Source organism: uncultured Paracoccus sp., from assembly GCF_937873615.1.
GTDB lineage: Bacteria > Pseudomonadota > Alphaproteobacteria > Rhodobacterales > Rhodobacteraceae > Paracoccus.
Window position 1 is genome coordinate 55,772 of record NZ_CALMYP010000066.1, and the last position, 56,996, is coordinate 112,767.

General features: G+C 64.6%; 52 protein-coding genes and 3 tRNA genes (1 of these 55 cut by a window edge). 18 read left to right on the forward strand and 37 right to left on the reverse strand.

Annotation, left to right across the window (positions count from 1 at the left end; genetic code table 11):
- From Q0330_RS16195 to trxB, 4 genes are all read right to left on the reverse strand, one after another.
- Positions 1-375, reverse strand: partial view of a hypothetical protein gene (locus Q0330_RS16195; RefSeq protein ID WP_299481829.1) — the start only. 405 nt of this gene lie to the left of the window's left edge; only the first 375 of its 780 coding nucleotides appear in the window; the start codon lies at positions 373-375; the stop codon falls past the left edge of the window.
- Between the two features lie 66 nt (positions 376-441).
- Complete coding sequence (locus tag Q0330_RS16200) at positions 442-2,151, reverse strand: bifunctional sulfate adenylyltransferase/adenylylsulfate kinase (RefSeq protein ID WP_299481832.1); 1,710 nt, start codon at positions 2,149-2,151, stop codon at positions 442-444.
- A 193-nt stretch (positions 2,152-2,344) separates the two neighbouring features.
- Positions 2,345-2,884 (reverse strand): hypothetical protein, encoded by a 540-nt coding sequence (locus tag Q0330_RS16205; protein ID WP_299481835.1) that lies wholly within the window; start codon positions 2,882-2,884, stop codon positions 2,345-2,347.
- Positions 2,853-3,842, reverse strand: a complete 990-nt coding sequence (gene trxB, locus Q0330_RS16210) for a thioredoxin-disulfide reductase (RefSeq protein WP_299481838.1) — start codon at positions 3,840-3,842, stop codon at positions 2,853-2,855. Before trxB ends, Q0330_RS16205 begins: the two co-directional genes overlap by 32 nt.
- A gap of 175 nt (positions 3,843-4,017) precedes the next feature.
- Between trxB and Q0330_RS16215 the strand changes: the two genes are divergently transcribed.
- Positions 4,018-4,506, forward strand: coding sequence for an Lrp/AsnC family transcriptional regulator (locus Q0330_RS16215; RefSeq protein WP_299481841.1), 489 nt, complete (start codon positions 4,018-4,020; stop codon positions 4,504-4,506).
- On the opposite strand, the gene pgeF is transcribed toward Q0330_RS16215, so the two are convergent.
- Genes pgeF through lgt form a run of 3 tightly spaced genes read right to left on the reverse strand, consistent with a single transcriptional unit; the run spans position 4,503 to position 7,242 of the window.
- Complete coding sequence (gene pgeF / locus Q0330_RS16220; RefSeq protein WP_299481844.1) at positions 4,503-5,324, reverse strand: peptidoglycan editing factor PgeF; 822 nt, start codon at positions 5,322-5,324, stop codon at positions 4,503-4,505. The genes Q0330_RS16215 and pgeF overlap by 4 nt on opposite strands.
- Positions 5,321-6,382, reverse strand: coding sequence for an SAM-dependent methyltransferase (locus Q0330_RS16225; protein WP_299481847.1), 1,062 nt, complete (start codon positions 6,380-6,382; stop codon positions 5,321-5,323). Before Q0330_RS16225 ends, pgeF begins: the two co-directional genes overlap by 4 nt.
- On the reverse strand, positions 6,379-7,242 hold the full coding sequence (lgt, locus tag Q0330_RS16230; RefSeq protein ID WP_299481850.1) for a prolipoprotein diacylglyceryl transferase: 864 nt from the start codon (positions 7,240-7,242) through the stop codon (positions 6,379-6,381). Before lgt ends, Q0330_RS16225 begins: the two co-directional genes overlap by 4 nt.
- Positions 7,243-7,351: 109 nt before the next feature.
- On the opposite strand from lgt, the gene Q0330_RS16235 reads away from it, so the two are divergent.
- On the forward strand, positions 7,352-7,612 hold the full coding sequence (locus tag Q0330_RS16235) for an accessory factor UbiK family protein (protein WP_299481853.1): 261 nt from the start codon (positions 7,352-7,354) through the stop codon (positions 7,610-7,612).
- On the opposite strand, the gene Q0330_RS16240 is transcribed toward Q0330_RS16235, so the two are convergent.
- On the reverse strand, positions 7,603-7,932 hold the full coding sequence (locus Q0330_RS16240; RefSeq protein WP_299481856.1) for a DUF6476 family protein: 330 nt from the start codon (positions 7,930-7,932) through the stop codon (positions 7,603-7,605). The two genes, Q0330_RS16235 and Q0330_RS16240, sit on opposite strands and share 10 nt — an antisense overlap.
- Between Q0330_RS16240 and Q0330_RS16245 the strand changes: the two genes are divergently transcribed.
- From Q0330_RS16245 to Q0330_RS16255, 3 genes are read left to right on the forward strand one after another with little or no spacing between them, the layout of a single operon-like run.
- On the forward strand, positions 7,931-8,974 hold the full coding sequence (locus Q0330_RS16245) for an RluA family pseudouridine synthase (protein WP_299481859.1): 1,044 nt from the start codon (positions 7,931-7,933) through the stop codon (positions 8,972-8,974). The genes Q0330_RS16240 and Q0330_RS16245 overlap by 2 nt on opposite strands.
- 19 nt (positions 8,975-8,993) lie before the next feature.
- Positions 8,994-9,899, forward strand: coding sequence for an RNA polymerase sigma factor RpoH (rpoH, locus tag Q0330_RS16250; protein WP_299481862.1), 906 nt, complete (start codon positions 8,994-8,996; stop codon positions 9,897-9,899).
- Positions 9,900-9,950: 51 nt separating this feature from the next.
- On the forward strand, positions 9,951-10,991 hold the full coding sequence (locus tag Q0330_RS16255) for a hypothetical protein (RefSeq protein ID WP_299481865.1): 1,041 nt from the start codon (positions 9,951-9,953) through the stop codon (positions 10,989-10,991).
- Between the two features lie 44 nt (positions 10,992-11,035).
- On the opposite strand, the gene Q0330_RS16260 is transcribed toward Q0330_RS16255, so the two are convergent.
- On the reverse strand, positions 11,036-11,761 hold the full coding sequence (locus Q0330_RS16260; RefSeq protein WP_299481868.1) for a hypothetical protein: 726 nt from the start codon (positions 11,759-11,761) through the stop codon (positions 11,036-11,038).
- Position 11,762: 1 nt separating this feature from the next.
- Positions 11,763-12,338, reverse strand: a complete 576-nt coding sequence (locus Q0330_RS16265; protein WP_299481870.1) for a lytic transglycosylase — start codon at positions 12,336-12,338, stop codon at positions 11,763-11,765.
- Between the two features lie 195 nt (positions 12,339-12,533).
- Between Q0330_RS16265 and Q0330_RS16270 the strand changes: the two genes are divergently transcribed.
- The 4 genes from Q0330_RS16270 to Q0330_RS16285 are packed head-to-tail and all read left to right on the forward strand — an operon-like array spanning position 12,534 to position 16,473.
- Positions 12,534-13,940: a circularly permuted type 2 ATP-grasp protein gene (locus Q0330_RS16270; protein ID WP_299481873.1), complete on the forward strand. Its 1,407-nt coding sequence runs from the start codon at positions 12,534-12,536 to the stop codon at positions 13,938-13,940.
- A 12-nt stretch (positions 13,941-13,952) separates the two neighbouring features.
- Positions 13,953-14,900 (forward strand): alpha-E domain-containing protein, encoded by a 948-nt coding sequence (locus tag Q0330_RS16275; protein ID WP_299481876.1) that lies wholly within the window; start codon positions 13,953-13,955, stop codon positions 14,898-14,900.
- 2 nt (positions 14,901-14,902) lie between these two features.
- Complete coding sequence (locus Q0330_RS16280; protein ID WP_299481879.1) at positions 14,903-15,715, forward strand: transglutaminase family protein; 813 nt, start codon at positions 14,903-14,905, stop codon at positions 15,713-15,715.
- Between the two features lie 32 nt (positions 15,716-15,747).
- Positions 15,748-16,473: a proteasome-type protease gene (locus tag Q0330_RS16285; protein ID WP_299481882.1), complete on the forward strand. Its 726-nt coding sequence runs from the start codon at positions 15,748-15,750 to the stop codon at positions 16,471-16,473.
- 4 nt (positions 16,474-16,477) lie between these two features.
- On the opposite strand, the gene mutS is transcribed toward Q0330_RS16285, so the two are convergent.
- Positions 16,478-19,105: a DNA mismatch repair protein MutS gene (gene mutS, locus Q0330_RS16290; RefSeq protein WP_299481885.1), complete on the reverse strand. Its 2,628-nt coding sequence runs from the start codon at positions 19,103-19,105 to the stop codon at positions 16,478-16,480.
- 63 nt (positions 19,106-19,168) lie between these two features.
- Here mutS and fosX point away from each other — a divergent pair, with 63 nt between their 5' ends.
- A complete protein-coding gene (gene fosX / locus Q0330_RS16295; RefSeq protein ID WP_299481888.1) occupies positions 19,169-19,585 on the forward strand; it encodes a FosX/FosE/FosI family fosfomycin resistance hydrolase in 417 nt (138 codons plus the stop codon).
- A 190-nt stretch (positions 19,586-19,775) separates the two neighbouring features.
- Here the strand turns inward: fosX and Q0330_RS16300 are convergent, their stop codons facing one another.
- From Q0330_RS16300 to dapF, 3 genes are all read right to left on the reverse strand, one after another.
- Entirely contained in the window at positions 19,776-20,429 is a 654-nt protein-coding gene (locus Q0330_RS16300; RefSeq protein ID WP_299481891.1) for a hypothetical protein, read from the reverse strand.
- A 126-nt stretch (positions 20,430-20,555) separates the two neighbouring features.
- Entirely contained in the window at positions 20,556-21,818 is a 1,263-nt protein-coding gene (gene mtaB, locus Q0330_RS16305; RefSeq protein WP_299481894.1) for a tRNA (N(6)-L-threonylcarbamoyladenosine(37)-C(2))-methylthiotransferase MtaB, read from the reverse strand.
- Complete coding sequence (gene dapF / locus Q0330_RS16310; protein WP_299481897.1) at positions 21,815-22,630, reverse strand: diaminopimelate epimerase; 816 nt, start codon at positions 22,628-22,630, stop codon at positions 21,815-21,817. The genes mtaB and dapF overlap by 4 nt, the downstream gene beginning before the upstream one ends.
- 94 nt (positions 22,631-22,724) lie before the next feature.
- Between dapF and Q0330_RS16315 the strand changes: the two genes are divergently transcribed.
- Together Q0330_RS16315 and Q0330_RS16320 are read left to right on the forward strand one after the other, a co-directional pair.
- A tRNA-Lys gene (locus tag Q0330_RS16315) sits at positions 22,725-22,800 on the forward strand.
- A gap of 304 nt (positions 22,801-23,104) precedes the next feature.
- Positions 23,105-23,179: transfer RNA gene (locus tag Q0330_RS16320), tRNA-Val, on the forward strand.
- Between the two features lie 253 nt (positions 23,180-23,432).
- Here the strand turns inward: Q0330_RS16320 and lon are convergent.
- From lon to tuf, 15 genes are all read right to left on the reverse strand, one after another.
- Complete coding sequence (gene lon, locus Q0330_RS16325; protein WP_299481900.1) at positions 23,433-25,847, reverse strand: endopeptidase La; 2,415 nt, start codon at positions 25,845-25,847, stop codon at positions 23,433-23,435.
- A 194-nt stretch (positions 25,848-26,041) separates the two neighbouring features.
- Complete coding sequence (rpoC, locus tag Q0330_RS16330; protein ID WP_299481903.1) at positions 26,042-30,271, reverse strand: DNA-directed RNA polymerase subunit beta'; 4,230 nt, start codon at positions 30,269-30,271, stop codon at positions 26,042-26,044.
- 73 nt (positions 30,272-30,344) lie between these two features.
- Entirely contained in the window at positions 30,345-34,499 is a 4,155-nt protein-coding gene (rpoB, locus tag Q0330_RS16335) for a DNA-directed RNA polymerase subunit beta (RefSeq protein ID WP_299481906.1), read from the reverse strand.
- Between the two features lie 241 nt (positions 34,500-34,740).
- On the reverse strand, positions 34,741-35,115 hold the full coding sequence (rplL, locus tag Q0330_RS16340) for a 50S ribosomal protein L7/L12 (protein ID WP_299481908.1): 375 nt from the start codon (positions 35,113-35,115) through the stop codon (positions 34,741-34,743).
- A 66-nt stretch (positions 35,116-35,181) separates the two neighbouring features.
- Entirely contained in the window at positions 35,182-35,697 is a 516-nt protein-coding gene (gene rplJ, locus Q0330_RS16345) for a 50S ribosomal protein L10 (RefSeq protein ID WP_299481910.1), read from the reverse strand.
- 273 nt (positions 35,698-35,970) lie between these two features.
- A complete protein-coding gene (locus Q0330_RS16350) occupies positions 35,971-36,729 on the reverse strand; it encodes a glycosyltransferase family 2 protein (RefSeq protein WP_299481913.1) in 759 nt (252 codons plus the stop codon).
- Positions 36,730-36,841: 112 nt separating this feature from the next.
- Positions 36,842-37,543 carry a 50S ribosomal protein L1 gene (rplA, locus tag Q0330_RS16355; protein WP_299481916.1) on the reverse strand — a complete coding sequence of 234 codons (702 nt, stop codon included), beginning with the start codon at positions 37,541-37,543 and terminating at the stop codon, positions 36,842-36,844.
- A 3-nt stretch (positions 37,544-37,546) separates the two neighbouring features.
- A complete protein-coding gene (gene rplK / locus Q0330_RS16360; RefSeq protein ID WP_299481919.1) occupies positions 37,547-37,999 on the reverse strand; it encodes a 50S ribosomal protein L11 in 453 nt (150 codons plus the stop codon).
- 87 nt (positions 38,000-38,086) lie between these two features.
- Positions 38,087-38,626 (reverse strand): transcription termination/antitermination protein NusG, encoded by a 540-nt coding sequence (gene nusG / locus Q0330_RS16365; RefSeq protein WP_299481922.1) that lies wholly within the window; start codon positions 38,624-38,626, stop codon positions 38,087-38,089.
- Positions 38,627-38,892: 266 nt separating this feature from the next.
- Positions 38,893-39,075, reverse strand: a complete 183-nt coding sequence (secE, locus tag Q0330_RS16370; RefSeq protein ID WP_299481925.1) for a preprotein translocase subunit SecE — start codon at positions 39,073-39,075, stop codon at positions 38,893-38,895.
- Positions 39,076-39,124: 49 nt separating this feature from the next.
- Entirely contained in the window at positions 39,125-40,027 is a 903-nt protein-coding gene (locus Q0330_RS16375; RefSeq protein WP_299481928.1) for a hypothetical protein, read from the reverse strand.
- Between the two features lie 46 nt (positions 40,028-40,073).
- Positions 40,074-40,149 (reverse strand) — tRNA-Trp (locus Q0330_RS16380).
- 170 nt (positions 40,150-40,319) lie between these two features.
- Positions 40,320-42,188, reverse strand: coding sequence for an ABC transporter ATP-binding protein (locus tag Q0330_RS16385; protein WP_299481931.1), 1,869 nt, complete (start codon positions 42,186-42,188; stop codon positions 40,320-40,322).
- 158 nt (positions 42,189-42,346) lie between these two features.
- Positions 42,347-42,739 (reverse strand): VOC family protein, encoded by a 393-nt coding sequence (locus Q0330_RS16390; protein ID WP_299481934.1) that lies wholly within the window; start codon positions 42,737-42,739, stop codon positions 42,347-42,349.
- Positions 42,740-42,893: 154 nt separating this feature from the next.
- Complete coding sequence (gene tuf / locus Q0330_RS16395) at positions 42,894-44,069, reverse strand: elongation factor Tu (RefSeq protein ID WP_299477299.1); 1,176 nt, start codon at positions 44,067-44,069, stop codon at positions 42,894-42,896.
- A gap of 217 nt (positions 44,070-44,286) precedes the next feature.
- Here tuf and Q0330_RS16400 point away from each other — a divergent pair, with 217 nt between their 5' ends.
- The 4 genes from Q0330_RS16400 to Q0330_RS16415 all read left to right on the forward strand — a co-directional run bounded on the left by Q0330_RS16400 (position 44,287) and on the right by Q0330_RS16415 (position 46,844).
- The gene (locus tag Q0330_RS16400; protein ID WP_299481937.1) at positions 44,287-45,144 is read left to right on the forward strand and encodes a tellurite resistance TerB family protein; all 858 of its coding nucleotides are present in this window, start codon (positions 44,287-44,289) and stop codon (positions 45,142-45,144) included.
- A gap of 159 nt (positions 45,145-45,303) precedes the next feature.
- Positions 45,304-45,750, forward strand: a complete 447-nt coding sequence (locus Q0330_RS16405) for a cytochrome c (protein WP_299481940.1) — start codon at positions 45,304-45,306, stop codon at positions 45,748-45,750.
- A 3-nt stretch (positions 45,751-45,753) separates the two neighbouring features.
- The gene (locus Q0330_RS16410; RefSeq protein ID WP_299481943.1) at positions 45,754-46,347 is read left to right on the forward strand and encodes a cytochrome b/b6 domain-containing protein; all 594 of its coding nucleotides are present in this window, start codon (positions 45,754-45,756) and stop codon (positions 46,345-46,347) included.
- 155 nt (positions 46,348-46,502) lie between these two features.
- Positions 46,503-46,844 carry an antibiotic biosynthesis monooxygenase gene (locus tag Q0330_RS16415; RefSeq protein ID WP_299481946.1) on the forward strand — a complete coding sequence of 114 codons (342 nt, stop codon included), beginning with the start codon at positions 46,503-46,505 and terminating at the stop codon, positions 46,842-46,844.
- On the opposite strand, the gene aroQ is transcribed toward Q0330_RS16415, so the two are convergent.
- The 3 genes from aroQ to Q0330_RS16430 are packed head-to-tail and all read right to left on the reverse strand — an operon-like array spanning position 46,841 to position 48,577.
- Positions 46,841-47,272 (reverse strand): type II 3-dehydroquinate dehydratase, encoded by a 432-nt coding sequence (gene aroQ / locus Q0330_RS16420; protein WP_299481949.1) that lies wholly within the window; start codon positions 47,270-47,272, stop codon positions 46,841-46,843. The genes Q0330_RS16415 and aroQ overlap by 4 nt on opposite strands.
- A gap of 12 nt (positions 47,273-47,284) precedes the next feature.
- Positions 47,285-47,731: a GNAT family N-acetyltransferase gene (locus Q0330_RS16425; RefSeq protein WP_299481952.1), complete on the reverse strand. Its 447-nt coding sequence runs from the start codon at positions 47,729-47,731 to the stop codon at positions 47,285-47,287.
- A gap of 3 nt (positions 47,732-47,734) precedes the next feature.
- A complete protein-coding gene (locus Q0330_RS16430; RefSeq protein WP_299482182.1) occupies positions 47,735-48,577 on the reverse strand; it encodes a MoxR family ATPase in 843 nt (280 codons plus the stop codon).
- A gap of 164 nt (positions 48,578-48,741) precedes the next feature.
- Here Q0330_RS16430 and dksA point away from each other — a divergent pair, with 164 nt between their 5' ends.
- Positions 48,742-49,164, forward strand: a complete 423-nt coding sequence (gene dksA, locus Q0330_RS16435; RefSeq protein ID WP_299481955.1) for an RNA polymerase-binding protein DksA — start codon at positions 48,742-48,744, stop codon at positions 49,162-49,164.
- 124 nt (positions 49,165-49,288) lie between these two features.
- A complete protein-coding gene (locus Q0330_RS16440; RefSeq protein ID WP_299481958.1) occupies positions 49,289-50,419 on the forward strand; it encodes an FAD-dependent oxidoreductase in 1,131 nt (376 codons plus the stop codon).
- Here the strand turns inward: Q0330_RS16440 and glmM are convergent.
- The 5 genes from glmM to Q0330_RS16465 form a co-directional block, all read right to left on the reverse strand.
- Entirely contained in the window at positions 50,416-51,759 is a 1,344-nt protein-coding gene (gene glmM, locus Q0330_RS16445) for a phosphoglucosamine mutase (protein WP_299481960.1), read from the reverse strand. The genes Q0330_RS16440 and glmM overlap by 4 nt on opposite strands.
- Positions 51,759-52,736, reverse strand: coding sequence for a dihydropteroate synthase (gene folP / locus Q0330_RS16450; protein ID WP_299481963.1), 978 nt, complete (start codon positions 52,734-52,736; stop codon positions 51,759-51,761). The genes glmM and folP overlap by 1 nt, the downstream gene beginning before the upstream one ends.
- On the reverse strand, positions 52,733-53,515 hold the full coding sequence (locus Q0330_RS16455) for a dihydroneopterin aldolase (protein ID WP_299481966.1): 783 nt from the start codon (positions 53,513-53,515) through the stop codon (positions 52,733-52,735). The genes folP and Q0330_RS16455 overlap by 4 nt, the downstream gene beginning before the upstream one ends.
- A gap of 102 nt (positions 53,516-53,617) precedes the next feature.
- The gene (locus Q0330_RS16460; RefSeq protein ID WP_299481969.1) at positions 53,618-54,130 is read right to left on the reverse strand and encodes a cell wall hydrolase; all 513 of its coding nucleotides are present in this window, start codon (positions 54,128-54,130) and stop codon (positions 53,618-53,620) included.
- A 234-nt stretch (positions 54,131-54,364) separates the two neighbouring features.
- Positions 54,365-56,908 (reverse strand): putative PEP-binding protein, encoded by a 2,544-nt coding sequence (locus tag Q0330_RS16465; RefSeq protein ID WP_299481972.1) that lies wholly within the window; start codon positions 56,906-56,908, stop codon positions 54,365-54,367.
- Positions 56,909-56,996: the final 88 nt, after the last annotated feature.

Below are 56,996 nucleotides of genomic sequence, written 5' to 3' on the forward strand. Positions count from 1 at the left end.
GGGTTTGGCGCGGAACAGGTCGTCGTCGCGGATGATGAAGTAATCGCCGGGCAGATCGAAGAAGGGCGCGAGGTCATCGACCACCACCAGATCGAGGTCGAGAAACAACGCCACCTGCCCGGTCATGCCGCCAAGATCGCGCCGGAACAGTGCCAGCTTGCGCCAGCGGGTATCGCCATGCCCTTCCGGCAGGCCGAGTTCGGGCAAGGGCAGGCAATCGACGCCGGGATCTATGCCCTCGGCATCGTCGGTGAAGCAGACGAAGCGATGCGGCCGGGCAAGGTGGCGCTTCACCTGTTCGTGAAGCCGGTTCACATCCGCGGCGCCATACATGGTGCCCCATTTGATGCAGATGATATTGACGATCTCGGCCATCCTGCCCCCGGATATGAAAACGCCGGGCCATCATGGCCCGGCGCGCGTTCTCATTCAATTGCCGGATCAGCGCAGACCGATCAGGCCCATCTGTTCCAGCTTCAGCAGAACCTGATGGGCGGCGTTATCGACATCGATATCGGTCGTGTCGACGCGCAGCTCGGGCGCCTGCGGCTCTTCATAGGGGTCCGAGATCCCGGTGAATTCCTTGATCTTGCCTTCGCGTGCCAGCTTGTAGAGGCCCTTGCGGTCGCGGCGTTCGCATTCCTCGACCGGGGTCGAGACATGGACCTCGGCAAAGGCGCCATAGGCCTCGATCATCTCGCGCACGGCCCGGCGGGTCGCGGTATAGGGCGCGATGGGCGCACAGATGGCGATACCGCCATTCTTGGTGATCTCGGAGGCGACATAGCCGATGCGCTTGATGTTGATGTCGCGATGTTCCTTCGAGAAGCCAAGCTCGCTCGACAGATGCTTGCGGACCACATCGCCATCCAGCAGCGTGACCGGGCGGCCGCCCATTTCCATCAGCTTGACCATGAGCGCATTGGCGATGGTCGACTTGCCCGAACCCGACAGGCCGGTGAAGAAGACGGTGAAACCCTGCTGCGCGCGCGGCGGAGAGTTGCGGCGCAGTTCCTTCACGACTTCCGGGAAGGAGAACCATTCCGGGATCTCCAGCCCCTCGCGCAAGCGGCGACGAAGCTCGGTCCCCGAGATGTTCAGGACGGTCACGCCCTCTTCGATCTCGTCCGCCGGTTCGTATTGGGCGCGTTCCTGCACATAAACCATGTGCTTGAAATCGACCATTTTCACGCCGATCTCGTCCTCGTATTTGCGGAACAGATCCTGCGCGTCATAGGGACCGTAGAAATCCTCGCCCGCGCTGTTCTTGCCGGGGCCGGCATGGTCGCGACCGACGATGAAATGGGTGGCGCCGTGGTTGCGGCGGATCAGCCCGTGCCAGACCGCCTCTCGCGGGCCGGCCATGCGCATGGCAAGGTTCAGCAGCGACAGCGTGGTGGTGGCCGCCGGATACTTGTCCAGCACCGCCTCGTAGCAGCGGACGCGGGTGAAGTGATCGACATCGCCCGGCTTGGTCATGCCGACGACCGGATGGATCATCAGGTTGGCCTGCGCCTCGCGCGCGGCGCGGAAGGTCAGTTCCTGATGGGCGCGGTGCAGCGGGTTGCGGGTCTGGAAGACCACGACCTTGCGCCAGCCCAGCTTCTTGAACATGGCGCGTAACTCGTTCGGGGTATTGCGGCGGCCACGGAAATCGTAATGGGTCGGCGCCTGCAGACCCTTGACCGGGCCGCCCAGATAGACCGGACCGGCCTGATTGTGCAGATAGTTCACTGCCGGATGGGCGAGATCGTCGGCACCGAAGACCTTCTCGGCCTCGTTCGCCTTGTTCGGCACCCATTTGTCGGTGACCGACATCACCGCCAGGATCACACCTTCCTGATCGCGCAGCGCGATATCGGTGCCCGGCGCCACGCCTTCGGCGAATTTCTCGGACACATCCAGGGTGATCGGCATCGGCCAGAGCGTCCCGTCGGCAAGCCGCAGGTTCTCGACCACACCGTCATAGTCCTTTTCCGTTAGAAAGCCCTTCAGCGGCGCGAAGCCGCCATTCATCAGCAGTTCCAGGTCGCAGATCTGGCGCGGCGACAGGTCCCAGCTGGGCATGTCGCCGGCGGCATCCTTCAGGCTGGCGGCGGCATCGGCAGAAACATAAAGTTCAGGGATCGTGGTATGGTTGGTTGCAGTCATGAGAGGCACTCGGTCGGTTCGGACGAAAGAATTGGCCGCGACCGGGACCGGCCACAGCTTTGCGCCGCGCATAGACCCCAATGCCCCAACAATCAACTACAGCTATGGGCATTTTGCTGCATTCCTGTGCATGACGGCAATTCCGTCACTGCATGACCGGGGGTGGCCGGATCGCGGTTGAGGCAGGACGGAGTTACAGCTTGCGGCTGTCATAGGCCCAGTGCAGCAGCGCCTGACGCTGGCGCGGGCGGCAGAAGACATCGCCCGGATCGCAGGCCTTGCGCAATTGCCCGACATGGCGGCGGATGGCGCGCCAGCGGCCGATCTGGCGGGCATCGTCAGCATGGCGGCGACCCATCCAATAGCGGCAATACCATTGAAACCAGCCGCGTGGATCGTCCTGATGCAGCCACCCCTTGCGCCGCCATTCCGAAAGCGGCTGGCTGGCATCGACGCCGAAACAGTTCAGCGACGGATCCGGCTTGCCCGGCGAAAGCTTCGCATCCTTGAACCAGTCGGCGGGAAATTCGGCCCGGCAATCGGTCAGGTAGCAGCCGCCGAAAACGCCGAGCCTCAGCATCTCGGCCGGCGTCAGGTCGGGGCTGAAACCTTCGCCGAAATCCGCGCCCGAAGGCGCGGTCAGTTCATAGGCGTAGCCCCGCTGCATCCTGTCATCGACCTCGATACGGCGGGGCATGGCGTCACGCGCTGACGGGTTCGGAACGGGCGGCATCAGCGGCGGGCGCCCCGGCCTCGTCCAGTTCGGCCAGATAACGCTCGGCATCCAATGCCGCCATGCAGCCCATGCCGGCACTGGTCACGGCCTGACGATAGATGTGATCGGTCAGGTCACCCGCCGCGAAGACACCGGGGATCGAGGTCCGGGTCGAGCCGGGCTCGACCTTCACATAGCCGCCATTGAGCAGTTCGAGTTGATCCTTCACCAGTTCCGAGGCCGGCGAATGGCCGATGGCCACGAAGACGCCCGCCGTATCCAGCAGGCTTTCCGCCCCGGTCTTGAGGTTGCGCAGCTTCACCCCGGTCACGCCGAGCGGATCGCTTTCGCCCACCACCTCCAGCACCTCGCTGTCCCAGCGGCATTCGATCTTGGGGTTTTTCAGCAGGCGTTGCTGCAGGATCTTTTCGGCGCGCAATTCGTCGCGGCGATGGATCAGCGTCACTTTCGAGGCGAAATTGGTCAGGAACAGCGCCTCCTCGACCGCAGTATTGCCGCCGCCGATCACCACCACTTCCTTGCCGCGATAGAAGAAGCCGTCGCAGGTGGCGCAGGCCGAAACGCCGAAGCCCTGGAATTTCTCCTCGGAGGGCAGGCCCAGCCATTTCGCCTGTGCTCCGGTGGCCAGGATCACCGCATCCGCCGTGATCACGTCGCCCGAATCGCAGGTGGCGCGGAAGGGCCGCGCCGACAGGTCCAGCTTCGAGACGGTGTCGAACTTGATGTCCGCCCCCATGGCGCGGGCATGTTCTTCCATCTTCAGCATCAGGTCGGGGCCCTGAACCTCGATCAGGCCGGGCCAGTTCTCGACCTCGGTGGTGATGGTCAGCTGACCGCCGGGCTGCATCCCCTGAATAAGCAGCGGCTCGACCATGGCGCGCGCGGCATAGACGGCAGCGGTATAGCCGGCCGGGCCGGAGCCGATGATGATGAGCTTTCTGTGTTCCTCGGCCATCGCGGCCTCCTGTCTTGTGGCTTGCCCTTAGCTAATGCACTGGTCCCGGCTCTTCAATCGCGGCGGAACGAGCGTGTGACGTTAAGGCAAAACGCGAAATATTATTGCGCGAAGGCCCCGCCGCGTATAGCTTCATTCCCATTTCCAGACCGACCCATTCCATGAGGGCTTAGCCATGGCCAGTACCAAACTGGACGAAATCGACCGCCGGATTCTGGCCGAGCTTCAGGGCGACGGGCGGATGACCAATGTCGAACTGGCCCGCCGGGTCGGCATATCCGCCCCGCCCTGCCTGCGCCGCGTCCGGGTGCTGGAGGAAGCCGGTTACATCCGTGGCTATCACGCCGATCTCGATCCGGGCTGCCTCGGCTTCGATGTGCAGGTCTTCGCCATGGTCCGCCTGCAGAACCAGTCCGAGCGCGACCTCGCCACCTTCGAGGAGCGCGTCCGGGCCTGGCCGCTGGTCCGCGAATGCCACATGCTGAACGGCGAGATCGACTTCATCCTGAAATGCGTGGCCCCCGACCTGCCGAGCTTTCAGCATTTCCTGACCGAAAGCCTGACCGCCGCGCCGAACGTCGCCTCGGTCAAGACCTCGCTGGTGATCCGGGGCGCCAAGGACGAGCCGGGCGTGCCTTTCCCGGCTGGCTACAGCAAACGCTAGGACTGCCCGAGCGATCCCGTCGCCATCGGTTGCAGCGTGATCCCCGCCTGGCCCGGCAGGGCGATGGCCGAGATCAGCCGGCCATAATCGGCCTCGCCCTGATGGGTGCTGCGGCGATAGGAAAAGAAGCGTTCGGGGTCGGAATAGGTGCAATGGCGTGTCCATGCCGCCTCGACCCCAGCGGCGCGCAGACGCATCAGCCCGAAAGAGGGCAGATCGAACATCGGCTTCTCATTCGGACCGTTCGAGAAGAAGCGTTGGTAGTCCGGGTCTTCGGCGGTGAACTCATCCATGAAATCCCAGCCGACCTCATAGGCGCGCTGCGAGATCGTGGGCCCGATCACCGCGCGGATGTTCTGCGCGCCGAGATCGCGCATCGCCTGCACCGTCGCCTCCAGCACGCCGCCAAGCGCGCCGCGCCAGCCGGCATGGGCGGCACCGATCACACCGGCGGCAGGGTCGGCGAACAGCACCGGCTGGCAATCCGCCGTCAGCACCGCCAACGCCACCCCCGGCAGGGCCGAGACGATGCCATCGGCGCGGATATGGTCGCTTGTCGCCGCATCCTCGAGCACAGAAAGCGTCACCACATCGGCGGAATGAACCTGATGGACACCGGCCAGCCGGTCGGGGGCCACGCCCATCGCCTCGGCCACGCGGGCGCGGTTGGTGGCCACGATCTCGGTCTGGTCGTTCGAGCCGCGCCCGCAATTCAGCCCCGCATAAAGGCCGGAACTGGCCCCGCCCTTGCGGGTGAAAAAGCCGTGCCGGACGCCGTCCAGCAGATCATGGGTCAGGATTTCGAGCGTCAGTTTCATGTTTCCCTGTCCGCGCCGCGCGTCGGTTGGCGCGTGAAGCCTGCGGGCGCGGGCGCGGCTTTCGGCCAGATGGCAAGCGCCTTGAACAACTCACCCATTTCCGCCGAGTCGGTCAAGCGTCGTGCCGCAACCAAGGCCCCGGCATCGCCCGAAGCCGCCAGCTTTTCCGCCCGGGCCGCGATCCCGAGCGCGCCCAGAAGCGCGCCCTGCGTAGTATAGCCGAAGGCGCAGCCGGCCGCATCCGCTGCCGCCGCCAGATGGGCGAAATCGACATGCGCCGTCAGATCGGCCATGCCGGGCGCGGCCAGCGGATCGACAGGCCGATGCGCCGACAGCGCCTGAAACGTGTCGCAGCGCCCGTTCCAACCGCCGTAATCGAGGATCAGCGCCACCCCGCCATGGGTCGCGATCCTGCTGGCGATTTCGGTCACGATGGCACCGGCGGCGGGACAACGCTCGATCACATCGCCCTCAACACCGGGCAGATCCACGCTGAGCGGCGGGCCGAGGCCGAAGCGCAGGTCTTCGCCGTCGAGGCCGATCAGCCGCTCGGCCCAGCCCTGCGCGCCGCGCTGGAACTGCTGGATCGGCAGGGCATCGAAGAATTCGTTGGCGATCAGGAACAGTGGCGCCTGCGGCAGGGCGGCGACATCGTCGGCATGGACCAGCTCTCCAAGCGCCTGCCGCTGCATCGCGCGCAGATGCGGCGAGGCCTCGACCAGATGCAGCCGCGCCGCCTCGCTCATGCCGGGCACAATGCGGATGGCGCGGCCAAGATCGGCCATCAAGGTGCCCCGGCCCGGCCCGATCTCGGCCAGTGTAAACGGCGAAGGCCGGCCCTGATCCAGCCAGGCCTGCCCGAGGCAGAGGCCCAGCAATTCCCCGAACATCTGGCTGATCTCGGGCGCGGTGGTGAAATCGCCCGCCACGCCGAAAGGATCGCGGGTGGTGTAATAGCCATGCTCAGGGTGCAGCAGGCAGATTTCCATGTAGCGCGCGACCGAGATCGGCCCCGAGCGCCGGATCTCGTCCCGGATCTGGGCGTCAAGCGGCGTCATCGGGCCGGCAGGCGCAGCGCGCGGATGATGAACAGAAGGCCAAGTGCCAGCATCGGCAGCGACAGGATCTGCCCCATGCTCAGCCCCAGTGCCACGCGGCCAAGCGGGTTTTCGGGCGTGATGAACTGCGCATCCGCGACCCTGAAAAGCTCGACGAAGATCCGTGCCAGCGCATAGCCCGACAGGAAGACCCCAAGCGCCAGCCCCGGCCTGCGCAGCCCGCCCGCCCGGACCAGCCCGAACAGGATCAGGCCCAGAAGCAGCCCTTCCAGCCCGGCCTCGTAAAGCTGGCTGGGATGGCGGGCGCAAAGCCCCTCGACCCCTGGGCAGTTCTGCGCCATCTCGCCGGGAAAGATCACCCCCCAGGGCAGATCGGTGGGCCGGCCCCAAAGCTCGGCATTGATGAAATTGGCGATGCGCCCGAAGAACAGCCCGATGGGGGCCACCACTGCCAGCGCATCGGCCAGCCGCAGGGGCGAGACCTCATTGCGCCGCGCCCACCACCAGGCGGCCAGCACCACGCCGGCAAAGCCGCCATGGAAGGACATGCCGCCTTCCCAGACCTTCAGGATCTCCAGCGGATTCTTCAGGTAAAAGCCGGGCTGATAGAAGAACACGAATCCCAGCCGCCCGCCGATCACCACCCCGGCCACGATCCAGGTCAGCAGATCCTCGACCTTCCCGGCGGGCATCGGCGCCTTGTCGCCCCAGACCCGGACGGATTTCATCAGCTTCCAGACCGCCAGCGCCCCCAGCACCAGCCCGACCAGATAGGCAAGCGCATACCAGCGCAGCGAAAACGCGCGCTCGCCCAGATGGATGGTGAAGATCTCGGGCGAAATATCGGGGAACGGGATCATGGCGGTCCTTCATTTTCGCGCGCACGCTAGCGACGGAACGGTCGGTGTCAACATTGAACCCGGGCGCGCCCTGCCCCATATAGTCGGCAAACGCCTTGAGGAGCATCATATGTCCACGCAAAACAAGTTCTTCGACGATATGTCACGGATGATGACAAACGCGATGGGTGTCGCCCAGGGCGCCAAGGACGAGGCCGGGAACGCCTTCAATTCCTGGATCGACCGCTGGCTGGCCGAGCGCGATCTGGTCACGCGCGAGGAATTCGACGCCGTGCGCGACATGGCGATCAAGGCCCGCACCGAGAATGCCGAACTGAAATCCCGCCTCGACGCGATCGAGACGCGGCTGAACGAAGCCGGTCAGGGCTGATCCAGCGCAATCCTTTGCTGAAGACTGCCGTCGCGGCCATAGACCAGCACCTCGCCGGTATCGGTCACCACGATCAGGTGCCGCGCCGAAAAGGTCACGGCCTCGGCGCTGGCACCTTCCGGCAGGGCGACGGCGGCGGGAAGCTCTGGCAGGGGCGGCGCGCTCAGGCGGATCCACAGGATGGCGACGATGGCGGCAAGCCCCAGCACCATGGCCACGGCCATTCCGGCGACGAGCAGACGCAGAAATCTCAAATGCGGCACGATCTGGGGCGAATCCGCCTCGTCCTGCGCCTTCGCATGATCTATGTCGCGTTGCATGGCTGAGTTGATCCTGACAATTCCCGACGATCTGACCGTGCGCCTTGATAAGGCGCTTGCCGATCTTGCGCCAGCGGAAGCGGCCCTGTCACGTTCGCGCATCGCCCGGCTGATCGCTGACGGCGCGGTCAGCGGGCCGGATGGGGCGGTGACGCAGCCGAAGCACCGCACCACACCGGGCGAAACCTATCGCATCGCCCTGCCCGCGCCGGAACCGGTCGAGACCCTGCCGCAGGACATCCCGCTGAACGTGGTCCATGAGGACGACGATCTGATCGTCATCGACAAGCCCGCCGGCATGGTCGTCCATCCCGCGCCGGGCAGCCCCGATGGCACGCTGGTGAACGCGCTGCTCTATCATTGTGCCGGCAGCCTGTCCGGGATCGGCGGCGAAAGGCGGCCGGGGATCGTGCATCGCATCGACAAGGATACGTCCGGCCTGCTGGTCGCGGCGAAATCCGACCGCGCCCATCACGGCCTCGCGGCGCAGTTCGAGGCGCATAGCGCCGACCGCGCCTATCTGGCGCTGGCACATGGGGTGATCGACGCCGCCGATGCCCGGTTGCGCGGCACCCGTGGCATCAGTTTCGAGCCGGGGGGCGTGATGAAGATCACCTCGCGCCTCGACCGCCACCCGAGCGACCGCCAGAAACAGGCGGTCTGGTTCGAGGGCGAGCGTGGCCGCCACGCCGTCACCCGCGCGAAGATGCTGGAAAGCTTCGGCACGCCACCCGCCGCGATGCTGGTCGAATGCCGGCTGGAAACCGGGCGCACCCATCAAATTCGCGTTCACATGGCCCATGCCGGGCTTGGGCTGATCGGCGATCCGGTTTATGGTGGGGCCAGGAAAGCATCCGCCCGCGCGCTTGGCGATGCCGCCCCATTCGTTCAGGACTTCCCGCGCCAGGCCCTGCATGCCGCCCGTCTCGGCTTTGCGCACCCCGTCAGCGGTATCGATCTGGAATTCAATTCACCCTTGCCTGCGGATATGCAGGACTTGCTCGCCAGATTGCGCGAAGCTGGCATTTCATCACCGCATTAATCCGGCGAGAGGACAGGATATGGCAAATTACACGAACCTTCCCGCCCCCAGCCCCGAACAGGGGCTGAACCGCTATCTTCAGGAAATCCGCAAATTCCCGCTGCTGGAACCGGAAGAGGAATACATGCTGGCCAAGGCCTGGGTCGATCACGAGGACAGCGAGGCCGCCCACAAGATGGTGACCAGCCACCTGCGCCTGGCCGCCAAGATCGCCATGGGTTATCGCGGCTATGGCCTGCCTCAGGCCGAGGTGATCTCGGAAGCCAATGTCGGGCTGATGCAGGCGGTCAAGCGCTTCGATCCCGAAAAGGGCTTCCGGCTGGCCACTTACGCGATGTGGTGGATCCGGGCCTCGATCCAGGAATATATCCTGCGGTCCTGGTCGCTGGTGAAGATGGGCACGACCTCGGGGCAGAAGAAGCTGTTCTTCAACCTGCGCAAGGCCAAGAACCGGATCGGCGCCATGGAAGAGGGCGATCTGCGCCCCGAAAACGTCGCCCGCATCGCCAATGACCTGAATGTGACCGAGCAGGAAGTGATCGACATGAACCGCCGCATGGCCGGTTCGGACGCCTCGCTGAACGCAACGGTCGGCTCTGGCGACGGCGAATCGACGGCGCAATGGCAGGACTGGCTGGAGGACGAGGATGCCGATCAGGCCCAGGCCTATGCCGAAAGCGAGGAACTCGACACCCGCCGCGCCATGCTGGTTCAGGCCATGGATGTGCTGAACGACCGCGAGAAGGACATCCTGATGGAGCGTCGTCTGCGCGACGATCCGCTGACGCTGGAGGAACTCTCCGAGCGTTACGAGGTCTCGCGCGAGCGGATCCGCCAGATCGAGGTGCGCGCCTTCGAGAAATTGCAGGAGCGTATGCGCATCCTTGCCCGCGACAAGGGCATGGCGATCGAGGGCGCCGGTTGACGCTGACCGGCCGCGCGGACATGCTGCGGCGGAAGGGTCTGGCGGACGGGCATGAGATCGACGGCGCTGAAGCAGTTTCAACGGCTGGAAGCGGCGGGCAGCTGGCGCCCCGCCCCGGGCGAGCAATTGCGCGAGGTCATCGTCTCCATCGGCGAAGCGACGCTGGTTCTGTCGGACCCGAAATCCGAGGCCCCGCTGACCCATTGGTCGCTGCCCGCCCTTGAGCGGCTGAACCCCGCGCAGGTGCCGGCAATCTATACGCCCGCCGCCACCGATAACGAGCGGATGGAGACGCTGGAAATCGACGACCCGCTGATGATCGAGGCGATCGACCGGGTCCAGAGCGCCATCGCGGCGCGGCGGCCGCATCCGGGCCGGCTGCGCAACCGGCTGACGCTGCTGGCATTGCTGGTGATGGTGCTGGGCGCCATCGTCTGGATGCCGCCGGCCTTGCGCGCCCATGCTGTGCGCATCACGCCTCAGGCCGAACGCGCCCGGATCGGCGATGCGATCCTTGCCGACATGATCCGCGCCACCGGCCAGCCCTGCCGCGACCCGGCGGCGGAACAGGTGCTGGGCGCGCTCTCGGCCCGCATCCCGCTGCCACCGAAAAGCCGCATCGTGGTCCTGCCGGAAGGTGTGGGCGGCGCGATCATGCTGCCCGGCAACCTGATGGTCGTCGACAATGCCCTGATCGGCGGCAAGGATGGTCCCGAAGCCCTTGCCGGGCACCTGCTCGCCGCGGATGTCGCAGCAAGGCAAACCGATCCGCTGAGTCTGACATTGCAACGCGCAACCTTTCTGGATGTCCTGAGCCTGCTGACGCGGGGGGCATTGTCCGCCGACAGCCTGCACGGCTTCGGCGAAGACCTGCTGGCCCTGCCCCCCCTGCCCCCTGACGACCGCAGCCTTCTGGCACGATTCGCCACCGCAAGAATACCTTCGTCTCCCTATGCCGAGACACGCGGAACCTCGGGCACGACCAGCCTGCCCCTGACCGAGGCCGACCCGTTCCGAACCGAACCCTATCCCGCCATCCTGAGCGAACGCGACTGGGTGACCCTGCAGCAGATCTGCATCGCCCGGGGCTGAGCGCCGTCAGGATCGACGATGTGTTTTGCGGGCTGCTGACGCGTTCAGCCGGTCAAGGCAATCGCGGTCCAGGCGTCGAGCCAGGCGAAAAGCGAAACGGTTTCGGGCGGGGCGTCCTCATCAACGATGACCAGAAGCGCATCCGGGTTCGATGACAGCCCCGGCCTGTCGAGATCGACCAGCAGATAGCCGCTTCCGCCCGAACGAAATATCTCGATCACGCGGTCGGTGTCATGGTCGAGGCTGAACGCGTCGAACCAGTCGGTTTCGCCATAGCTGTCGATTTCAGCCGCCATGCTGGTCAGCCGGGCCGAGCGCAGCAGGCCGCCGAAATCATACATGTCGGTCAGCCCGTCCATGAGTTCGGTATAGATCCAGCTGAGCGCGTCGGGCCCCGCTGTCAGCAAAAGCCGCGCGTGGGGATTGGGTGCCGGTGCCTGACCGAGCGGTCGCGCTGAAAGGGTCGGATAAAGCACCCCCCTTATGCGTCGCATGATGCAGCGCAGGGGGCCGCTTTCCGGGCTGCTGAGCATGAAGGCATCTTCGGCGGTCGACAGAAGTGCCGTGCAGACCTCGGGCAGGTAATCGGCCAGCATCGCGCATTCCGCCCGCAGGCAATCGAGCCGCGCGGCGGGATCGTCGTCAAGATAGCCCCGCCAATGTGCCGGCAGTTCCTGGGGATGCCCCGAGAAGGCCACGAAACCGGGATCGACACCGACCCGAAGGCGCCGCAGCGCCTCCTCCAGCGGGGTCGGCGCGGGCGTGGTCATATCAGCGGCAGCTGCGCAACTGGGCGTGATACATCTCGGCCCGGCCCTGAACGCTTGAGGCAACGCTCATCAGCCAGCTTTTCGAGCGGTAGGAGCCGCGCGCATAGCCGCCGCGCCCTTCGTGATAGGCAAGGTATTGCCCGCGCGCATCCCATTTCGAGATGCCAAGGGCCTTGCTCGTGCCGTCCATATACCAGCCCATGAAATCGGTCGCGTCGTTGATATTGTCGCGACGGGCGCGGCGGTTGCCGGTCTCGGCGACATAATCTTCCCAGGTGCCGTCGAGCGCCTGACTGTAGCCATAGGCCGAGCTTTGCCGTCCGACCGGGATGATGCCGAGCGCGTATTGATGCGGTGTGCGCGCGTCGCCGATGAATTTCGATTCCTGGTGAATCGCCGCCATCTGCACCGCGACCGGCACACCCCAGCGGCGCTCGGTCTTCTGCATGGCGCGGTAATAGGCCGGGCGTTCACGGATGATGGCGCAGGCATTGTCCAGATTTCGTGGGGCAGAATAATTGCCGCCACCACATGACGCGACCAGCATCAGAATCGCCAGTTTCAAGAGCCTGTTCATCTCTGCCTCGTTCTTGTTTTTCGGCCTTTATAAGGGATTTGTCGCGCTTGATAAACAGGGCGCTGGATCTGCATGTTTTTTCAGCAGACGGGCAGATTTGGACAGTTCAGACCAATTGGGTTAGGATGGCTGACTTTTCAATGGTCGAACAACAGGCCATGCTGAACTAAAGTTGCCGGAGGTAATGAGGGGCCGATGTATTACAACGAGATGTTCGACGGCGAAAAGGTCCGCGAGGCCTATGCAAGCCTCTCTGACTGGGTCGCGCAGATGCCGGTCGATTTCCGGCAACTCAAGCAGGCCGAGGCCGAGGCGCTGTTCCGGCGCATCGGGATCACCTTCGCCGTCTATGGCGAGGGCGGCGATCCGGACCGGCTGATCCCCTTCGACATGATGCCGCGGGTCTTCACCCAGGGCGAATGGCGCCGGCTGGAACGCGGCATCAAGCAGCGCGCCAAGGCGCTGAACGCCTTCCTGCGCGATGTCTATGGCCGGGGCGAGATCGTCCGGGCAGGCCGCATCCCGGCGCGCCTCGTCTATCAGAACGAGGCCTATGAAAAGGCCGTGGTCGGTTTCGTGCCGCCGCGCGGGGTCTATAGCCATATCATCGGCATCGACCTGGTGCGCACCGGCCGCGACGAGTTCTTCGTACTTGAGGACAATTGCCGCACACCCTCGGGGGTCAGCTATATGCTGGAGAACCGCGAGATCATGATGCGGATGTTCCCCGACCTGTTCCGTGGCAACCGGATCGAGCCGGTGGACGGCTACCCGGAAATCCTGCGCCGGACGCTGGAAAGCGTGGCGCCCAAGAAATGCGTGGGCCGGCCGCGCGTCGTCATCCTGACGCCGGGCCATTTCAACAGCGCCTATTACGAACACAGCTTCCTTGCCAACCTGATGGGGGTGGAACTGGTCGAGGGCGCGGATCTCTTTGTCGAGGGCGAATTCGTCTATATGCGCACGACCGAGGGGCCGAAGCGCGTCGATGTGATCTATCGCCGCCTCGACGATGCCTTCATCGACCCGCTGTGCTTCCGCCGCGATTCCATGCTGGGCGTGCCGGGGCTGATGGATGTCTATCGCTCGGGCGGGGTTTCGATCTGTTCGGCGCCCGGTGCCGGCGTGGCCGATGACAAGGCCATCTATACCTTCGTGCCGGAAATGGTCCGCTTCTATCTGGGCGAGGAACCGATCCTGAAGAATGTCGATACCTGGACGCTGTGGAAACAGGACGACTACAAATACGTGATGGACAACCTTGCCGATCTGGTGGTGAAGGAAGTCCATGGCTCGGGCGGCTACGGGATGCTGGTCGGGCCGAAATCGACCAAGAAGCAGATCGAGGAATTCCGCAAGCTGATCGAGAAGAACCCCTCGAATTACATTGCCCAGCCGACGCTGTCGCTGTCGACCTGCCCGACCTTCGTCGATGAGGGCGTGGCGCCGCGTCATGTCGATCTCAGGCCCTTCTGCCTGTGCGGCGACCGGATCGAACTGGTGCCGGGCGGGCTGACCCGCGTGGCGCTGAAAGAGGGCAGCCTCGTCGTCAACTCGTCTCAGGGCGGGGGCGTCAAGGACACCTGGGTCCTGTCGGAATAAGGGGTAACGATCATGCTCAGCCGTACCGCATCAAACCTGTTCTGGCTTGGCCGCCACATGGAACGCGCCGAAACCGCCTCGCGCCTGTTCGAGGTAGGCGCGCGCATCACCTTGCTGCCGAACACCGTCGAAGGCTATCGCAACGAATGGGAATCGCTGCTGCGCGCATCGGGCGCGGCGGATCGCTATGCCGCGAATTATGCCGATGTGACCGAGGAGAACATGGAGAAATTCATGCTCTTCGACCGCGACAACCCCTCATCCGTGGCCAGTTGCATCCATGACGCCCGCGAATCCGGGCGCATCGTGCGCACCGCGCTGACCAGCCGGGTCTGGGACGCGCTGAACGTCGCCTGGCAGGAGATGCGCGCCATCGGCCCGGGGCAGGAGGACGCCGCCGATCTGGCCGATTTCGTCGCCCGCCATGCCAATACCGTGCAGGGCGCCATCGACGGGACCCAGCTTCGCAATGACGGTTTCCGCTTCATGAAGCTGGGCTATGCGCTGGAGCGCGCGGATTCCACCGCGCGCGTGCTCGACGTGAAATATTTCGTTCTGTTGCCTCGTGTCGAATTCATCGGCTCGGGTCTCGACAGCTATCAGTGGCAGGTCATCCTGCGTGCGCTGTCGGCGCATCGGTCTTTCCACTGGGCTTATGGCGACGATGTCAGCGCCAGCCGCGTCGCCCATTTCCTGATCCTGAACGGCGAAGCGCCGCGCGCGCTGATCACCTCGGTCAACGAGGCGCTATCGCATCTGGAGGCGCTGACCCGCCGCTATGGCGGCGATGTGCCCTGCACCGCGCGGGACCGGGCGCGGGCGCTGGCCGATCGGCTGGCGGGGCTGGATATCGAAGAGATCTTCGATGAGGGGCTGCACGAGTTCCTGTCCGATTTCATTATCGAGATCGGACAGATCGCGAGCTGCGTCCAGGACGATTACTTTCACGGCAGGGGCTGAACATGCGGCTCAAGATCACTCATCATACCGTCTACAACTACGAAAACCCGGTGCGTTTCGGTGTGCAAAGCCTGCGGCTGAGCCCTTCGGTCTTCCAGGGCCAGAAGGTCATCGACTGGCAGGTCGACATGGGCGAGGCCGGAGAGCCGGGCGCGGGGTTTCGCGACGGCGCCGGCGACTGGATCCAGCTCTGGACCCTGCGCGGGCCGGTCACCCAGGTGCCGGTGCGCATCGACGGCGTGGTCGAAACCACCGACCTGTCCGGCGTGCTGCGCGGCCATCGCGAAATGGTCAACCCCTTCGTCTATATGCAGACCACCGAGGCGACGACACCCGATGCGGCCCTGCGCGATCTGGCCGCGACCCCTTCGGATGAGCTGACCCGCCTCGATCTGGCGCATGAACTGTCGCATCTGGTCTACAGCAATGTGCCCTATAAAAGCGGCGTGACGACGCTGGCCACCACTGCGGCCGAGGCCCTGGCCATCGGCGGTGGCGTCTGTCAGGACCATGCCCATGTGCTGATGGTGCTGGCCCGGCTGCGCGACATGCCGGCACGCTATGTTTCGGGCTATCTGCACGCGGATGCCGATGGCAACGCGCATGAGGCCTCCCATGCCTGGGCCGAGATCTTCATCGAAGGCCTCGGCTGGGTCGGCTTCGACGCCGCCAACAAGACCTGCCCGAACCAGCATTATGTGCGCACGGGTTCCGGTCTTGACGCGCGGGACGCGGCACCGATCCGTGGTGTCACGGTCATGGGTGGGGCAGAAAAGCTCGATGTGAAGGTTGCGGTCGAGGAAGTGGCGCAGTAGGTCTCGCGGCTGACGAATCTCCGGGGTTGAAGATGACCTATTGTGTTGCGCTGAAACTGAATGACGGGCTGGTGCTTCTGTCCGATACAAGGACCAATGCCGGGCTGGACAATATCGCGACCTATCGCAAGATGTTCTTCTTCGAAGAGCCGGGCGAGCGCGTGATCGGCATCCTGACCGCCGGCAGCCTGTCGGTCACCCAGACCACCATCGCCCGCCTGCAGGAGGCCGTCGATTCCCCGGATAGCGACGGCACCACCTCGATCATGAAGGCCGAGACCATGCTGGGCGTGGCCGACATCATCGGCGATGTCCTGTCGCGCACCCGGCGCGAGATCGCGGCCCATTCGGAGTTGCAGCAGGGTCAGGCCACCGCCAGCATGATCGTCGCCGGCCAGCGGGCGGGCGGCGACATGCGCCTGTTCCTCGTCTATCCCGAGGGCAATCACATCGAGGCGACCGATGACACGCCCTATCTGCAGATCGGCGAGCACAAATACGGCAAGCCGATCCTCGACCGCGTGGTCACCCCCGAGACCAGCCTTGAAGACGCGCAGAAGGCGGCGCTTCTGTCGATGGATTCGACGATGAAGTCGAATCTGTCGGTCGGGATGCCGCTGGATCTGGCGGTGATCGAAACCGATGCCTGCCGTGTCAGCACCAAGCGCCGGATCATGAAGGACGACCCGCAATTCTCGGAAATGTCTCATGCCTGGTCCGAGGCCCTGCGCGACGCCTTCGTGAAGATGCCGATCTAGGCCGTTATTCCACCAACCCCTTTAATTCATAGATCAGATCCAGCGCCTCGCGCGGGGTCAGGCTGTCGGGGTGGGTATCTTTCAAACGTGCCTCGGCGACGCTTTCCTTTGCCTTGGCGGGCGCAGGCGCGGGTGGCAAGGCGCGAAACAGCGGCAGGTCGTCGATGATCGCGGCGGGCTTGGCGGCGCCCTCGCGTTCCCCGGATTCGAGGCTGGCAAGGATGTCGCGGGCGCGGGTCACCACCGCGTCAGGCAGTCCGGCCAGACGGGCGACCTGCACACCGTAAGATCGGTCGGCGGCGCCCCTGATGACCTCGTGGAGGAAGATCACCTCGCCCTCCCATTCGCGGACGGCGACGGTGGCGTTCTCGACGCCGTCCAGCCGGGCGGCAAGCGCGGTCAATTCGTGGTAATGGGTCGCAAACAGCGCCCGGCAGCGGTTGATCGCCTGCAGATGTTCCATCACCGCCCAGGCGATCGACAGCCCGTCCCAGGTCGCCGTGCCGCGCCCGATCTCGTCGAGGATCACCAATGCGCGGTCGTCGGCCTGGTTCAGGATCGCCGCCGTTTCCACCATCTCGACCATGAAGGTGGATCGCCCCCGCGCCAGATCGTCCGCCGCGCCGACCCGGCTGAACAGCTGGCTGACCAGCCCGATATGGGCGCGGGCGGCGGGCACGAAGGATCCGGCCTGCGCGAGGATGGCGATCAGCGCGTTCTGGCGCAGGAAGGTCGATTTGCCGGCCATGTTCGGCCCGGTCAGCAGCCAGATTGCCGGCGTGTCCCCGCCGGTCAGCGCGCAGTCATTGGCGACGAAGCTCTCGGATTTGCGGCGCAGCGCGCGTTCCACGACCGGGTGGCGTCCGGCCTCGATCTCGAAGGCGCGGGTCTCGTCGACCTGCGGGCGGGTCCAGCCCTCGCCCGTCGCCAGATCGGCGAAAGCGGCGCTCAGGTCGATTTCCGCCAAGGCCCGCGCCGCCTGACCGATGGGGCCGGCGGCGGCAAGCACCGCCTCGCGCAGGCGGGCGAAGATGCCGCGCTCGATCTCCAGCGCGCGGTCGCGGGCGTTGAGGATGCGGGTCTCCAGTTCCGACAGCGGCACGGTGGTGAAGCGGATCTGGTTGGCGGTGGTCTGGCGGTGGATGAAGGTCTCGTTCAGGGGCGGGGCCATCATCTTCTCGGCATGGGTTGCCGTGGTCTCGATGAAATAGCCGAGCACGTTGTTATGCTTGATCTTCAGGCTGGCGACCCCGGCCAGATCGGCATATTCGCCCTGCATCTTCGCAATCACGCCGCGGCCTTCGTCGCGCAACTGGCGGGTCTCGTCCAGATCGGCATCGAAGCCCGTTGCGACAAAGCCGCCATCGCGGGCCAGCAGCGGCGGCTCGGCCACAAGCGCGTCGTCCAGAAGGTCGATCAGTCCGTCATGGCCGACAAGATCGCGCGCGGCGTCAGTCAGCACAGCCACGCTGTCATCGCCCAGAAGGGCGGCGATGCCGATCGCCTGTGTCAGCCCGGCCCGGATCGCGGCCAGATCGCGCGGGCCGCCGCGTTCCAGCGCCAGCCGCGAGAGCGCCCGGTCCATGTCGGGGACGCGCGACAGCGCCTCGCGCAGATCGGCGGTCAGGCGGGCGTCGGCTGCCAGATGCGCCACCGCGTCATGGCGGGCATGGATGGTGGCAAGATCGCGCGAGGGCGCGGAAATCCGGCGTTCCAGCAGCCGCGCGCCCGCCGCCGTCGCGGTGCGGTCGATGGCCGACAGAAGCGAGCCCTCGCGCCCGCCCGACAGCGCCTGCACCAGTTCCAGATTGCGCCGGGTCGCGGCGTCGATCTGCATGGCGCCCGCCGCTTCCTCGCGCAAAGGCGGGCGGATCAGCGGCAGCTGCGCCTTCTGGGTCAGTTCCAGATAGGCGGCAAGGGCACCCATCGCCGCCAGTTCGGCGCGCGAGAAGCTGCCGAATCCGTCCAGCGTCTCGACCTTGAACAGCGCCGCCAGCCGCCTTGTCGCGGCGGCGCTGTCGAAATTCTGCGCCCCGATTTCGGTCAGGGCCGCGCCGGATTCGGTGGCGAGTTCGTCCAGCCCGCTGCCCTCGATGGCCAGCAATTCGCGCGGACCGATCCGCGCCAGTTCCGGGGCCAGCCGCGCGGGCGGGCAGGCCATGACCCGCAGCGAGCCGGTGGAAATATCGACCCATGCCAGCGCGCTTTCGTCGCGCACCGACGCGAAGGCGGCCAGAAAATTGTGCCGCCGCGCTTCCAGCAGCGATTCCTCGGTCAGCGTGCCGGGCGTGACCAGCCGCACCACATCGCGGGCGACGACCGATTTCGCGCCGCGCTTCTTGGCCTCGGCCGGGTCCTCCATCTGCTCGGCGATGGCGACGCGAAAACCCTTGCGGATCAGGGTCAGCAGGTAACTTTCGGCGGCATGAACCGGCACGCCGCACATCGGGATCGGCTCTCCCAGATGGGTGCCGCGCTTGGTCAGGGCGATGTCGAGGGCCGCCGCCGCCGCCACCGCATCGTCGAAGAACATCTCGTAGAAATCGCCCATGCGATAGAACAGCAGCGCACCCGGATTGGCCTCGCGGATCGCGAGATACTGGGCCATCATCGGGGTCGGCTGGTCGGACATGGGCGCCTCCTTCGTCCGCCGGTTCTAGCGCATCATGCGCCAATTGCCAGAGCGGGAGGAAAGATGACCAAAGGGCTGAGCCATATCACCTTCATCTGCCAGGACCTCGACCGGATGGAGGAGATCCTGACCCGGGTTCTGAACGCGCGAAAGATCTATGACAGTGCGGGCACGGAGTTTTCGATCTCACCCGAGCGCTTCTTCGACATCGGCGGCATCTGGGTGGCCACGATGCAGGGCGATCCGCTGCCCGCGCGCAGCTATAACCACGTCGCCTTCAAGATCGCTGAGTCCGATTACGACACCCGCCTGACCGCGATCCGCAATCTGGGGCTGGATCTGCGCGAAAGCCGGCCCCGGGTCGCGGGCGAGGGGCGCTCGATCTATTTCCACGACGCCGATAATCACCTGTTCGAACTGCATACCGGGACATTGGCCGAGCGGCTGGCCCGTTATGCGAAAGGCCGAGCTGTCGGATAAGGGTGGCTGATACAGAACGAGAACGATGCGCTGTCATATGTCTGGTCGGAGGCCAGAGTAACGAATGCTGCAGGCTGCACGGACGTCCGCCTTTTCTGTTTGCCCGACGAACGATGACTGAGCAGCGCGTGTTCAGATGAAAGCCTTGAAGGACGAATATGCATGACGCGACCTCTGTCACTTGGGTGTGCTACGTGCCCCAAGGCCACGGCTGCCACACGGATAGGTATATTGGTGCTCTGATTAAATCTCCGGTTCCCGTTTGCAGTACTAGATCGAACACCTTTTGAGTTGGTCTACGGTTCGGAAATTGGTCAGTTGGCGATTGCATAAGCGCGCAGTTTTGGTTCATTCCTGCGCTTGCACGACCGACAGACATTCGCGCGGTGCAGGGGCCTTTAGCCAACGAGGCTTCGATAGAGACAAGCTCAATGCCCATTAGCTCTAGGGCCAGAGCCGGATCATAGCTATCTAAGTCCTGGCGATGTAAAACAGAAAAGAACTCGGTTTGACCGGGAGAAAGCTCAAGCCCTCCGGTTGCATTGAACTCCTCAATACCACACGGTGAATACCACTTACCATAGCTGCCGCCCCCACCGTTTAGGCCGTCAGTTGCAATCTCACATTTCACAATGAACAACTGGCGCGAAGAATGATTCGATACCGAAAAATCGAACTTCGCGGAAACCGATATTGGATTACTGACCAATTCGAATTCATTGAGTCGGGTGCTCACTTCCGGTGGAAGCTGGCCGCTTCGAAAACTCAGAAAGCTGAGATATAGGCTGCCAGTGGAGACAGCCAAAGCCAACACGCTTATGAAAATCGGAACTGCCTTGAACAAATGTCGTCCTTTCCCGAAAGAAAATGGGCTAGACCGCCTGATAGCATGCTCGCTGCAAAGCAGCCATTAGTGTAACAACGGCGAAGGTCGGCTTCGTCCCGCAACGCAGAACTTGGCACCAGCCTTTCAAACCTTCAGCCGCACCCCGTCATGGCCGGTGACGGTCATCTCCATCAGCGCGCCTTCCGGCATGTCGCGGTCGAAGGCGACTTCGGTGAATTGCTCGGTCCGGCCAACCCTCGGGCCTTCGGTCAGGATGCGATGGCTGCGGCCCTTTTGCGCGTCCAGATGCGCGCGCAGCGCCGCATCTCCGGCGGCGCGCAGCCGGGCGGCGCGGGACTTGACGGCATTGCCGTTCACTGCCGGCATCCGGGCGGCGGGCGTGCCCTGACGCGCCGAATAGGGGAAGACATGCAGGAAGGTCAGGCCGCAGTCCTGCACCAGTTTCAGCGAGTTTTCGAACATCGCCTCACTCTCGGTCGGGAAGCCGGCGATGATGTCGGCGCCGAAGACGATGTCGGGGCGCAACCGGCGGGCTTCCTCGCAGAAACGGATGGCATCGTCGCGCAGGTGGCGGCGCTTCATGCGCTTCAGGATCATGTCGTCGCCGGCCTGCAAGGACAGGTGCAGATGCGGCATCAGGCGCGGCTCGGTCGCGATGGCGGCCATCAGGTTCTCGTCGGCCTCGATGCTGTCGATGCTGGAGATGCGCAGACGCGGCAGATCCGGCACCAGTTTCAGGATCCGCATCACCAGATCGCCGAGGCGCGGCTGGCCCGGCAGATCGGCGCCCCATGAGGTCAGGTCGACCCCGGTCAGCACCACCTCGTTGAAGCCGCGATCGCGCAGCCGCCTGATCTGGTCGACGACCACGCCCGCCGGGACGGAACGCGAATTGCCGCGGCCGTAAGGGATGATGCAGAAAGTGCAGCGGTGGTCGCAGCCGTTCTGGACCTGCACATAGGCGCGGTGGCGGCCGAAGCCGTCGATCAGGTGGCCGGCGGTTTCAGTCACCGACATGATGTCGTCGACGATCACCCGTTCGGTCTGGCCGATCAGGTCGGGGGTCAGGCTAGCCCAGGTTTCGGGGCGCATCTTCTCGCTGTTGCCGACAACGCGGGTGACCTCGGGCATGGCGGCGAAGGTCTCGGGCTCGGTCTGGGCGGCGCAGCCGGTGACGATGATCGGGGCGTCGGGGTTTTCGCGCGACAGGCGGCGGATGTCCTGGCGGGCCTTGCGCACGGCCTCGGCGGTCACGGCGCAGGTGTTCACGATCACCGCGCCCTTGAGGCCGGCGGCCTCGGCCATCTCACGCATGGCCTCGGATTCGTAGGCATTCAGCCGGCAGCCATGGGTGGAAAAGACCGGCGCTTTATCCGCCCCGCTCATCCCCGCCAGACCCCGTCGAAGACATGCGCGGTCGGTCCGGTCATCCAGACCCCATCCTCGCGCCAGTCGATCATCAGCTGCCCGCCCGGCACGTTCACCGTAACCTTGCGCCCGGTCAGCCCGCGCCGCGCCGCCGCCACCGCCGCCGCACAGGAGCACGACCCCGAAGCCAGCGTCGGCCCGGTCCCGCGTTCCCAGATGCGCAGCCTGATTTCCTCGGGAGAGAGCACCTGCACGACCTCGACATTGGTCCGCTGCGGGTAAAGCGGGTGGTGTTCGTGTTCCGGCCCAAAACGGTCCAGATCGACCGCATCGGCATCGTCGACGAAAAAGGTCATATGCGGGTTGCCCATCCCGGTCGCGACCGGATCGCCGGGAATCGGCAGGTGCAGCGTGTCCAGATCCTGCGCCAGCGGGATCGCCTGCCAGTCCAGCACCGGCGGCCCCATATTGACGCGGGTCAGCCCGCCGCCCGCATCCTCTGCCATGAGGATTGCGTGATCGGTGCGCAGGCTGAGCCGGCTCTTGCCGGTGCCATCCATCAGAAAGCGCGCGATGCACCGTGTCGCATTTCCGCAAGCCGCCGAACGAGAACCGTCGGCGTTGAAGAAGACCAGCCGCGCATCGGCGTGATCGTCGTGGTCAATGGTCGCCAACTGGTCGAAACCGACCCCGAAATGCCGGTCGGCAATGGCCGCGATGGTGGCAGAATCAGGCGCCTCGACCCCGTGGCGGAGGTCGACGACAACGAAGTCATTGCCGAGCCCATGCATCTTCATGAAGGGCAGGCCGGGGGTGCGGGCGTGTTCCATGCCTGCCATATAGTGCGCCCGAAAACTTTTCGCCAGATCGGTGTTTTTGTGCTTGACCCTCCCCGCCGCGAAAACTAGGTAAGCGCCCTGTGATGGGCCCATAGCTCAGTTGGTAGAGCAACTGACTTTTAATCAGTGGGTCACAGGTTCGAATCCTGTTGGGCTCACCACTGAAATCAACGACACGCCGGCTGGTGCCGGTGGCGTTGTTTCGCGGAATGTCGTTCCACATACTCCACGATGATATCGTCAGTCACGAACAGGCGGAGCGGTCGGCCAATACTGCTACGCTTGGCAGCCCGATGCGACGAGTGCCTCACGGTCTTCCGCTCAGCTTTCGCCTTCGTAGAGAACGTCATCCTCTGGTCAAGAATCGAGGCGCTGAAACTATGTGCCAGCATTAGCCAGCGGAACCGTGAAAAACCTGTGCGCCCCCTTGCCTGTGCCAGCAGGGACCGTTATGAACCGCCGCACGGGTGATTAGCTCAGCGGTAGAGCGCTTCGTTCACATCGAAGATGTCAGCGGTTCAAATCCGTTATCACCCACCATATATTTCAATCGGTTACGCAGGTTCCTAAGTCTTCTGAACCTGTTTTGCCGCGCGCACAGGTTCGATTTCCGGCGCTGCGGCATCTTCAGGCATGAAATCGCGCGAATCTGGCTTAGACGCGCCCGGTCACAGCCGCATTCGAGAGGCCAATGATCTGACTGATCTTCCGTATTGCCATCCCGCCTGACGCCATGGCGGACATGAGAATGGGCGCGGAGTTGCCCCCGCGCCCTTCGATCTGTCTGCGAACCTCAGTGCGCCGTCTGTGCGGCCCCGCCCTGATCGCCGCGCCCGGCGGCCTGGCGGGCGGCCTCGGCGGCTTCCTCGGCCGCCTCGTCCCATTCGACGGGTTCAGGCATCCGCACCAGCGCGTGCTTCAGGACTTCCCGCACGTTCGAGACCGGAATGATCGTCATCCCCTCCTTCACGTTATCGGGGATCTCGACCAGATCCTTGGCGTTGTCTTCCGGGATCAGCACGGTCTTGATGCCGCCCCGCAGCGCCGCCAGAAGCTTCTCCTTCAGCCCGCCGATGGCCAGCGCATTGCCGCGCAGCGTGACCTCGCCGGTCATGGCGACATCCTTGCGGACCGGGATGCCGGTCATCACCGACACGACCGAGGTCACCATGGCCAGACCCGCCGAAGGCCCGTCCTTGGGCGTGGCCCCTTCGGGAACGTGAACGTGGATGTCACGCTTCTCGAATTCCGGCGGCTTGATGCCAAGCTCGGGCGAGATCGAACGCACGAAGCTGGAAGCCGCGTCGATCGACTCCTTCATCACCTCGCCCAGTTTCCCGGTCGTCTTCATGCGGCCCTTGCCGGGCAGGCGCAGCGCCTCGATCTGCAGCAGATCGCCGCCGACCTGGGTCCATGCCAGACCGGTGACCACGCCGACCTGATCCTCTTTCTCGGCCAGGCCATAGCGGTGACGGCGCACACCCAGATATTCCTCGACCTTTTCGGGGCCGACTTCGACGGACTTGGCCTTGCCCTTCAGGATCTCGGTCACCGCCTTGCGGGCCAGCTTGGCGATCTCGCGTTCAAGCGAGCGGACCCCAGCTTCGCGGGTATAGTAGCGGATGACGTGGTTCAGGGCCTCGTCGCTGACGCTGAATTCGCCCTTCCTGAGCCCGTTCGCCTTGATCTGCTTGGGCAGCAGGTGACGGCGCGCGATCTCGCGCTTCTCATCCTCGGTATAGCCGGCCAGCGGAATGATCTCCATCCGGTCGAGCAGCGGGCCGGGCATGTTGTAGCTGTTGGCGGTGGTGACGAACATGACGTTCGACAGGTCGTATTCCACTTCAAGATAGTGGTCGACGAAGGTCGAGTTCTGTTCGGGGTCCAGCACCTCCAGCATGGCCGAAGCCGGATCGCCACGGAAATCCTGCCCCATCTTGTCGATCTCGTCGAGCAGGATGAGCGGGTTGGTGGTCTTGGCCTTCTTCAGCGCCTGGATGATCTTGCCGGGCATGGAGCCGATATAGGTCCGCCGGTGGCCGCGGATCTCGGATTCGTCGCGCACGCCGCCAAGCGAGATGCGGATGAATTCGCGCCCCGTCGCCTTCGCCAGCGAGCGGCCAAGCGAGGTCTTGCCCACGCCGGGCGGTCCGACGAGGCTGAGGATCGGGCCCTTCAGCTTCTGGCTGCGCGCCTGCACGGCCAGATATTCGACGATCCGTTCCTTGACCTTTTCGAGGCCGTAGTGATCGGCATCCAGCACTTCCTCGGCCTTGGTCAGGTCCTTCTTGGTGCGCGACTTCACACCCCAGGGCAGCGCCAGCAGCCAGTCGAGGTAATTGCGGCTGACGGTGGCCTCGGCCGACATCGGCGACATGGATTTCAGCTTCTTCAGCTCGGAGTCCGCCTTCTCGCGGGCCTCCTTGCTGAACTTGGTCGCGGCGATCTTCTGTTCGAGTTCGGCCAGCTCATCGCCGCCCTCCTCGCTATCGCCGAGTTCCTTCTGAATGGCCTTCATCTGCTCGTTCAGATAGTATTCGCGCTGCGTCTTCTCCATCTGGGTCTTGACGCGCGACTTGATCTTCTTCTCGACCTGCAGAACCGACATCTCGCCCTGCATCAGCCCGTAAACCTTCTCCAGTCGCTCGGCGACGGTCAGGGTTTCCAGCAATTCCTGCTTCTTGGCGATCTCGATCCCCAGATGACCGGCGACCAGATCGGCCAGGCGGTCGGCCTCGGTCGTTTCCGAAACGGTCGAGACGACTTCGTCGGGGATGTTCTTGCGGATCTTGACGTATTTCTCGAATTCCTCGGCCACGGCCTTGCTGAGCGCGGCAACCGTGTCGGCATCGCCCTGCTCTTCGATCAGCGGCGTGGCCTCGGCCTCGAAATAATCGGGATTGTCGAGGAATTTGGTGATTTCCACGCGGCGCTGCCCTTCGACCAGCACCTTCACGGTGCCATCGGGCAGTTTCAGAAGCTGCAGCACATTGGCCAGAACCCCGATGCGAAAGATGCCTTCGTCGGTCGGTTCATCCACTGACGCGTCCTTCTGCGTCGCCAGAAGGATCGGACGATCCTCGGCCATGACCGCTTCCAGCGCCCGCACGGATTTGTCGCGACCGACGAAAAGCGGCACGACCAGATGCGGAAACGCCACGATATCGCGCAGCGGCAGCACGGGATGCGAATGAATGATATCGGTCATGTTCTTCCTTTCAAGCCCGAGGGCGCGCATCCCAAGATCGGCGGTGCGGACCCCCTGCATGGACCAAATCTAGGGATAGCAGGGCTGCGATTCAATGCTGCTGTGCCGACACGCGAAAGGCGGCACAGGACGGACGGCACGGAAAAAGGCCCGGCACACAGGCCGGGCCTTTCCATGGCGTTAGAGGTCAAGGATCACTCCTCGGTCGGGACCTCTTCGAAGGACACATCGACCACCTCTTCCAGGGGCGCCGGGGCTTCCAGCGCGGCGGCGGCTTCTGCCTCGGCGCGGCGGGCCTCGATGACCTCGTTGTCGCGGTCGGTCGCGATCTTCTTCATGCGCATGGTCGCGCCACCGGTCCCGGCCGGGATCAGCCGGCCGACGATGACGTTTTCCTTCAGCCCGACCAGCTTGTCGCGCTTGCCCTGAACGGCGGCTTCGGTCAGCACGCGCGTGGTTTCCTGGAACGAGGCCGCCGAGATGAAGCTGCGGGTCTGCAGCGACGCCTTGGTGATGCCCAGAAGCACCGGCTCGCCCGTGGCGGGCTTGCCACCCTTGGCGGCGATCTTGGCGTTCTCTTCCTCGAACTCGTCGCGTTCGACATGCTCGCCCTTGAGAAGCGTGGTGTCGCCCGAATCCAGGATCTCGATCTTCTGAAGCATCTGGCGAACGATCACCTCGATATGCTTGTCGTTGATCTTCACGCCCTGCAGACGATAGACGTCCTGCACCTCGTCGATCAGGTAATCGGCCAGCGCCTCGATCCCCATGATCCGCAGGATGTCATGCGGGGCCGGGTTGCCGTCCATGATATACTCACCCTTCTGCACGAAGTCGCCTTCCTGCACCGGGATGTGCTTGCCTTTCGGCACCATGTATTCGACGGCATCGAGGTTCTCGTCAGCCGGCTCGATGCTGATGCGGCGCTTGTTCTTGTAGTCCTTGCCGAAGCGCACATAGCCGTCGATCTCGGCGATGATGGCGTGATCCTTCGGACGACGGGCTTCGAACAGTTCCGCCACGCGGGGCAGACCCCCGGTGATGTCCTTGGTCCGGGCGCCTTCGCGCGGGATACGGGCCACCACGTCGCCGGCCTTGATCTCCTGCCCGTCCTCGATGGACAGAATCGCGTCCACCGACATCGGATAGGTGACCGGGTTGCCCTGGTCGTTGCGCACCGGTTCGCCATCGGCACCCATGACGATGATCTCGGGCTTGAGATCGCCACCTTTCGGGGTCGAACGCCAGTCGGTCACGATCTTCTGGGTCATGCCGGTCGCATCGTCGGTATCGTCGCGGACCGACAGGCCCGAGATGAGGTCGACGAATTTCGCCACGCCGGGCTTCTCGGCGATGATCGGCAGGGTATAGGGATCCCATTCGAACAGCTTCTGGCCGCGAATGACCTCCTCGCCTTCTCTCACCATCAGCTTCGAGCCGTAGAACAGCTTGTGCGAGGCGACAGGCTCGCCCTGCTTGTTCATCAGGTTCAGAACCATGTTCCGCGCCATGACGATCAGTTCGCCCGCGTCATTGGTGATGGTCGCCTCGTTCTCGAAGGACACGGTGCCCTCCTGGTTCGCGGCGGTGAAGGATTGCTGACCGCCCTGGGCGACGCCGCCGATGTGGAAGGTCCGCATCGTCAGCTGGGTGCCCGGCTCGCCGATGGACTGGGCAGCGATGATGCCGACCGCCTCGCCGATATTGACCAGCGTGCCACGGGCCAGGTCGCGGCCATAGCACATGGCGCAGACGCCATCCTCGCTTTCGCAGGTCAGCGCCGAGCGGATGCGCACGTTCTGCACGCCCGCCGCCTCGACCTCGTCGGCCTTGCGCTCGTCGATCAGCTCGCCCTGGCGGACGATCACCTCATCAGTGCCGGGAACCAGCACGTCCTCGGCGGCGGTCCGGCCCAGAATGCGCTCGCTCAGCGGCGAGATGACCTCGCCGTCATTGACCGCAGCCGAGGCGTTGATCGCCTGCTCGGTGCCGCAATCGTATTCGCGCACGATGCAGTCCTGCGCCACGTCGACCAGACGACGGGTCAGATAGCCCGAGTTCGCCGTCTTCAACGCCGTATCCGACAGACCCTTCCGGGCGCCGTGGGTCGAGTTGAAGTATTCAAGAACGGTCAGACCTTCCTTGAAGTTCGAGATGATCGGCGTCTCGATGATCTCGCCGTTCGGCTTGGCCATGAGGCCGCGCATCCCGCCGAGCTGCTTCATCTGGGTGACCGAACCCCGGGCGCCGGAATGGGCCATCATATAGACCGAGTTCGGTTCCATCTCGGCGCCGTTCTCGTCCTTGCGGGTGGCGGCGATGGTGGACATCATGGCATCGGTGACGCGGTCGTTGCATTTCGACCAGGCATCGACAACCTTGTTGTACTTCTCGCCCTGGGTGATGAGACCGTCCAGATATTGCTGCTCGAACTCCTTCACCTGATCCTGCACCTCGCCCACGATGTCCCACTTGTTGTCGGGGATCACCATGTCGTTCTTGCCGAAGGAGATGCCGGCACGGAACGCCTCGCGGAAGCCGAGACCCATGATCTTGTCCGAGAAGATCACCGCCTCTTTCTGGCCGCAATAACGGTAAACCGTGTCGATGACGTGCTGCACGTCCTTCTTGCGCAGCAGGCGGTTGACCAGTTCGAACGGCGCCTTGGCATTCAGCGGCAGCAGCGCGCCAAGCCGCAACCGGCCCGGCGTGGTCTCGAAGCGCTGCATGACCTCGTTGCCATCCTCGTCGATCTGCTTGAGGCGCGCGGTGATCCTGGCGTGCAGATGCACCTCGCCGGCGGCAAGGGCATGTTCGACCTCGTCGACATTGGTGAAGAGCATGCCTTCGCCCTTCATGCCTTCGCGCATCATGGTCGTGTAATAGAGACCAAGGATCATGTCCTGCGACGGCACGATGATCGGCGCGCCGTTGGCGGGCGACAGCACGTTGTTCGTCGACATCATCAGCACGCGCGCTTCCAACTGGGCTTCCAGCGAAAGCGGAACGTGCACGGCCATCTGGTCGCCGTCGAAATCGGCGTTGAAGGCCGAACAGACCAGCGGGTGCAGCTGGATCGCCTTGCCTTCGATCAGGATCGGCTCGAAGGCCTGAATGCCCAGACGGTGCAGCGTCGGCGCGCGGTTCAGCAGCACCGGATGCTCGCGGATCACCTCGTCCAGGATATCCCAGACCTCGGGACGCTCTTTCTCGACCAGCTTCTTGGCCTGCTTGACAGTCGAGGAATAACCCTTCGCCTCAAGCTTCGAATAGATGAACGGCTTGAACAGTTCCAAGGCCATCTTCTTCGGCAGCCCGCATTGATGCAGCTTCAGTTCCGGGCCGGTCACGATGACCGAACGACCCGAGAAGTCGACGCGCTTGCCGAGCAGGTTCTGCCGGAAGCGGCCCTGCTTGCCCTTGAGCATGTCCGAAAGCGATTTCAGCGGGCGACGGTTGTTGCCGGTGATGACCCGGCCGCGACGGCCGTTATCGAACAGCGCATCGACCGATTCCTGAAGCATCCGCTTTTCGTTGCGCACGATGATATCGGGCGCGCGCAGCTCGATCAGGCGCTTCAGACGGTTGTTCCGGTTGATCACGCGGCGATAGAGATCGTTCAGGTCCGAGGTCGCGAAACGGCCGCCATCCAGCGGCACCAGCGGGCGCAGTTCCGGCGGAATGACCGGGATCACGGTCATGACCATCCATTCCGGACGGTTGCCGGATTCGAGGAAGCTTTCGACGATCTTCAACCGCTTGATGATCTTCTTCGGCTTCAATTCGCCGGTGGCCTCCTTAAGCTCCTCGCGCAGCTGTTCGGCGGTCAGTTCCAGGTCGATATTGGCCAGCATGGTGCGGATCGCCTCGGCCCCGATATCGGCCTGGAAGGCGTCGGCGCCGAACTGGTCCTGCGCGTCGAGATATTCTTCCTCGGTCATGAGCTGGCCATAGGTCAGGTCGGTCAGACCCGGCTCGATCACGACGTAGTTTTCAAAGTAGAGGATGCGTTCCAGATCGCGCAGCGTCATGTCCAGCATGAGACCGATGCGCGACGGCAGCGATTTCAGGAACCAGATATGGGCGACCGGCGCGGCCAGTTCGATATGGCCCATACGCTCGCGTCGGACCTTCTGCAGGGTGACTTCAACGCCGCATTTCTCGCAGACGAGGCCGCGATACTTCATGCGCTTGTACTTGCCGCAGAGGCATTCGTAATCCTTGATCGGCCCGAAGATGCGCGCGCAGAACAGACCGTCGCGCTCGGGCTTGAAGGTGCGGTAGTTGATGGTTTCGGGCTTCTTCACCTCGCCGTAAGACCAGGCCAGAATTTCTTCGGGCGAGGCCAGCGAGATCTTGATTTCGTCGAACTGCCGCGGCTGGGCCAGCGGGTTCAGGGGGTTGGTGGCGAGTTCCTGGTTCATTTTCAAATCCTAATGAGTGGCGCGGGGGGATGAGGATGGCGGGGCCGATTGCCCCGCCGGACGGCGGCTGCCGTTATTCCTCTTCCTCCGCATCCAGGAGTTCCATGTTGAGGCCCAGACCCCGGACCTCCTTGACGAGAACGTTGAACGATTCCGGAACGCCGGCCTCGAAATTGTCCTCGCCCTTCACGATGCTTTCATAGACCTTGGTCCGGCCAGCAACGTCGTCCGACTTCACCGTCAGCATTTCCTGCAGGGTATAGGCGGCGCCATAGGCTTCCAGCGCCCAGACCTCCATCTCACCCAGACGCTGACCGCCGAACTGCGCCTTACCACCCAGCGGCTGCTGCGTGACGAGGCTGTAGGGACCGGTCGAACGGGCGTGCATCTTGTCGTCGACGAGGTGATGCAGCTTCAGGTAATACTTGACGCCGACGGTAACCGGGCGGGCGAAAGCCTCGCCGGTGCGGCCGTCGAAGACGATGGACTGGCCCGAAGTGTCGAAACCGGCCCGACGCAGCGCGTCGTCCACGTCGCCTTCCTTGGCCCCGTCGAAGACCGGGGTCGCGATCGGCACGCCCGCGCGCACGGCATTGGCATGGACCAGAAGCTGGTCGTCGGCCATGCCGTCGAAGGTTTCGGCATACATCTCGTCGCCATAGCCGTTCTTCATCGCGTCGCGCACGCCGGCCATGTCGCCCGAACCGTTGCGGAAGGCTTCCAGCGCATCGTCGATCTGGATCCCCAGACCGCGCGCGGCCCAGCCCATATGGGTTTCGAGGATCTGACCCACGTTCATCCGCGACGGCACGCCGAGCGGGTTCAGCACGATGTCCACCGCAGTCCCGTCAGCAAGGAAAGGCATGTCCTCGATCGGGACGACCTTGGACACGACACCCTTGTTGCCGTGACGACCGGCCATCTTGTCGCCGGCCTGCAGCTTGCGCTTCACCGCGACGAAGACCTTGACCATCTTCATCACGCCCGGAGGCAGGTCGTCGCCCTGACGGACCTTCTCGACCTTGTCTTCGAAGCGGTTGTCCAGCGCCTTCTTCTGGGCGTTGAACTGGTCGTGCAGGGCCTCGACTTCCTTGGCCGTGTCCTCGTCGCCGATGGCCAGCTGCCACCAGAGACCGCGCGAGATCGAAGCCATCAGCTCGTCATCGACGATGCTGTTCGCCTTGATGCCCTTCGGCCCCTTCACGGCGGTCTTGCCCGAGATCAGCGTTTTCAGGCGCGCGTAGATGTTACGCTCCAGAATCGCCAGTTCGTCGTCGCGGTCGCGCGACAGGCGCTCGACTTCCTCGCGCTCGATCTGCAGCGCACGTTCGTCCTTGTCGACGCCGTGACGGTTGAAGACCCGAACCTCGACGATGGTGCCGTAGGCCCCCGGCGGCAGACGCAGCGAGGTATCGCGCACGTCCGAAGCCTTTTCACCGAAGATGGCGCGCAGAAGCTTTTCTTCCGGCGTCATCGGGCTTTCGCCCTTGGGGGTGATCTTGCCCACCAGAATGTCGCCCGGGCCCACTTCGGCACCGATATAGACGATCCCGGCCTCGTCGAGGTTGCGAAGCGCTTCCTCGCCCACATTCGGGATGTCGCGGGTGATTTCTTCGGGCCCAAGCTTGGTATCGCGGGCGGCGACCTCGTATTCGTCGATATGGATCGAGGTATAGACGTCGTCGCGGTGGATCCGCTCCGAAATCAGGACCGAGTCTTCGTAGTTATAGCCGTTCCACGGCATGAAGGCGACGATCACGTTCCGGCCGATGGCCAACTCGCCCTGATCCGTGGACGGACCGTCGGCGATGACCTGATCCTTCACCACCTTCTCGCCCACCGTCACCAGCGGACGCTGGTTGATGGTCGAGGACTGGTTCGAACGCTTGAACTTGCGCAGACGATAGATGTCCACGCCGGCATCGCCCGCGCCCAGATCTTCGGTGGCGCGCACAACGATACGCTGCGCATCGACCTGGTCGATGACACCGCCGCGACGGGCCATGATGGCGGCGCCGGAATCGCGGGCCACGGTGCCTTCCATGCCGGTGCCGACAAACGGCGCCTCGGCGCGCAGAAGCGGAACCGCCTGACGCTGCATGTTGGCACCCATCAGGGCGCGGTTGGCGTCGTCGTTCTCAAGGAAGGGGATCAGGGCCGCGGCGACCGAAACCAGCTGTTTCGGCGACACGTCGATCAGGTCCACCGCATCGACCGGGTTCAGCATGAAGTCGCCGGCCTGACGGGTCGAGACCAGCTCGTTCACGAACTTGCCGTCTTCGTCCAGTTGGGCGTTGGCCTGGGCCACGGTGTGACGCATTTCCTCGGTCGCGGACATATAGACCACGTCATCGGTCACCTTGCCCTCGATCACCTTGCGATAGGGGGTTTCGATGAAGCCGTATTTGTTGACGCGGGCGAAGGTCGCCAGCGAGTTGATCAGACCGATGTTCTGGCCTTCCGGGGTTTCGATCGGGCACATCCGGCCATAATGGGTCGGGTGCACGTCGCGGACCTCGAAGCCCGCGCGCTCGCGGGTCAGACCGCCCGGCCCGAGCGCCGAGAGGCGGCGCTTGTGGGTCACTTCCGACAGCGGGTTGGTCTGGTCCATGAACTGCGACAGCTGCGAAGAGCCGAAGAATTCGCGCACCGCCGCCGCCGCCGGCTTGGCGTTGATCAGGTCCTGCGGCATGACCGTGTCGATCTCGGTCTGCGACATGCGCTCGCGGATCGCGCGCTCCATGCGCAGGAGGCCGACGCGATACTGGTTCTCCATCAGCTCGCCGACCGAGCGGACGCGGCGGTTGCCGAGATGGTCGATATCGTCGATCTCGCCCTTGCCGTCGCGCAGTTCCACCAGCCCGCGCACACAGGCCACGATATCCTCGGGGCGCAGCGTGCGCTGCGTGTCCGGGGCGTCGAGGTTGAGGCGCATGTTCATCTTCACCCGGCCCACGGCCGAAAGGTCGTAGCGCTCGCTGTCGAAGAACAGGCTGTCGAACATGGCCGAGGCCGCTTCCACGGTCGGCGGCTCGCCCGGGCGCATGACCCGGTAGATATCCATGAGCGCGCCTTCGCGGTTCATGTTCTTGTCGGCGGCCATGGTGTTGCGGATATAGGCGCCGACATTGACGTTATCGATATCCAGAACCGGGATATCGGTGATGTCATTGTCCAGAAGCACCTTCAGGACGCCGCCCGAAAGCTCGCCATCCTTGTTGTATTCGGCGGTGATCTCGTCGCCGGCCTCGGCATAGATGAAGCCGGTCTCGTCATTGACGAGGTCCTTGGCGACAAAGCGGCCGATGATCTGGTCGAACGGGATCAGCAGGTCGATATCCTTGCCGCCGTCCAGCAATTGCTTGACCTGGCGCGGGGTGACCTTGTCGCCGGCCTTGGTGATGACCTCGCCGGTGGCGGCGTTGATCAGGTCGAAGGCCGGGCGCGAGCCGCGCATCCGCTCCGGGAAGAAGCGCGTGACCCAGCCGCCTTCGGAACCCTTCTTGCCCTTCTGCAGCTTGAAGCCGACGGTGTTGTAGAAGGCGTCCATGATGCCTTCCTGATCCATGCCGAGCGCATAGAGCAGCGTCGTCACCGGCAGCTTGCGGCGGCGGTCGATGCGCGCGAAGACCAGATCCTTGGCGTCGAATTCGAAATCGAGCCACGAGCCGCGATAGGGAATGATCCGGCAGGCGAACAGCAGCTTGCCCGAGGAATGGGTCTTGCCGCGGTCATGGTCGAAGAACACGCCGGGCGAGCGGTGCATCTGGGACACGACGACGCGCTCGGTCCCGTTCACGACGAAGGTGCCGTTCTGGGTCATCAGGGGCATGTCGCCCATGAACACGTCCTGTTCCTTGATGTCCTTGACCGACTTGGCGCCGGTGTTTTCGTCGACATCGAACACGATCAGGCGCAGCGTCACCTTCAGCGGCGCGGCATAGGTCATGTCGCGGGCCTGGCATTCGTCAACGTCGTATTTCGGCTTTTCCAGCTCGTATTTCACGAATTCCAGCGTCGCGGTCTCGTTGAAATCCTTGATCGGGAAGACCGACTGGAACACGCCCTGCAGGCCCTCTCCATCGCTGTGGGAGGGCGCATCGCCGGAATTCAGGAACAGATCGTAGGAGGATTTCTGAACCTCGATGAGGTTCGGCATCTCCAGAACTTCGCGGATATTGCCGTAGCTGCGCCGGATGCGCTTCTGGCCGACATAGGACTGCGCCATGGGGTCTTCAACCTTTCGTCTTGACGCGCGCGCACCGTCGGGGCCCGGTTCGCGCGGTCTGCGAATGTCAGGGGTTCCCGGTTCAATACCTGCCGCCCGTCCCACCGCGCGGCTCCCGAACCTGAACATGCCCTGAAGGAAGCTGATGCCATCTAGGCATCGGATCAGCGCCCTTCAAGACAGGTTCGGCAGGGACCGGGAAATTCCCGGACCCTGCCCATGTCTTCATCCGAAGATCGGATTACTTCAGCTCGACCTTGGCACCAGCCGCTTCGAGCTTCTTCTTGATCTCTTCGGCTTCGTCCTTGGCAGCGGCTTCTTTCACCTTGCCACCGGCTTCGACCAGATCCTTGGCTTCTTTCAGGCCCAGGCCGGTGATGCCGCGCACTTCCTTGATCACGTTGATCTTGTTGGCGCCGGCGTCGGTCAGCACGACGTCGAATTCGGTCTTCTCTTCAGCGGCTTCTGCACCGGCAGCAGCCGGGCCAGCCATCATGACAGCGCCGCCGGCGGCGGGCTCGATGCCATACTCATCCTTCAGGATGGTTTTCAGTTCCTGGGCTTCCAGCAGGGTCAGGCCCACGATTTCTTCGGCGAGTTTTTTCAGATCAGCCATTTTTCCGTTCTTTCCAAGTTTGTGTTCCAACGTCGGATTTCGTCCACACGTCGGGAAGATGTTGCATCAGGCAGCTTCGCGCTCTTCGAGCGTCGAAAGAATGCCCGCGATGTTCGAAGCAGGGGCGCCAATCGCACCGGCGATGTTCGAAGCGGGTGCGCCGATGCAGCCGACGATGGAAGCGATAAGCTCCTCGCGCGACGGCATAGCGGCGACGGCTTTGACACCGGCCGGATCCAAGGCCGTGTCGCCCATGGCACCGCCGAGGATCACGAATTTCTCGTTATCCTTGGCGTATTTATCGGCGACCTTGGCCGCAGCCACAGGGTCCTCCGAATAGGACAGCACGGTCATGCCCGTCAGGTATTCGCCGATGCTTGCGCAGGGCTTGCCTTCCAGGGCGATCTTGGCGAGCCTGTTCTTGGCAACGCGAACGAACCCGCCTTCTTCGCGCATACGCGCGCGCAGGTCCTGCATCTGTGCAACCGTCATCCCTTCGTAGTGGGCAACCACCACGACGCCAGAGCTTTCAAAGATCTGGCCGAGTTCCTCGACCACCTGTTCTTTTTGTGCTCTATCCACGGTTAACTCCAAGTTTGGGGATTTCTCCCCGGCTCTCACTTTCCCACGGCCGCGATGGACCAAGGGTCGGGTCCGCAAACGATGGACCCGAGATCACCCGAGGAGAGCCCCGGAAAAATGGTCTCGACTTCCATCTCAGGAAGGAAATTAAGCCGCTTTCGCGGCACCCTCCGTCTCGGACGAAAGCAACGGCCCGACGAATCAGATGAATCATCGGACCGGTGCAGGCGGCGTCTATAGACCTCTCGGCGAAGGATCGCAAGCCCGCGGCATTCACAGGCCGTTGGGCGGCATGATGCGCGCCATGTATTGCAAGCGCTTCCGGCGTGCCTTCAGCAGCCCCTGCCGCTTGACCGGGTGGCGTTCATAAACGGCCTGGTAATCGGCGGCCAGATCCTCGCCCGTCACATTGTTGCGGTTCCCTGCCAATGCGGCGCGGTATTCGCTGGCCACGACCGGCAGGTATTGAAAGGGCAGTTCGGCATAAAGCGACAGCAGGAAATCCCAGTCCTCATGGCTGCGCAAGGCCGGCTCGAACCGGGCCTTCACGCAGCGCGGCATGACGAAGGCGGCACTGTGGATCATGTTGCGTATCCGCAGCCGGCGCACCGGGGCCGCACCGGCATCCTGGTGCTGCGGGTTGCTGCCATCGGCATTGCAAAGCAGGTAATCGCCGAAGATCACCCGCGGCGTCGGGTCGGCAAGCGCCGCCTCAAGCGCCGCGAACCAGCCCGGCACCAGCCGATCGTCATCGTCGAGAAAGCCGATCCAGGGCGCGCGCGCCAGTTCGATGCCGATATTGCGGCTTTCCGCCGGCCCCTTCATTCCGGGCCGTGAGATCAGCACATCCTTTTCGCTCAGCATCTCTGCCGCCAGTCGCCGGGTTTCGGCACAGCCGGCATCGTCGGCCAGAATGATCTCGGCCTCGAAATCCCCCTGATCGCGGATGGACTGAAGTGCGCCTGCCAGCAGCTTAGGCCGACAGTGGCTGGTGACGACGATGGTCAGAAGCGGCGAAATGGCCGTCGGCATGGGCAAAACAACACTCGGTACAAACAAATCCCGAGCTTAGCCGAAGACGAGAAAATAGCAAAGGCCCGGCGGGCAGCACCCGCCGAGCCTTCGAATTTCCGGTTGCGCAGGATTACTGCGCGGTCACCGCGTCGGAAACGTCGATCGAGACGCCCGGACCCATGGTCGAGCTGATCGAGACCTTCTTGACATAGGTGCCCTTGGCCCCGCTCGGCTTGGCGCGGTTCACGGCTTCGACGAAGGCGCGGACGTTCTGGGCGATCTTGTCGGCGTCGAAGCTGACCTTGCCGATGCCGGCATGGACGACCCCGGCCTTCTCGGCCTTGAACTGGACCTCGCCGCCCTTGGCGGCGGCAACGGCTTGCGCCACGTCCATGGTCACGGTGCCGACCTTCGGGTTCGGCATCAGGTTGCGCGGGCCGAGGATCTTGCCCAGGCGACCGACCAGCGGCATCATGTCCGGGGTGGCGATGACCCGATCGAAGTCGAGCTTGCCGCCCTGGATCGATTCCAGCAGGTCTTCCGCACCGACGACTTCGGCACCGGCGGCCGAGGCTTCGTCAGCCTTGGGGCCACGGGCGAAAACGGCGACGCGCACATCCTTGCCGGTGCCGGCAGGCAGCTGGACCACGCCGCGGACCATCTGGTCGGCATGGCGCGGGTCGACGCCGAGGTTCATCGCGATCTCGATGGTCTCGTCGAACTTGGCCGAGGCGGCACCCTTCACCAGCTTGACCGCTTCGTCGACGGTCAGGTTGGCCTTGCCTTCGAAGGCGGCGCGGGCAGCGGCTTTTTTCTTAGCGAGTTTTGCCATGACTTAGCCCTTCACCTCGATGCCGATCGAACGGGCGGAACCGGCGATGATCTTCATCGCTTCTTCGACCGTGTTCGCGGACAGATCCTTCATCTTCACTTCGGCGATCTCGCGCACCTGCTTGGAGGTGACCGAACCGGCATTCGCGCGACCGGGCTTTTCCGAACCCTTGGCGCGGTTGCGCTTGCCCACCGGCTTCAGACCGGCGGCCTGCTTCAGCAGGAAGGACGCGGGCGGCGTCTTGGTCTCGAAGGTGAACGACTTGTCCTGGTAATAGGTGATGACCACCGGGACGGGCGAACCCTTCTGCATTTCCTGCGTCTTGGCGTTGAACGCCTTGCAGAATTCCATGATGTTGATGCCGCGCTGACCCAGTGCGGGGCCCACGGGCGGGGACGGGTTGGCTTCGCCCGCCTTGATCTGCAGCTTCAGCTGCCCGACGACTTTCTTGGCCATGTGGCCTCTCCTTTTTCATCACGCCCCGCCCTTGATTGGGCTGATGGGGCCGACATAGCGGTCCGGCTTACGCCTCCCGCACACACATCACGCGGTCTTGGCGACCTGCGTGAATTCCAGTTCGACCGGCGTCGGCCGGCCGAAGATCGACACCGTGACCTTGATGCGGCTGGCGGCGTCGTCGACTTCTTCCACCGTTCCCGAGAAGCCCTCGAACGGGCCGTCGGTCACATTCACCGTCTCGCCGATGTCGAAACGGATCAGGTTGCGCGGCGCGACCTCGGCCCCGCCCTCGCCGGTGCGATGCAGGATCAGGTTCACCTCGTCGTCGCGCATCGGCATCGGCTTGCCCTGCGCGCCGAGGAACCCGGTCACCCGGTTGATCGAATTGACCAGATGATAGGTGCGGTCGTTCATTTCCATATGCACGAGCACATAGCCCGGCATGAAACGACGCTCGGAGGTGACCTTCTTGCCCCGGCGGATCTCGATCACTTCCTCGGTCGGGACCAGAACATCGTCGATCTGCTCTTCCAGCGATTTTTCCGCCACTGCGAGGCGAATCGCCTCGGCGACCTTCTTTTCGAAGTTCGACAGGACGCTGACCGAATACCAACGCTTTGCCATGTTCCGATCGACCCCTGTTTCTTCGTCGCCCAAGGGCGGCACGCCGCCCGGTTCAAATCTGTTCGGCCCGAAAAATGAAACCGGCGCGCAACGAATCTTGCACGCCGACTTTCGGGCAGGTCGGGCGGACATACAGCCACCCGCAGCCAATTGCAACCCCGTCAGCCCTGCCCGGGCAAGGCACCGAGCGCCCCGGTAATCGCCAGGTCAGCCAGAAAGAAAACCACCGGCAGAACCAGGCCAATCAGCGCCGTGGGCCGTGCCTGTCAGCCAAGCAGCAAGGCCATGCCGGTGCGGATGGCAAGGTCGGTCAGGAAGAAGAACACCGCCGCCAGCGATGCCATGATCAGCACCATGATCGTGGTCGTCACCACCTCGCGGCGGGTCGGCCAGGTGATCTTGGCGGCTTCGGCGCGGACCTGGGACAGGAACTGAACGGGGTTGGCCATGGTGATCCTCGTGTTGCAGCCGGTCAGATAAACCGGACCGGTCGCATTTTCAAGCCGGCTTGTCGCCTGCCCCGCCGGTTTCCGGGCGCAGCAGCATCACCCCGTCGAGCGCCGAGAGCGCGTCGACATCCCCGGCATAGCGCGCGCGGCTCTCGACATGGACCGCCTCCGGCAGGGGGCGCATCCCCGGATCGCCCGGTCCTTTCGGATGCATCGCCCGGGCACGGGCCAGAAGTTCGGGGAAAGGCGCGTCGATATCGTCGAAGACCCATTCCAGAAACTGCCGATAGGCGGCTTCGGACATGCCGGCATTATGGGTCTCGGGCGGCGGCACCAGGGCGGCGAGTTCCGGCCCGATCAGCTGCGACATGATCTCGGGGCGCAGGACCGCGTAATCCTCATAGCGCCAGCAGGTGATACGCGTCACCCCGGGCACCGCGCGCAGCCGCGTGACCAGTTCCGCCCAGGAGAAAGCAGACACGTCATAGCCTTCGACATAATCCTCGATCCCCATGGCCACGCCTTCGCGCAGGACCTGACCATAGGCCGAGGTGACGAATTCCGCCGGATCGCGAATCGACAGGAACAGCTCGACCTCGGGATTGCCCAGAAGGTCGCGCAGAAGGCCCAGATTCTCTGCCGCCTCAGGGTAAAGAACGTTGCCGGCGCCGAAGATGCGCCGCCGATGCACGGTGCCGATGATGTTTTCTTCCGAGATCACATGGCGTTCGTGCCGGCGCAGCCAGCGCCCCAGCCGCGTTCGCGCCCTGCCAAGTGCTTCTTCGTCGCCGGCGAACATCGCCCGGTGCAGGGAAATCCAGTCGCCGCGCAGCCCGCGCGGCCCGACGACGCCGGTCCCGGCCTCTTCCAGACGCGTTCGGACACGGCGAAGCGCCTGCTGCATCTCTGTCGTGGCGGTCTTGTGGGCGCCGATATGGATGCGAATGGTCATGTCGGGAATGCTTTGGCGGTCCGGTCACGCATAATGCGCAGGCGACTGGCAGGGGCAGGGGGACTCGAACCCACGACCCTCGGTTTTGGAGACCGATGCTCTACCAACTGAGCTATACCCCTAGGCCGCGCGCCTGATTAGTGCGGAACGCGGCAGGGCGCAAGGGGGAAGTGGCCCGATCATGAAATCGCACCCGCGCCCCTTCCCTGCCGGTCGATCAGGTCGAAGCCCGCCGGCAGGCCAGGTTCCGGGATCGCCCGATCATGCGTTCATCAGGCGCGCAGCCCGCGCATCATTCGGCAACCGCCGCCGCATCGTCGTCGACAGCCAGAAACCCGCCCGATTGCCGCGCCCAGAGCCGGGCATAGATCCCGTCCGCCGCCAGCAATTCGCCATGCGTCCCCTGCTCTGCGATTCGGCCATGGTCAAGCACGATCAGCCGGTCCATCGCCGCAATGGTCGACAGCCGATGCGCGATGGCGATGACCGTCTTGCCCTCCATCAGCACATCGAGGCGGGACTGGATCGCCGCCTCGGCCTCGCTGTCGAGGGCCGAGGTCGCCTCGTCCAGCACCAGGATCGGCGCGTCCTTCAGCGCAACCCGCGCGATGGCGATGCGCTGGCGCTGCCCGCCGGACAGTTTCACCCCGCGCTCGCCCACATGGGCATCCAGCCCCTGCCGGCCATGGCTGTCGGAAAGGCCGGGGATGAAATCCTGCGCCTCGGCCATGCGGGCGGCCTCGACGATCTCGGCCTCGGAGGCATCGGGGCGGCCATAGGCGATATTCTCGCGCACCGAGCGATGCAGCAGGCTGCTGTCCTGCGTGACCACGCCGATGGCGGCGCGCAGGCTTTCCTGCGTGACCCCGGCAATGTCCTGCCCGTCGATGGCGATCCGGCCGCTTTCGACATCGTGGAAGCGCAGCAGCAGATTGACCAGCGTCGACTTGCCGGCACCCGAGCGCCCGATCAGACCGACACGCTCGCCCGGCGCGATCTGCAGGCTGAGGCCGTCCAGCACGGCCAGCGGGCGGGCGGCTTCCTCGGCGCCATAGCGGAAAGTGACATCCTCGAAGGCGACCGCGCCCGGCCCGGGCTGCAGCGCCCGCGCGTCCGGCCGGTCCTGCACCATGCGCGGCATGGCGAGCGAGGAAATCCCGTCGCGCACCGTGCCCACATTCTCGAACAGCGCGGCGAATTCCCACATGATCCAATGCGACATATTGTTCAGCCGAAGCGCCAGCGGAATCGCCACCGCGACGATGCCGACATCGACCAGGCCCGAGGTCCAGAGCGTCAGCCCCAGCACGGTGACACCCGCCACCAGCAGCACGTTCATTACCGTCAGCAGCATGTCCTGCGTCGCCGCCAGCCGCATCTGCCGATGGACGGTCTGCAGGAAGCCATCCATGCCCTGATGCATCCAGGCCTCTTCGCGGTCGGAATGCGAGAACAGCTTCACCGTGGCGATATTGGTATAGCTGTCGACGACCTGCCCGGTCATGGTGCTGCGCGCATCCGCCTGCTGCTGCGCGACCCGGCCCAGACGCGGCACGATCTGCCAGAGCATGACCCCGAAGCCCAGCCCCCAAAGCGCGAAGGGCAGTCCAAGCCGCCAGTCCTGACTGGCGGCAAGCACGACCGCGCCAAGGAAATAGACCGTCACATAGACAGCCACATCCATGATCTTCATCGCCACCTCGCGCACGGCAAGCGCCGTCTGCATCAGCCGCTGCGCGATGCGGCCGGCGAATTCGTCCTGGAAATAGCCGACCGACTGGCGCAGCAGATAGCGATGCGCCTGCCAGCGGATGCGCTGCGGGAAATTGCCCAGAAGCGTCTGGTGCATGACCATGCTGGTCAGCGCGTGCAGAAGCGGCATCACCACCAGCAGCAACAGCCCCATCATGGCCAGCCGCCGCCCCTCGACCGCCCAGAACCGATCGCGCGGCGTATCGGCCAGCCGGTTCACCAGATCGCCGAGATAGCCGAACAGCGAGACCTCGATCAGCGCGATCAGACCCGAGCCCAAGGCCAGCAGCACCAGCCACGGCACCGCCCCGCGCGAATAATGCAGCAGGAAGCCCCAGAAGGACTGGGGCGGCATCTGCGGCGCAGTAGCGGGATAGGGGTCGAGCCGTCGCTCAAACCAGCTGAACATCCGTGACCTCAAATGACTTTGCCCGTCATGGGCGATTTTGCGGGACCGCCGAAACTGACCCCGCAATCGCCCTCTGTCAAGATCGGGCAGCGCAACAGTCAAGGACCATTTCGCTTCGGCACCAGATCGTTCCGGCCATGCCCGGCAGGGGTCGGTTGTCAGCCAGCGGCACCATGGAAAACGGCCTCGATATTATGACCATCGGGATCGAGGACGAAGGCCCCGTAATAGCCCGGATGATATTCCGGACGCAGCCCCGGCGCGCCATTATCGGTTCCGCCCGCCGCCATGGCCGCCTTGTAAAATGCGTCCACCGTGGCCTGATCGGGGGCCGCGAATGCGACATGACAACCGCCCGTCGCCGGCTTGCTGGTGCCAATCCAGAAGAACGGCTTGTCGGCCCGCCCCATGCCCAGATGGGCGCCATGACCGCCGGTCATCTCCTCGGTCACCTCCATCACCGCGGCAATGCCAAGCGGCTTCAGCGCCGGCTCGTAAAAACGCCGCGCAGCGTCCAGATCCGACACGGCCAGCCCGATATGATCGATCATCCTGAAATCTCCGTTCAATGCGTCGGGGGCCATCATCGCCCTGCCCTGCTGACAATTCATGGCAGGAGGTCGCCTGCCCCCACCCCACGCAAAAGCCCGCCCCTTTCGGGACGGGCTTTCTCTCGCGATATCGGTCGGGCCTGAGCCCTTGCGATCACTCGATGATCTTCGACACCACGCCGGCGCCGACGGTGCGGCCGCCCTCGCGGATGGCGAAGCGCAGCTTCTCTTCCATCGCGATCGGGGCGATCAGTTCGACCTCGAACTTCAGGTTGTCGCCCGGCATCACCATTTCCGTGCCCTCGGGCAGCTTCACCGTCCCGGTCACGTCCGTGGTGCGGAAGTAGAACTGCGGGCGGTAGTTGCCGAAGAACGGGGTGTGGCGGCCGCCTTCTTCCTTGGTCAGGATATAGGCTTCAGCCTCGAACTTGGTGTGCGGCTTCACCGAACCCGGCTTGCACAGGACCTGACCGCGCTCGACGCCGTCACGGTCGACACCGCGCAGCAGCGCGCCGATATTGTCGCCCGCTTCCCCGCGATCCAGCAGCTTGCGGAACATTTCCACGCCGGTGCAGGTGGTTTTCTTGGTGTCGCGGATGCCCACGATCTCAAGTTCGTCGCCGACGTTCACCGCGCCACGCTCGACACGGCCGGTCACAACCGTCCCGCGACCCGAGATCGAGAACACGTCCTCGATCGGCATCAGGAAGGGCTGGTCAACGGCGCGCTCGGGCGTCGGGATGTATTCGTCGACCGCCGCGATCAGCGCACGGATCGAGTTCTCGCCGATTTCCGGATCACGGCCTTCCATCGCCGCCAGGGCCGAGCCCTTGACGATCGGGATATCGTCGCCGGGATAGTCGTAGGAGGACAGGAGTTCCCGCACCTCCATCTCGACCAGTTCCAGCAGCTCTTCGTCATCCACCTGGTCGACCTTGTTCAGGTAGACGACCATGTAGGGGATGCCGACCTGACGGCCGAGCAGGATATGCTCGCGGGTTTGCGGCATCGGGCCATCGGCGGCGTTCACCACCAGGATCGCGCCGTCCATCTGCGCCGCGCCGGTGATCATGTTCTTGACGTAGTCGGCGTGGCCGGGGCAGTCGACATGGGCATAGTGGCGGCTGTCGGATTCGTATTCCACATGCGCCGTCGAGATGGTGATCCCGCGGGCCTTTTCTTCCGGCGCGCCGTCGATCTGGTCATAGGCCTTGAAATCGCCGAAATACTTCGTGATCGCCGCCGTCAGCGTCGTCTTGCCGTGGTCGACGTGACCGATCGTCCCGATGTTGACGTGCGGTTTCGTCCGTTCAAACTTTGCTTTTGCCATGAAGGCCTCCTTGATCGGGGCAGAAGGCGGTCCGTTCCCCGTATTTCTATCGCTGGCGGAGATAAATTCAGATTCGGGAAAAATCAAGGGCAGGCGCGCTTTGCGGGCAATTCGCCGGGCCAAGGAACCTGACCGGAATAATTGCGTTCGTTTTCCGTTGCATGCTGCGCCCCTTGCGGCATGTCCCGCAAGCGGTGGAGTACAGCTTATGAGTCTTATGAAATCCCTTGCCCGAGTCGCGGCCGGTGTTCTGGTCGCCAAGGGTGTGAGCGCGGTGATAAAGGGCAACAGCCAGTCCCGGTCGGGCACATCCTCGCGCCGAACCGGCGGCGGGCTGCTGGATCAGATCACGCGCGGCACGCAGACCGGCACGCGCAGCAGCCAGCCGGGCGGCAGCATTGGCGATCTGCTGGGCGGGCTTCTTGGCGGTGGTGCCGCCGCGACGGCCGGGACCGGGCGGCGCTATGGCGGGCCGAATTCGACCGGGGCCACGGGCGGTCTCGGCGGTATTTTCGACCAGCTGACCGGCGGCAGCACAAGCGCGCGCACCGGCCAGTCGGGCGGCGGGCTCGGCGATCTGCTGGGCGGGATGCTTGGCGGCGCGGCGGCAGGTTCGCTGGCAAGTCGCGGCTCTCAGCAGCAGAACGATGCCTCTTTCGGCGAATTGCTGAACGACTCGCTGACCACCGGGCGCGAGCCCGAGATCGCACCAACGCCAGAGCAGAACGCCCTGGCCGGGCTGATGCTGCGCGCCATGATCCAGGCCGCCAAGGCAGACGGCAAGATCGACGAGGCCGAGAAGACCCGCCTGATGGGCGAGCTTGGCGATCTCGACGAGGAGGAGCGTCAGTTCATCCGCGAACAGATGGCCGCCCCCATCGACGCCCAGGCCCTGGCCCGCGAAGTGCCGCAGGGGCTTGGCCCGCAGGTCTATCTGGTCTCGGTCATGGCCATCGACTTCGACAGTCAGGAAGAGGCGCAATACCTGCACAAGCTTGCCCAGGCGCTTGGGCTTGAGCCGCAGATGGTCAACCGGATCCATCAGGAAGTCGGTGTCCAGAATCTGTACAGTTGACGAAAAGTTCATCGCCGTCCGGCCCTCCGGGCGGCGCTTGGCCTTTGCCAATAGCATCATCTTCTTTAAGGTTCGGGACATGCGCACAGCCATCGGCTGTCGCTCAAGACGTGGAAATATTGACCATTAATTCCGACTTTACCCTAACAGGAGAGCCACATGCGCCCGCTTATTCTTGCCAGTCTCATTGCCGCCGCCCCCGCCATCGCCCTTGCCGATGCCGCCGAAGACGCATTGGAAGCGCGCGCCGGTTACATGAAAATGCTGGCGATGAACATGGGCACGCTGGCCGGCATGGCAAAGGGCGACATTGCCTATGACGCCGCCGCCGCGACCGCCGCCGGCGACAATATCGAGGCGCTGAGCAAATATACCTTGCCGGCACTGTTCATTCCCGGCACCTCGCCCGCCGATGGGGTCGAGACCGAGGCCCTGCCCGCCGTCTGGGACAACAGCGCCGATTTTGCCGCGGAATATGTCGCATTCCAGACCGCTGCCGCTGGTGCCGGTGCGGCCCTGGGTGCCGGTCAGGACGCGCTTGGTCCGGTTCTCGGCAAGCTCGGCGGTGCCTGCAAGGCCTGCCACGATGACTTCCGCAAGGAGTAAGTCATGGCGGAGCGGTCTTCGGATGTCCGCGAGGTGAAATTGTGGGACCCGCTGCTGCGCGGGTTCCACTGGCTTCTGGCCTTCTTCGTCATCGCCGCCTGGCTGTTGGGAAACTACGGCCCGACCCGCATGACCCTGCATTTCTGGTGCGGCTATGCGGTCACCTTTCTGCTTGCCTTCCGGCTGATCTGGGGCTTTGTCGGGCCACCTCCGGCACGGTTCTCGCATTTCCTGCGCGGCCCGGGCGCGGTGCGCGGCTATATGAACCACATGTTCCTGCGCGAGCCGAGCTATTGGCCCGGCCATAACCCGCTTGGCGCGCTGTCGGTGATCGCCATGCTGGCCGCGCTTGTGGCGCAGGTGCTCTCGGGGATGATGACGGAATCCGAGAATTTCATCGATGCCGGCCCTCTGGTCGGCTATGTCAGTTCGGCCACGGCGAAAGCTGCGAAGAATTACCACGATCTCGGTGCCAACCTGCTGCTGCTGCTGGTCCTGATGCATATCGGCGTGATCCTGTTCTATCGCTTCTGGAAGCGCGAGAACCTGGTCGGCCCGATGGTGCACGGCCGCAAACAGGTGCGCGAACGGTCCTGACCGTCGTCATTTCAGGCGGGCGCGGCCCTCTGCCTCGCCCGCCTGAGATCTTCTCCAAACCGTTTGATGGACAAGGGTGCGACCTTTATCTCTCCGTAATTTCGGGCGAGAAACGTGCAACCCTGCCCGTGCCACGCCCTGACGGAGGAGTTGAAATGAGTTGCAACTGTGGACATGACCATGGCGCTGACGCAAGCCTTGGCCGCCCTGCCCCGGCGCCGGGACAGATCGCCCTGTCGGTCAGGCTTATCTGTGCCGATATGGACGAATTGAAGATCGTGCTCGACCACCTGTCCGAACATGTCGCCCTCAGCCGCGCCGAACCCGGTTGCCTGTTCTTCGCCACCGAACAGACGGGTGACCCGCTGATCTGGCAGATCGAGGAGCTTTATGCCGATGAGGCCGCGCTCGACGCCCACAAGGCGCGTCTGGCGACCAGCGAATGGGCCGGGCGCAGCGCCGCCTTGAAGCGCGAGATCCACCGCATCGACGGTTAGCCTGCCAGCTTGCAGACCCGCCGCACCGCCGCACCGTAACCGTCGATCCCTAGCCCCGCGATCACCGCATCGGAACGGTGGCTGATATAGGAGTGATGCCGGAAGGCCTCACGCTTGTGGATCTGGCTGATATGGACCTCGATCACCGGGGCCTCGAAGGCATTCAGCGCATCCAGAAGCGCGACCGAGGTATGCGACAGCCCGCCCGGATTGATGACGATGCCCGAAGCCTTCCCGCGCGCCTCGTGAATCCAGTCGATCAGCTGGCCCTCCCAGTTCGACTGTTTCGCGTCGATCTGGAAGCCGGTCGCACAGGCCTCGCGCGACAGCGCCTCGACATCGGCCAGCGTTTCATAACCGTAATGTTCCGGCTGGCGCTTGCCCAGCAGGTTCAGGTTCGGGCCGTTCAGCAGCAGGATGGTCTTCATGGGCAGGCCCTTTCAGGAAAGATCGCGCTGATATTTGATGAAGGGCGTGCGCGTGGCAACCCGGTCATAGAGCATCCTGCCCGGATAATTGTCCTCGGCCGTCAGCCAGTAGACGGCGCCGGCCCCACGCGTTGCCGCAGCGCGGTCCACCGCCTCGATCAGGGCGCGCCCGACGCCCTTGCCGCGCGTCTCGGGCAGGGTGAACAGGTCCTGCAGATAACAGACCCCTTCCGGTCGCCACAGATGCGGGTGAAAGACGTAATGCGTCAGCCCCAGCAGCCTGCCGCCCTCATCCGCGACAAAGCCCTGAAAATCGTCGGCATTGCCCGAGACAAGCCGTGCGAAGGCGGTATCGAAAAAATCCTGCGGGCGGCCCGGATGGCCGTAGAAGGTCTGATACCCGTCCCAAAGCCCCTGCCACTGATCCTTGTCGCTGTCGCGGATCGGCCTGATCTCCACAGCCTATCTCCCCTGCCGCCGGGCCATGAAGGCCAGTTTCTCGAACAGGGCAACGTCCTGCTCGTTCTTCAGAAGCGCGCCATGCAGCTTCGGCAGCATCTCGCCCGGCGCTTTCTTCAGGTCTTCGGGCGAAAGATCCTCGGCAAGGATCAGCTTCAGCCAGTCCAGCAGTTCGGATGTCGAGGGCTTCTTCTTCAGCCCCGGCACTTCGCGGATCTCGAAGAACTGGCTTAGCGCCTCCTCCAGCAGGCGCGGCTTCAGGCCGGGGTAATGGACATCGACGATCTTCGCCAGAACCTCGGCATCGGGGAAGCGGATATAATGGAAAAAGCAGCGACGCAGGAAAGCGTCGGGCAGTTCCTTTTCGTTATTCGAGGTGATGATGACCACCGGGCGATGGGCGGCGCGGATCGTCTCTCCGGTCTCATAGACATGGAATTCCATCCGGTCGAGCTCCTGCAAGAGGTCGTTCGGAAACTCTATATCGGCCTTGTCGATCTCGTCGATCAGCAGCACCACCTTGCCCGGCGCCTCGAAGGCGTTCCACAGCTTGCCCTTGCGGATGTAATTGGCCACGTCATGCACGCGCGCGTCGCCAAGCTGGCTGTCGCGCAACCGGCTGACGGCATCGTATTCATAAAGACCCTGCTGCGCCTTGGTCGTCGATTTCACATTCCATTCGATGATCGGCAGATCCAGCGAGGCCGCGACCTGACGCGCCAACTCGGTCTTGCCGGTGCCGGGTTCGCCCTTGACCAGAAGCGGACGCTCCAGCACCACGGCCGCGTTCACCGCCATGGCCAGATCGGGCGGCGCGACATAGCTTTCGGTCGAGGCGAATTGCATCATCTGGTCCTTTCCTGCGGCGCCGCGACCCTAGCCGCCCATATAAGCGGCAGCAAGAAGGCCGGGCGAGATTTGGTCTCAATGGGCTAGTGACAAGCCCCCCGGCTTCCCGTAAATGGGGCGCGAGGATCGGGAGACAGGCACCTCGGTCCGTCGGAGGACGTATGAAACCGCAGATTTTCCTGCCCGATGATTATCGCCCGGCCGAAGACGAGCCGTTCATGAACGATCGCCAGCTGGAATATTTCCGTCGCAAGCTTGAAGGCTGGAAAGCCGAGTTGATCGAGCAGTCCGCAGAGACGCTGGAAGGCTTGCAGGACAGCGCCCGGAACGTGCCGGATCTGGCCGACCGCGCATCCGAGGAAACCGACCGCGCGCTGGAACTTCGCACCCGCGACCGCCAGCGCAAGCTGGTCGGCAAGATCGACTCGGCGCTGCGGCGGATCGCCAATGGCGAATATGGCTATTGCGAAGTGACGGGCGAACCGATCAGCCTCAAGCGGCTGGACGCGCGCCCGATCGCCACCATGACCGTCGCCGCCCAGGAAAAGCACGAACGCCGCGAGCGGGTGCATCGCTACGACTGAAGCCTGCTGACAGGCGCGGCCTTGCCGGTCGGGGCCGGGCTGTCGGTTCCGCGCCCTTCTGCCGCATCGCCTCGGCACTTTCCTTGCGGCAATCAGGGGATCACCCAACCGCGAGGGCGCAGTCGTGACCGGCCATCTTCAGAACCGAAACATCACCGTAATCGGCGGCGGCATCGCCGGGCTGACCGTGGCCACGGCACTGGCGCAGCGCGGCGCGCGGGTGACGCTGCTGGAACGCGCGCCCGCCCTGACTGAGGTCGGCGCCGGGTTGCAGATTTCGCCCAATGCCGGGCGGGTGCTGGAAGCGCTCGGGCTCGGGCCGGCGCTGGATGCGGTCTCGACCCGCTCGGAGGGCGTGGTGCTGAACGATATCCGCGGACGGCAGGTGGCGATGCTGCCGCTTGCGGCGCGACGGCCTGGCGCCGCATTCCGCATGATCCACCGCGCCCGGCTGGTCGAGCTGCTGGAACGCGCCGCCCGCAGGGCGGGCGTCACCATCGAACTTGGTCAGGACATCGCCGCCGCCCTGCCCGAAGCCCCGCTGCTGATCGGCGCAGACGGGCTGCACAGCGTCGTGCGCCCGGTGCTGAACGGCCCGGAACAGCCCTTCTTCACCGGCCAGACCGCCTGGCGCGCGCTGATCCCCGACCCTACTGACGACCCTTTCGCCCGCGTCTTCATGGGACCGGGCCGGCATCTGGTCAGCTATCGCCTGGGCGATGGCTTACGCAATATCGTGGCGGTGCTGGAGCGGCCAGACTGGGTGGCGGAAGGGTGGTCGCACAGGGACGACCCGGAAAACCTTCGCGCCGCCTTCGCGGGGTTCGGCGGCCCGGTGCCGGGCTGGCTGTCGCTGGTCGACGAGGTCGGCATCTGGGGCCTGTTCCGGCACCGCGTTGCCGCCCGCTGGCAGGATGGCAGCCGCGCCATTCTTGGCGATGCCGCCCATCCGACCCTGCCCTTCATGGCCCAGGGCGCGGTCATGGCCATCGAGGATGCCTGGATCCTGACCGCCTGCCTCGACGCAATTGCCGATCAACCGGCGGCACTGGCGCGCTATCAGGCATTGCGCCGCCCCCGCGCCAGCCGCGTGATCGAGGCCGCCAATGCCAATGCCCGCAACTATCACCTGAAGGGGCCGCTCAGGCTGATCGGCCATGCCGGGATCGGCGCGCTGTCGCGGCTGGCGCCGGGGGCACTGTTGGGGCGCTACGACTGGATCTACGATTACGATCCGCTGGCCGAAACGATCTAGACGGCGTTTTCCACCGCAGAGACGATGCTGTCGACGACCTCGCGCAGCATGGCCTCGTCCTCGGCCTCGGCCATGACGCGGATCAGCGGCTCGGTTCCCGACTTGCGGATCAGCACCCGGCCGGTGCCGTTCAGCCGGGCCTCGCCCGAGGCGATGGCTTGCACGACCGGATCGGCGGAAAGCGGATCGGCACCAGCGGCATAGCGGACATTCTTCAGCAATTGCGGCACCGCGTCGAACTGATGAACCAGCTCGGATGCGGCGCGCCCGGTCTCGCGCATGGCGGCCAGGAATTGCAGCGCCGCGATCAGCCCGTCGCCGGTCGTCGCATAATCGGTCATCACCAGATGGCCCGACTGCTCCCCGCCGAGGTTGAAACCGCCCTCGCGCATCCGCTCGACCACATAGCGGTCGCCGACCTTGGTGCGTTCGAGCCGGAGGCCGCGCCCCTGCATGAAACGTTCCAGCCCGAGATTCGACATCACCGTGGCGACAAGCGCGCCGCCCGCCAGCCGGCCCTGATCCGCCCAACGCCCGGCCATCAGCGCCATCAACTGATCGCCATCGGCGACCCGGCCCTTTTCGTCGATCAGGATCACCCGGTCGGCATCGCCATCGAGGCAGATGCCCAGATCGGCGCGGTTGTTCAGCACCGCCTGCGCGGCGGCCTCGGGATGGGTCGATCCCACACCGTCATTGATATTGCGTCCATTGGGTTCGACCCCGACGCTGACCACCTCGGCGCCGAGTTCGTAAAGCACATCCGGCGCGGCGCGATAGGCGGCACCATTGGCGCAGTCGATCACCACTTTCAGCCCGTCCAGCCGCTGCCCGGCGGGAAAGGTGGTCTTGGCATATTCGACATAGCGCCAGCGGCCATCGTCGACGCGCTTGGCGCGGCCGATATTCTGCGGTTCTGCCGGGCGGATCTGGCCATAGACGATCTGCTCGATCTCGGCCTCGGCCTCGTCGGACAGCTTGAAGCCGTCGGGGCCGAAGAACTTGATGCCGTTATCGTCAGCCGGGTTGTGGCTGGCCGAGATCATCAGCCCCAGATCAGCCCGCATCGAGCGGGTCAGGTATCCCACTGCCGGCGTCGGCACCGGACCCAGCAGCAGCACGTTCATGCCCGTGCTGGTCAGCCCGGCGGTCAGCGCGTTTTCCAGCATATAGCCCGACAGCCGGGTGTCCTTGCCGATCACCACGCGATGCCCGTTGCGCCCGTCGCGGCGGAAATAGCGCCCTGCCGCCGCACCCAGGCGCAGCGCCATCTCTGCCGTCATCGGCTCGCTATTGGCCTTGCCGCGAACCCCGTCGGTCCCGAAAAGCTTCCGCACCATCAGTCTGTCCTTTCCGTCGCTGCCCGCCACAATGCCAGCGCTTGCCGGGCCGCTGCAATATCATGCACACGGTGCATCTGCACCCCCTGCCCGACCGCCGCAAGCATCAGCGCCAGCGTCCCCGGCCCCCGCGCCATCGGGTCGTCCATCCCGGCCACCTCGCCGATCAGCCGCTTGCGCGAGATGCCAAGCAGGATCGCGCATCCATGCCCGTGATAAAGACCGATCCGGTTCAGGATCGCCAGATTATGCGCGCGGGTCTTGCCGAAACCGATGCCCGGATCGACCATGATCCGGTCGCGCGCGATCCCGGCAGCCTCGGCGCGTTGCACCCGCGCCTCAAGCGCGTCAAAGACATCGAGCAGCACATCGCCGTAATGCGGATCGTCCTGCATCGTCTCGGGCACGCCCTGCGCATGCATCAGGCAGACCGGCAGCCCGGTTTCGGCCACAAGACCCGCCAGATCCGGGTCGAAATCGAAGCCCGAGACATCGTTGATCAGCCCCGCCCCCGCCGCCACGGCAGCACGCGCCACCCCGGCCTTGCGCGTATCGACCGAGACCGGAAGCCGGTCCCGCAGCGCACCGATCACCGGCAGGATACGGGCGATTTCCTCAGTGACGGAAACCTCGGCCGCGCCGGGCCGGGTCGATTCGCCGCCGATATCGAGCATATCCGCCCCCGCCCCGGCCAGAAGCCGGGCCTGCGCGATGCCGTCATAGGCACCGCCATCGGAAAAACTGTCGGGCGTCGCATTGACGATCCCCATCAGCGAAGGGTTTGCCATGGAAATGCCGCAGATGTCGCGGCGCGGCGCGGTCAGCCGGGCCAGCAGATCGGACGGGGCTGCCTCAGCAGGCAGGATTTCGGGCGGGGCCGTGCGCGACAGGCGCTCGACACGGGAAAACCTCAGCCAGCCGCCAGCCAGCGGATACGCGCCGCCCTCCTCGGGGATGGGGCGCCAGTAATCGCTCATCCGGCGATCCGGCGCAGGGGGATGGCGGTGGGCAGCACCGGCATCCCGGCACCCTCAGGCAGGGCGAGATCCAGCCGGCTGGCCTTCATCCGTTCCGCCAGCCAGAGGGCAAGCGCCAGCGGCTCTGCCTCCAGCCCGGCCACATCGGCGGCCATGCGCGACGGCGCCCAGACGATGGGACGGGCTTCCTTGACGGCCCAATCGAGTTCGGTCCGGCTGTCGGCCACGTCGAGGCCCAGCCGTCCGCCAAGCGCCCAGGCCGCCTGATCCAGCGCCAGAAGCGCCACCCGGCGTTCATTCCCGCCCGCAGGCAAGGGCAGATCGGGCGCGTCAGGCGTCAGGATGACGGCACCGGTCGGGCGCGCGATCTCGGCACCGTGGAACAGCACCACCGGCGCCAGCGAGACATCCGCCGTATCGACCCGACCCCGGCGTCGGATCAGGGTGACGCCAAGCGCGCCAGGCACCCGGTCCAGCTTCTCGACGGTAATGCTGACGCGCGCGGCACGGGGGTGGATCAGCACCTCGGCCGCGATCTTTTCCGCCAGCGTTTCCAGCAGGTTGAATCGCTGATCCGCGAGGCCTGCGGCAATCGCATCGGTCAGCACGTCATAGGAGAGGATGCGATCCACATCGTCGCCGACCCCGATCGCCGGATCGGCCAGATCGACGGTCAGGTTGAAGCGCAAGCGCTGCTCGCGCCCGCGCTCGGACTGGAAGGCGCCAATCTCTGCCGCGATGACATGGTCGCGAAGGTGAATCTGGTCCGGTTCGTTCATGCAGACCAGATTTCAAAGAAAACGCCCCGCCGCAAGGGGCGGGGCATATCCGACAAATTGATCGGCCTGACCGCCATGGCGTCATGCCAGCCAGGTACCTTGTCAGTTCGACGCGACGCGGCGACCCTGACGATAAAAGATATGGCTGCCGATGCGGGCGGTGCGGGTAAAGCGCTTCGACCAGGAAGGGCGCACCGCCGTGGTGTGGAAATAGGTCGCACCATCGGTCAGCGCGCGCGGCGCACCTGCAATCGCATCGGCGGCGATCTGGCGCGACCGGGCGGCAGCGGCGGCATTCGACATGCGCCGGCCCTTGTTATAGGTGAACTGGCCGCGCTGATGGACGACGCCGCAGACCGAATTCGGGAAGGCACCGCTGTCGACGCGGTTCAGGATGACCTCGGCCACGGCGCGCTGACCGTTGCGGCCTTCGCCACGGGCTTCGAAATAAAGCGCCTCTGCCAGACAGGCGAGCGAGTCAGCGCCACCATAGCGCGCTTTGGTGACAGTTTCGGGACCGCGCGCGGGGTCGGCGGCGGCAATCTGGGGCGCCGAGGGCAGCGCAATCGCAAGGCTCAGGCAAAGCGCAGCCAGTTTACGGTTGAGCGTAAGCATACAGCAAGTTCCTGTTCGTTGGGCGCCGGGGCAGTGGCAGCTGACCGGCAAAATCCCGGCGAAACTACACAAAGCGTTTCAGAACTCGCCACCTGCTTGAGCGTGAGGACCAGGGAAGCGCCTGCGGAATCGCGATTTGGGCGAAATCCCGCCTAGGCAATGGCGGATTTCTGGCGGGATCACGCCAATTCGCGCTTGCAGCATTCCTGGAACCGACGCAGCAACCGCCCCGAATCAGGCCGTTTTCTCGATCTTGCCCCGAATCGATTCCTGCGCTGCAGCAAGACGGGCAACCGGCACCCGGAAGGGCGAGCAGGAGACGTAATCCAGCCCGGCACGGTGGCAGAAGGCGATGGATTGCGGGTTGCCGCCATGTTCGCCACAGACGGCGATGGTGATATCGGGCTGGGCCTCGCGGGCGCGACCGGTGCCGGTCAGCAGCAATTCCCCGACCCCGTCGACATCGAGGATATGGAACGGGTCCTCGTCATAGACCCCCTGCTGGACATAGGTGCCCATGAAGCGACCAGCATCGTCGCGCGACAGGCCATAGGTCATCTGGGTCAGGTCATTGGTGCCGAAGGACAGGAAAGCGGCATGGCGCGCGATATCGCCGGCGCGCAGGGCGGCGCGCGGGGTTTCGACCATGACCCCCAGGCGATAGGTGAAATCGCGACCGGTCTCGTTGCGCACGGCGGCGGCGACCGCGTCGACACGGGTCTTGACGATCTCGACCTCGCGGCGGGCGCTGACCAGCGGGATCATGATCTCGGGCACCACCGCCGCACCGGCCGAGGCCGTGGCGATCGCCGCCTCGAAAATGGCGCGGGCCTGCATGTCGTAGATCTCGGGCACGGTGATGCCCAGCCGAACGCCGCGCATCCCCAGCATCGGGTTGAATTCCGACAATGCCTCGATCCGGCGCGACACGTCCGAGATCGGCAGATCGAGCGATTCGGCCAGCTCGCGGATGCCCTCGCGGTCCTGGGGCAGGAATTCGTGCAGGGGCGGGTCGAACAGGCGGATGGTCACCGGCAGCCCGACCATGATCCGGAACAGTTCCGAGAAATCCTTGCGCTGGATCGGCAGCAGGCGTTCCAGCGCCACGCGCCGATCCTCGGGCCGGTCGGCGAAGATCATCTCGCGCATGATCGGCAGGCGCATCTCGTCGAAGAACATGTGCTCGGTCCGGCACAGACCGATCCCCTCGGCCCGGAACATGCGGGCGGTGCGGGCGTCTTCCGGCGTGTCGGCATTGGCGCGCACGCCCAGATCGCGGAAGCGGTCGGCCCAGTCGAGAAGCTGGTTGAAACTGTCATCCAGCGCCGGCTCCAGCATCTCGGCCGCGCCGGCCAGCACCTCGCCCGAGGTGCCGTCGATGGTGATCTCCTCGCCTTCGCGGAAGCTGCGGCCACCGGCGCGCAACTCGCGGGCGCGCACGTCGATGCTGATCCCATGGGCGCCGACGATGCAGGGCAGGCCAAGGCCGCGCGCGATCACGGCGGCATGGCTGGTGGTGCCGCCGCGTTCGGTCAGCACCGCGACCGAGGCGTGCATGCCCCGGATATCCTCGGGAGAGGTCTCGCGGCGCACCAGGATACAGGCCTCGCCGCGCGCGGCGGCGGCCTGGGCGGCGGGGGCAGAGAAGACGATCCTGCCGGCGGCGGCACCGGGGCTGGCGTCGATGCCGCGCGCGATGATGTCGCGCGGCGCGCGCGGGTCGATCTGGTAATGCATCAGCTCGGACAGCGCGCGCGGCTCGACGCGCAGCACGGCTTCGGCCTGCGGGATGACCTCGTCCTCGGCCAGCGACACGGCGATGCGCACCGCCGCGCGCGAGGATCGCTGCACCCGTGTCGCGTCGATGATCGACAGCTGCCCGTCCGAAATCACGAATTCGATCTGCATCTCGTCACGCAGCTTGACGCGGGCGGCGCGGCAATATTCCTCCAACTCGGCAAAGGCGGCGGGTGCCGCCTCCTCCAGCGAGGGGCCGCGCGGATCGCGGGTCAGATACATCGTCTCGGCCCCGACGGTGCGCATTGGCCCCAGCGTCTGGCCCCGGAAACGACCGTTGATGCCTGACATGCCGGTCACATTGTCGACCAACTGGATCGTGCCCGATCCGCTGACGCCCGGCCCCACCGCCAACGCCATCTGCTGCACGATCAGCCCCAGCGGCGCATCCTCGGGCGCGCCCTTGGCCTGACGCAACAGCCGCGCCGTCGGCGCATCCCAGGCCCGCGCCATGGAGCGCAGCACCTCGGTCAACTGCCGCGCCGGGTCCTGGGGAAAATCCTCCTCCATCTCGGCGCGGAAATTGCCGAGCGCGCGCGTCAGCGCCCCCTCGCCGCTTTCGGCGAACATGTCGGGGTCCAGCCGGGCGACATGGATGGCATAGGATTGCACGAAGCTCAGATAGATCGCATCGGCGGCGTCCTTGCCCCGCGTCCCGGTCAGGCGCTTGTGGCAATCGTCGTTGATGCCGACATTCAGAACCGTCGTCGGCCCGCCCCATTCCGGCATCACCGCCGAGGGGCGAACGCTGACCAGCCCGTCGGCATCGGCAAAGAGATCGCCCAGAAGCCGGGCATCCGGCGTCGCGCCCTGCGCCATCGAGCGGACCGCATTGGCCGAAATCGCGAATGAGCGTGGCACCGGCAGCTCCATCCGCACCAGACGTTGCAGGCATTTTGCCCGCCAGCCATGGGCTGTCGTCTTGACCCCGGAGGACGGGGTGATTTCAATCAGTTCCGAGGGATCGAGTGTACGAGTCATGACAGCTGCACATTACGCACGGCGCTGCAAATGCTGCAAGCGCGAGATACCCAATCCGCTACAGTTATGCGATTGGCGTTGCAGAAGA

Bases quoted from the DNA above. Each gene is read 5' to 3' on its own strand.
- Q0330_RS16350 (WP_299481913.1), bottom strand. From the start codon at position 36,729: ATGCCGACGGCCATTTCGCCGCTTCTGACCATCGTCGTCACCAGCCAC.
- nusG (WP_299481922.1), bottom strand. From the start codon at position 38,626: ATGGCAAAGCGTTGGTATTCGGTCAGCGTCCTGTCGAACTTCGAAAAG.
- lgt (WP_299481850.1), bottom strand. From the start codon at position 7,242: ATGATCCCGTTCCCCGATATTTCGCCCGAGATCTTCACCATCCATCTG.
- folP (WP_299481963.1), bottom strand. From the start codon at position 52,736: ATGAGCGATTACTGGCGCCCCATCCCCGAGGAGGGCGGCGCGTATCCG.
- Q0330_RS16215 (WP_299481841.1), top strand. From the start codon at position 4,018: ATGGCCAGTACCAAACTGGACGAAATCGACCGCCGGATTCTGGCCGAG.
- dksA (WP_299481955.1), top strand. From the start codon at position 48,742: ATGAAACCGCAGATTTTCCTGCCCGATGATTATCGCCCGGCCGAAGAC.
- rplK (WP_299481919.1), bottom strand. From the start codon at position 37,999: ATGGCCAAGAAAGTCGTCGGGCAGCTGAAGCTGCAGATCAAGGCGGGC.
- mutS (WP_299481885.1), bottom strand. From the start codon at position 19,105: ATGTCCGACCAGCCGACCCCGATGATGGCCCAGTATCTCGCGATCCGC.
- Q0330_RS16460 (WP_299481969.1), bottom strand. From the start codon at position 54,130: ATGCTTACGCTCAACCGTAAACTGGCTGCGCTTTGCCTGAGCCTTGCG.
- Q0330_RS16455 (WP_299481966.1), bottom strand. From the start codon at position 53,515: ATGAACGAACCGGACCAGATTCACCTTCGCGACCATGTCATCGCGGCA.
- Q0330_RS16240 (WP_299481856.1), bottom strand. From the start codon at position 7,932: ATGCAACGCGACATAGATCATGCGAAGGCGCAGGACGAGGCGGATTCG.
- Q0330_RS16410 (WP_299481943.1), top strand. From the start codon at position 45,754: ATGGCGGAGCGGTCTTCGGATGTCCGCGAGGTGAAATTGTGGGACCCG.
- Q0330_RS16430 (WP_299482182.1), bottom strand. From the start codon at position 48,577: ATGCAATTCGCCTCGACCGAAAGCTATGTCGCGCCGCCCGATCTGGCC.
- Q0330_RS16270 (WP_299481873.1), top strand. From the start codon at position 12,534: ATGTATTACAACGAGATGTTCGACGGCGAAAAGGTCCGCGAGGCCTAT.
- tuf (WP_299477299.1), bottom strand. From the start codon at position 44,069: ATGGCAAAAGCAAAGTTTGAACGGACGAAACCGCACGTCAACATCGGG.
- dapF (WP_299481897.1), bottom strand. From the start codon at position 22,630: ATGGAACACGCCCGCACCCCCGGCCTGCCCTTCATGAAGATGCATGGG.
- Q0330_RS16400 (WP_299481937.1), top strand. From the start codon at position 44,287: ATGAAATCCCTTGCCCGAGTCGCGGCCGGTGTTCTGGTCGCCAAGGGT.
- pgeF (WP_299481844.1), bottom strand. From the start codon at position 5,324: ATGAAACTGACGCTCGAAATCCTGACCCATGATCTGCTGGACGGCGTC.
- fosX (WP_299481888.1), top strand. From the start codon at position 19,169: ATGACCAAAGGGCTGAGCCATATCACCTTCATCTGCCAGGACCTCGAC.
- aroQ (WP_299481949.1), bottom strand. From the start codon at position 47,272: ATGAAGACCATCCTGCTGCTGAACGGCCCGAACCTGAACCTGCTGGGC.
- Q0330_RS16245 (WP_299481859.1), top strand. From the start codon at position 7,931: ATGGCTGAGTTGATCCTGACAATTCCCGACGATCTGACCGTGCGCCTT.
- Q0330_RS16285 (WP_299481882.1), top strand. From the start codon at position 15,748: ATGACCTATTGTGTTGCGCTGAAACTGAATGACGGGCTGGTGCTTCTG.
- rpoH (WP_299481862.1), top strand. From the start codon at position 8,994: ATGGCAAATTACACGAACCTTCCCGCCCCCAGCCCCGAACAGGGGCTG.
- Q0330_RS16385 (WP_299481931.1), bottom strand. From the start codon at position 42,188: ATGTTCAGCTGGTTTGAGCGACGGCTCGACCCCTATCCCGCTACTGCG.
- trxB (WP_299481838.1), bottom strand. From the start codon at position 3,842: ATGGCCGAGGAACACAGAAAGCTCATCATCATCGGCTCCGGCCCGGCC.
- lon (WP_299481900.1), bottom strand. From the start codon at position 25,847: ATGACCGATATCATTCATTCGCATCCCGTGCTGCCGCTGCGCGATATC.
- Q0330_RS16205 (WP_299481835.1), bottom strand. From the start codon at position 2,884: ATGCCGCCCGTTCCGAACCCGTCAGCGCGTGACGCCATGCCCCGCCGT.
- glmM (WP_299481960.1), bottom strand. From the start codon at position 51,759: ATGGTGCGGAAGCTTTTCGGGACCGACGGGGTTCGCGGCAAGGCCAAT.
- rpoB (WP_299481906.1), bottom strand. From the start codon at position 34,499: ATGGCGCAGTCCTATGTCGGCCAGAAGCGCATCCGGCGCAGCTACGGC.
- Q0330_RS16405 (WP_299481940.1), top strand. From the start codon at position 45,304: ATGCGCCCGCTTATTCTTGCCAGTCTCATTGCCGCCGCCCCCGCCATC.
- Q0330_RS16390 (WP_299481934.1), bottom strand. From the start codon at position 42,739: ATGATCGATCATATCGGGCTGGCCGTGTCGGATCTGGACGCTGCGCGG.
- Q0330_RS16265 (WP_299481870.1), bottom strand. From the start codon at position 12,338: ATGAACAGGCTCTTGAAACTGGCGATTCTGATGCTGGTCGCGTCATGT.
- Q0330_RS16415 (WP_299481946.1), top strand. From the start codon at position 46,503: ATGAGTTGCAACTGTGGACATGACCATGGCGCTGACGCAAGCCTTGGC.
- Q0330_RS16235 (WP_299481853.1), top strand. From the start codon at position 7,352: ATGTCCACGCAAAACAAGTTCTTCGACGATATGTCACGGATGATGACA.
- Q0330_RS16375 (WP_299481928.1), bottom strand. From the start codon at position 40,027: ATGACCATTCGCATCCATATCGGCGCCCACAAGACCGCCACGACAGAG.
- Q0330_RS16260 (WP_299481868.1), bottom strand. From the start codon at position 11,761: ATGACCACGCCCGCGCCGACCCCGCTGGAGGAGGCGCTGCGGCGCCTT.
- rplL (WP_299481908.1), bottom strand. From the start codon at position 35,115: ATGGCTGATCTGAAAAAACTCGCCGAAGAAATCGTGGGCCTGACCCTG.
- Q0330_RS16255 (WP_299481865.1), top strand. From the start codon at position 9,951: ATGAGATCGACGGCGCTGAAGCAGTTTCAACGGCTGGAAGCGGCGGGC.
- Q0330_RS16200 (WP_299481832.1), bottom strand. From the start codon at position 2,151: ATGACTGCAACCAACCATACCACGATCCCTGAACTTTATGTTTCTGCC.
- Q0330_RS16465 (WP_299481972.1), bottom strand. From the start codon at position 56,908: ATGACTCGTACACTCGATCCCTCGGAACTGATTGAAATCACCCCGTCC.
- mtaB (WP_299481894.1), bottom strand. From the start codon at position 21,818: ATGAGCGGGGCGGATAAAGCGCCGGTCTTTTCCACCCATGGCTGCCGG.
- rpoC (WP_299481903.1), bottom strand. From the start codon at position 30,271: ATGAACCAGGAACTCGCCACCAACCCCCTGAACCCGCTGGCCCAGCCG.
- rplA (WP_299481916.1), bottom strand. From the start codon at position 37,543: ATGGCAAAACTCGCTAAGAAAAAAGCCGCTGCCCGCGCCGCCTTCGAA.
- secE (WP_299481925.1), bottom strand. From the start codon at position 39,075: ATGGCCAACCCCGTTCAGTTCCTGTCCCAGGTCCGCGCCGAAGCCGCC.
- Q0330_RS16280 (WP_299481879.1), top strand. From the start codon at position 14,903: ATGCGGCTCAAGATCACTCATCATACCGTCTACAACTACGAAAACCCG.
- Q0330_RS16225 (WP_299481847.1), bottom strand. From the start codon at position 6,382: ATGACGCCGCTTGACGCCCAGATCCGGGACGAGATCCGGCGCTCGGGG.
- Q0330_RS16275 (WP_299481876.1), top strand. From the start codon at position 13,953: ATGCTCAGCCGTACCGCATCAAACCTGTTCTGGCTTGGCCGCCACATG.